Source organism: Pseudomonas sp. MF6751, from assembly GCF_016613265.1.
Taxonomy (GTDB): domain Bacteria; phylum Pseudomonadota; class Gammaproteobacteria; order Pseudomonadales; family Pseudomonadaceae; genus Aquipseudomonas; species Aquipseudomonas fluorescens_BV.
Genome location: NZ_JAENSV010000001.1, coordinates 287,016 through 344,219 on the forward strand (window position 1 = coordinate 287,016; position 57,204 = coordinate 344,219).

The window sequence follows — 57,204 nt, forward strand, 5'->3', positions numbered from 1 at the left end:
TCGTGCGCTACTGGTGGACCTGACCCACCCCTTTCTCAAACCCGATGGAGCTCCCACAGGATCTGCGCTTAACTGAAATAGCCAACCTTGAATTGAGCGAATTCAAAATACAAAAAAGGGGCTGTTTAAAACAGCCCCTTTTGGGTACATCAGTAAGGCTTACTCCACCGTCACCGACTTCGCCAGATTACGCGGCTGGTCAACGTCGGTGCCTTTGAGCACGGCGACGTAGTACGACAGCAACTGCAGCGGGATGGTGTAGAGGATCGGCGACAGCGTGTCGTGGATGTGCGGCATGTTGATGACGTGGGTGCCTTCACCGTTGGTCATGCCGGCTTTTTCATCTGCGAAAACGATCAGTTGGCCGCCACGGGCGCGTACTTCCTGCAGGTTGGACTTTAGCTTCTCCAGCAGTTCGTTGTTCGGCGCCACGGTAACCACCGGCATGTCGTCATCCACCAAGGCCAGCGGGCCGTGCTTGAGCTCACCGGCCGGGTAGGCTTCGGCGTGGATGTACGAGATCTCCTTGAGTTTCAGCGAGCCTTCCATCGCCACCGGGTACTGCGCGCCACGGCCCAGGAACAGGGTGTGGTTCTTGTCGGCGAACAGCTCGGCGACTTTTTCCACGGTGCTGTCCATGGCCAAGGCTTCACCCAGGCGGGTCGGCAGGCGGCGCAGTTCTTCCACCAGGGTGGCTTCGACACCTTCGGCGAGGGTGCCGCGCACCTGGCCAAGGGACAGGGTCAGCAGTAACAGGCCCACCAGTTGGGTGGTGAAGGCTTTGGTGGAGGCGACGCCGATTTCGCGCCCGGCCTGGGTCAGCAGGGTCAGGTCGGATTCACGCACCAGGGAGCTGATGCTGACGTTGCAGATGGCCAGGCTGCCGAGGAAGCCCAGTTCCTTGGCATTGCGCAGGGCGGCCAGGGTGTCGGCGGTTTCACCGGACTGAGAGATAGTCACGAACAGGGTGTCAGGCTGTACCACCACTTTGCGGTAGCGGAACTCGCTGGCGACTTCGACCTGGCACGGGATGCCGGCCAGTTCCTCCAACCAGTAACGCGCCACCATACCGGCGTGGTAGCTGGTGCCACAGGCGACGATTTGCACGTTGCGCACTTTGGCGAACAGTTCGGCGGCTTGCGGGCCGAAAGCGTTCACCAATACTTGGTCCTGGCTCAGGCGACCTTCCAGGGTGCGCTGTACCACGGACGGCTGCTCGTGGATTTCCTTGAGCATGAAGTGGCGGAACTCGCCTTTGTCGGCGGCTTCGGCGCCATCGCGGTATTGCACGGCTTCGCGCTCGACGGACTGACCGTTCACGTCCCAGATCTGCACGCTTTCACGGCGGATGTCGGCAATGTCGCCTTCTTCCAGGTACATGAAGCGGTCGGTCACTTGGCGCAGGGCCAGTTGGTCGGAGGCAAGGAAGTTCTCGCCCAAGCCCAGGCCGATCACCAATGGGCTGCCGCTGCGTGCGGCAACCAGGCGGTCAGGCTGGCTAGCGCTGATCACGGCCAGGCCGTAGGCACCGTGCAGCTCCTTGACCGTGGCCTTGAGGGCGGTGGTCAGGTCGCTGTGATCCTTGAGCTTGTGGTTGAGCAGGTGGGCGATCACTTCGGTGTCAGTGTCCGAGGTGAACACATAGCCCAGGCCCTTGAGTTGTTCGCGCAGCACTTCGTGGTTTTCGATAATGCCGTTGTGCACCACCGCCAGGTCGCCGGAGAAGTGCGGGTGAGCGTTACGCTCGCAGGGTGCACCGTGGGTGGCCCAACGGGTGTGGGCGATCCCTAAGCGACCTACCAGCGGCTCACCGGCCAGGGCCTGGTCCAACTCGCTGACCTTGCCCGGGCGGCGCATGCGTTCCAGCTTGCCGGCGTTGGTGAAGACGGCCACACCGGCGCTATCGTAGCCGCGGTATTCGAGGCGCTTGAGGCCTTCGATCAGGATGGCAGTAACGTTACGTTCGGCGACTGCGCCAACAATTCCACACATGGTGCTTCTCCTAGATGATTGCCGCGCATATCAGCGTAATGCCGCGGGCTTGGATCTGGTCGCGGGCCTCAAGCGGCAGGCGATCATCGGTAATAAGGGTATGGACACTGCTCCAGGGCAGTTCCAGGTTGGGAATCTTGCGGCCGATCTTGTCAGATTCGACCATCACCACCACTTCACGGGCGACCTCGGCCATCACACGACTCAAGCCCAGCAGCTCGTTGAAGGTGGTAGTGCCGCGCTGCAGATCAATGCCATCGGCACCGATGAACAGCTGGTCAAAGTCATAGGAACGCAGCACCTGCTCAGCGACCTGCCCCTGGAACGAGTCCGAATGCGGGTCCCAGGTACCCCCGGTCATCAACAGCACCGGCTCGTGTTCCAGTTCGCTCAAGGCGCGGGCCACGTTCAGGGAGTTGGTCATCACCACCAGGCCCGGTTGATGGCCCAGTTCGGGGATCATCGCGGCGGTAGTGCTGCCGCTGTCGATGATGATGCGCGCGTGCTCACGCAAACGCTTCACGGCCGCACGGGCGATGGCGCGCTTGTAGGCCGAAATGGGCTGGGCAGCGTCGCCCACCAGCTCTTGGGGCATGGTGATTGCGCCACCGTAGCGACGTAGGAGCAGGCCGTTACTTTCGAGGGCGGCAAGGTCCTTGCGGATGGTCACTTCCGAAGTTTCGAAATGTTTGGCCAACTCGTCCACGCTGACTTCGCCCTGTTCGTTGAGCAAGGTGAGGATATTGTGGCGTCGTTGGGGGGTGTTTCGTTTCGACATGGTAGTGATAAGTTTCGTTTCGAAAGATAACGAAGGCAATCAAAACCTATTGGCGAAAGATCGTCAAGAGGCGGAAGGCATTTTGTAGAGCTTTCGGACATGCCACTAAACAACTGTGGGAGCTGGCTTGCCTGCGAGAGCGGCGTGTCAGGCGACATCATGATGAATGTCAGACCGCTATCGCAGGCAAGCCAGCTCCCACAGGAGTGAGTCTCAACCTATCGAGTTGTGGATAACTCAGCTCTTTTTGATTTTGACCGGGCGTTTCCACCCGTCGATGTTACGTTGACGAGCGCGGGCAACGGCCAGTTGGGACTTATCCACATCCTGGTTGATGGTCGAGCCCGCTGCGGTGTTGGAACCATCACCGATGGTCACGGGAGCAACCAGCGAGTTATTGGAGCCGATGAACACGTCTTCGCCAATGGTGGTCTGGTACTTGTTGGCACCGTCATAGTTGCAGGTGATGGTGCCAGCCCCAATGTTGGTGCGTGCGCCGATGACGGCATCGCCCAGGTAAGTCAGGTGACCGACTTTGGCGCCCTCGCCGAGGTGAGCGTTTTTCAGTTCGACAAAGTTACCCACATGGGCCTGGGCCCCCAGCTCACTACCCGGACGCAAGCGCGCAAACGGCCCGGCATCGCTGCCCTCACCCATCACGGCACCGTCGATATGGCTGTTGGCCTTGACCACCACGCCTTTGCGCAAGGTACTGTCCTTGATCACGCAGTTCGGACCGATGACCACACCGTCTTCAATGATCACGCGGCCTTCGAGGATCACGTTGATATCGATCAGGATGTCGCGGCCCACCGTGACTTCGCCACGTACATCGAAACGCGCCGGGTCTCGCAGGGTCACGCCCTGAGCCATCAGGCGCAGGCCTTCGCGCAGTTGATAGTGACGTTCCAGCTCTGCCAGTTGCTTGCGGTCGTTGGCGCCCTGCACTTCCATCGGATGGTGTGGCTGCTCGGTCGCGACCAGCAAGCCATCGCTGACGGCCATCTCGATGACGTCGGTGAGGTAATACTCGCCTTGGGCGTTGTTGTTGGACAGGCGGCTCATCCAGTCGGCGAGCTTGTTGGCAGGCACCGCGAGAATGCCGGTATTGCCTTCAGTAATCGCGCGCTGGGCTTCGCTGGCATCTTTGTGTTCAACGATAGCAGCCACCTTGCCGTCGGCGTTGCGCACAATGCGGCCGTAGCCCGTAGGGTCATCCAACTCAACGGTCAGCAGGCCCATCTGGCCAGGCACCACGTGCTTGAGCAGGCGTTGCAAGGTTTCCACTTCAATCAGCGGTACATCGCCGTAGAGGATCAATACCGTGTCTGCGGTGATGAAAGGCACAGCCTGCGCGGTCGCGTGGCCGGTGCCCAGTTGCTTGTCTTGCAATACGAAATTCAGATCGTCCGCAGCCAGACGCTCACGGACCACGTCGGCACCGTGGCCAATCACCACATGAATACGTTGTGGGTCCAACTGGCGGGCACTGTGGATAACATGGCCCAGCATGGAGTTGCCCGCAACCGGATGCAGTACCTTGGGCAGGGCTGAACGCATGCGGGTGCCCTGGCCTGCGGCGAGAATGACGATTTCAAGAGACATGAATGGCTACCAATCCTGGGCGGTCCGGGTTCAGACCAAAGAAGTGTTTTGCAAAAAAAGAAAAAGGGTAGCCGAGGCTACCCTTTTTAATCAATCACGCATCAAGCAAAACGGCGTGGCCGCTTACTTCTTGCGGATCTGCTGGAGAGTACGCAGCTGGGCTGCGGCCTCGGCCAGACGGACTGCAGCAGCGCTGTAGTCGAAGTCTGCGCCTTTTTCGTTCAGCGCCTTCTCGGCAGCCTTGACGGCTTCCTGAGCGGAGGCTTCATCCAGGTCGCCAGCACGTTGCACGGTGTCGGCAAGTACCTTGACCATGTTCGGCTGAACCTCGAGGAAACCACCGGAGATGTAAAACACCTCACGTTCCCCGCCTTGCTTGGTCAGAGTGATCGGACCTGGCTTCAAGCTTGTGATCAGCGGGGCGTGACCCATGGCGATACCAAGATCACCCAGGTCACCGTGCGCTGTTACAAACTCGACCAGACCGGAGAAAATTTCCCCTTCCGCGCTGACGATATCGCAATGGACTGTCATAGCCATCTGATTGCCTCAACCTGATGAGCGCCCGTTTCCGGGCGCCAGGATTACAGTTTCTTGGCTTTCTCGATCGCTTCTTCGATGCCGCCGACCATGTAGAACGCTTGTTCTGGCAAGTGGTCGTAGTCACCGTTGAGGATGCCTTTGAAGCCAGCAATGGTGTCTTTCAGGGAAACGTATTTACCCGAGGCACCGGTGAAGACTTCAGCCACGAAGAACGGCTGCGACAAGAAACGCTGGATCTTACGAGCACGGTTTACCAACTGCTTGTCGGCTTCCGACAGCTCGTCCATACCCAGGATCGCAATGATGTCCTTCAGTTCTTTGTAACGCTGCAGCACGTACTGAACACCGCGAGCGGTATCGTAGTGCTCCTGGCCGATCACGTTCGGGTCCAGCTGGCGCGAAGTCGAGTCGAGTGGATCGACCGCTGGGTAGATACCCAGGGAAGCGATGTCACGGGACAGAACGACAGTGGCGTCCAAGTGGGCGAAGGTGGTGGCTGGCGACGGGTCGGTCAAGTCATCCGCAGGTACATATACCGCTTGGATCGAGGTGATCGAACCTTCCTTGGTCGAAGTGATACGTTCTTGCAGAACGCCCATCTCTTCAGCCAGGGTCGGCTGGTAACCTACTGCCGAAGGCATACGGCCCAGCAGTGCGGATACTTCAGTACCGGCCAGGGTGTAACGATAGATGTTGTCGACGAACAGCAGAACGTCGTTACCTTCGTCACGGAACTTCTCGGCCATGGTCAGGCCAGTCAGGGCTACGCGCAGACGGTTTCCCGGCGGCTCGTTCATCTGACCGTAAACCAGTGCCACTTTGTCCAGAACGTTGGAGTCCTTCATCTCGTGGTAGAAGTCGTTACCCTCACGAGTACGCTCACCAACACCTGCGAACACGGAATAACCGCTGTGCTCGATGGCGATGTTACGGATCAGTTCCATCATGTTTACGGTCTTGCCTACACCGGCACCACCGAACAGACCGACTTTACCGCCTTTGGCGAACGGGCAAACCAGGTCGATAACCTTGATGCCGGTTTCCAGCAGGTCGTTGCCGCCCGCTTGTTCTGCGAACGAAGGTGCTGCGCGGTGAATGCCCCAGCGCTCTTCGGTGGCAATCGGGCCAGCTTCGTCGATCGGGTTGCCCAGTACGTCCATGATCCGGCCCAGGGTCGCTTTACCGACCGGTACGGAGATGGCAGCGCCAGTGTCGACAACGTCCAGACCGCGCTTCAAGCCTTCGGTGGAACCCATCGCAATGGTACGAACTACGCCGTCGCCCAGCTGCTGCTGAACTTCCAGGGTAGTTTCCGCGCCTTGTACTTTCAGCGCGTTGTAGATGCTCGGTACGCTGTCGCGTGGAAATTCCACGTCGATAACGGCGCCGATGATTTGAACGATACGTCCGCTACTCATAGCTGGATCCTCTGAATATTTGAACCGTTAAACCGCGGCAGCGCCGCCGACGATTTCCGAGATCTCTTGGGTGATCGCAGCCTGACGCGCCTTGTTGTAGATCAGCTGCAAATCGCTGATCAGATCACCGGCGTTATCGGTAGCGTTTTTCATCGCGATCATCCGCGCCGCTTGTTCAGCTGCGTTGTTCTCGACCACCGCCTGGTACACCTGCGACTCCACGTAGCGCACCATCAAGCCGTCAAGCAGCTCTTTGGCGTCTGGTTCGTAGAGGTAGTCCCAGTGGTGCTTGAGTTCCTGATCCGGAGTCGCCACCAGTGGAATCAATTGCTCCACGGTTGGCTGCTGGGTCATGGTGTTGATGAACTTGTTGGATACCACGGAAAGGCGGTCAATCCGGCCTTCCAGGTACGCATCCAGCATCACCTTCACACTGCCGATCAAATCATTGATCGACGGCTCTTCACCCAGGTGGCTGATAGCTGCAACGACGTTACCGCCGAAGTTGCGGAAAAAGGCCGCACCCTTGCTGCCAACAACACACAGATCGATCTCGACGCCGTTTTCGCGGTTTACCGCCATGTCCTTGACCAGGGCCTTGAACAGGTTGGTATTCAGACCACCACACAAACCACGGTCACTGCTCACTACCACATAACCTGCACGCTTGACGGCGCGCTCGATCATGAACGGGTGGCGGTATTCCGGGTTGGCGTTGGCCAGATGCCCAATTACCTGGCGGATACGCTCCGCATAAGGACGGCTAGCAGCCATGCGCATTTGTGCCTTGCGCATTTTGCTGACCGCCACTTTTTCCATGGCGCTGGTAATTTTTTGCGTGCTTTTGATGCTCGCAATCTTACTGCGAATCTCTTTTGCGCCTGCCATGTAACACCTATCAGGTTAGCAAGCGGGAGCCTTGCGGCTCCCGCTGCGGCTTACCAGGTTTGGGTGGCCTTGAACTTCTCGATACCGGCTTTCATGCCAGCGTCGATATCGTCATTGAAGTCACCCTTCACGTTGATCTTCGCCATCAATTCGGCGTGATCGCGGTTGAAGTAAGCAATCAGCGCTTGTTCAAAGCTGCCGACCTTGGCGATTTCAACGTCGGTCAGGAACCCACGCTCAGCGGCATACAGCGACAACGCCATGTCAGCGATCGACATTGGGGCGTATTGCTTCTGCTTCATCAGCTCGGTAACGCGCTGACCATGCTCAAGTTGCTTACGGGTCGCTTCGTCCAGGTCAGAAGCGAACTGGGCGAATGCCGCCAGTTCACGGTACTGAGCCAGAGCGGTACGGATACCACCGGAGAGCTTCTTGATGATCTTGGTCTGAGCGGCACCACCCACACGGGATACCGAAACACCGGCGTTCACTGCAGGGCGGATGCCCGAGTTGAACATGGCCGATTCCAGGAAGATCTGACCGTCGGTGATGGAAATCACGTTGGTCGGAACGAACGCGGAAACGTCGCCAGCCTGGGTTTCGATGATCGGCAGTGCGGTCAGGGAACCGGTTTTGCCGGTCACTGCGCCGTTGGTGAACTTCTCTACGTACTCTTCGGAAACGCGGGATGCGCGCTCCAGCAGACGGGAGTGGAGATAGAACACGTCGCCTGGGTAAGCTTCACGGCCTGGTGGACGGCGCAGCAGCAGGGAAATCTGGCGATAAGCCACTGCTTGCTTGGACAGATCGTCATAAACGATCAGCGCGTCTTCACCGCGGTCGCGGAAGAATTCACCCATGGTGCAACCGGAGTACGGTGCCAGGAATTGCAGCGCAGGAGATTCCGAAGCACTGGCAGCCACGATGATCGTGTTGGCCAGGGCGCCGTTTTCTTCCAGCTTGCGAACTACGTTGGCGATGGTCGATTGCTTCTGACCGATGGCTACGTAGACGCAGAAAATGCCGCTGTCTTTCTGGTTGATGATCGCGTCGATCGCCAGAGCGGTTTTACCGATCTGACGGTCACCGATGATCAGCTCACGCTGGCCACGGCCGACTGGGATCATGGCATCGACAGCCTTGTAGCCAGTCTGTACAGGCTGGTCTACCGACTTACGCCAGATCACGCCTGGAGCAACTTTCTCGACCGCGTCGGTCTCGGTGTTGCCCAGTGGACCTTTACCGTCAACAGGGTTACCCAGTGCGTCGACTACGCGACCCAGCAGTTCCTTACCAACCGGAACTTCCAGGATGCGGCCTGTGCACTTGGCGCTCATGCCTTCAGCCAGACTGGTGTACGCGCCCAATACAACGGCACCTACGGAGTCTTGCTCCAGGTTGAGGGCCATACCGTAGACGCCGCCCGGAAACTCGATCATCTCGCCGTACATTACGTCGGCCAGACCGTGAATCCGCACGATGCCGTCAGATACGCTGACGACAGTGCCTTCGTTACGGGCTTGGGAGGTCACATCGAGCTTGTCGATGCGGCCCTTGATAATTTCACTTATTTCGGAAGGATTGAGTTGCTGCATTGCTCTGCTGCCCCTTCAAACTCAAGATTTCAATGCTTCGGCAAGTTTCGCGATTTTGCCGCGAATCGAGCCATCGATAACCAGGTCGCCGGCACGGATAACAACACCACCAATAAGCGATGCGTCCTCCGAAGCTTGCAGGCGCACTTCCCGATTGAGTCGTGCACTGAGAACCTTGGCGAGTTTGTCTTGCTGTTCTTGGTTCAATGCGAAAGCACTGGTCACTTCAACGTCTACCGATTTCTCTGCTTCGGCCTTGTACAGGTCGAACAGAGCGGCGATCTCCGGCAAAAGCGGGAGACGGTCGTTTTCGGCAATGACGTGGATGAAGTTCTGCACCTTCACATCAAACTTGTCGCCGCACACTTCAATAAAAGTGGCGGCCTTGTCTGCGCTCGTCAGGCGCGGGGCCTTGAGCACGCGCTGCATGGTGTCGTCTTGCGACACTGCTGCAGCCAGGCCGAGCATGGCTGACCAAGAGGCCAGCTGCTGGTGGGCCTGGGCGTGCTCGAAGGCTGCCTTAGCGTAAGGTCGGGCCAACGTGGTCAGTTCTGCCATGATCGCCCTCGCTTAAATTTCAGCAGCCAGTTTGTTAACCAGCTCCGCGTGCGCGTTTTGATCGATTGTGGCACCGAGGATCTTCTCAGCACCGCCAACGGCCAGAGCACCCAGTTGGGCACGCAGCGCGTCTTTGACACCGTTCAGTTCCTGTTCGATCTCGGCATGAGCCGAAGCCTTCACACGGTCAGCTTCGACGCGGGCTTTTTCAACAGCCTCTTCGACGATCTGGTTACCGCGTTTCTTGGCTTGCTCAATGATCTCGGCTGCCTGTGCTTTAGCTTCGCGCAGTTGCTGACCCACTTTCTCGTGGGCCAACTCCAGGTCGCGAGCTGCACGGCTGGCAGCGTCCAAACCATCCGCGATCTTCTTCTGACGTTCGTGCAAAGCCGCGATGACCGGAGGCCACACGAACTTCATGCAAAACACTACAAAAATGAAGAACGCAACGGATTGGCCAATCAGGGTTGCATTAATGTTCACGCCAACACCTCGCTCATTCGTTGTCCATCACCCCAATCACTCGAAAATCGAGTGATTAGCCAGCGAGTTGACCAACGAAGGGGTTCGCGAAGGTGAAGAACAGTGCGATACCAACGCCGATCATGGTCACGGCGTCGAGCAGGCCGGCGACGATGAACATTTTAACTTGCAGCATTGGGACCATTTCTGGCTGACGCGCTGCGCCTTCCAGGAATTTGCCGCCCAGCAGGCCGAAACCAATGGCAGTACCCAGGGCGCCCAGGCCGATCAACAGTGCAACAGCGATAGCGGTTAGACCAACTACAGTTTCCATCTTTCCTCCCGACTTTTACGTCGTATGGTTTAGGTTTTTTAGATTTTAAAGCGGTAAAACAAATCGTTTCATAGCCCTGTTGGGCCACCTTCCCGTTTGACCGGGAAGGACATCAGACTAGTCGAGACTGGTCTTAATGGTTCTCTTCGTGCGCCATCGACAGGTAGACGATGGTCAGCATCATGAAGATGAAGGCCTGCAGGGTAATGATCAGGATGTGGAACACAGCCCACGCCCACTGCAGAACTACGCCCAGGCCGCTAAGCCAGAGCAGGCCGCTGCCGAACATCACAGCGATCAGAATGAACACCAGCTCGCCGGCATACATGTTGCCGAACAGTCGCAGAGCCAGCGAAATCGGCTTGGCGATCAGGGTGACGAATTCCAGCAGGAAGTTCACCGGGATCAGCAGGGCTTGAACGAAGATGTTCTTGCTGCCGAACGGGTGCAGGGTCAGTTCGCCGATGAAGCCGCCGATGCCCTTGACCTTGATGCTGTAGAAAATGATCAGCGCGAATACCGACAGAGCCATGCCCAGTGTGGCGTTCGGGTCAGTGGTGGATACGGCGCGGAATGGAATGTGCGGGTCGCCGGAGATCGCCATGGCCAACTGAGGAATCCAGTCCACCGGAATCAGGTCGACGGCGTTCATCAGGAACACCCAGACGAAGATGGTCAGTGCCAGCGGTGCAATCACCGGGCTACGGCCATGGAAGCTGTCTTTCACGCTGCCATCGACGAATTCGACCAATACTTCAACGAAGTTCTGCAAAGCACCTGGCTGACCCGAAGTCGCCTTCTTTGCCGCCATGCGGAAAATCAGGACGAAGATCAGACCCAATGCGACCGACCAACCCAGAGTATCCAGGTGGAAAGCCCAGAAACCCATTTCTTTGGCTTCTGCTGCGGTGTGGGCAAAGCCCCAGCCGCCATTAGGAAGCTGACCGAAGGTCAGGTTCTGCAAGTGGTGCTGGATATAGCCCGAAGCGGTTGTTTCTGCCATGGTTGCCTCAAACGCCCTAAGGTTTCGAAAGTCTTGTTTTCATTAGCAGGGGAGCGAACCAGCTGACCAGTTGGGTCAACACGAAGACGCCGAATACAGCCAGCGGCGCCAGTGGCTTCACACCTGCAAAGGTCAGTGCAAACAGCACTGCCGTCAAAATCAGTTTCCCCGCCTCGCCGGCATAAAAAGACCGGACGATAGCCTGGGCTGCTCGGGCGCCGGAAAACCGAAAGGCCCTGTGAGCAAAATACATATTGGGCAGCAAGGCTATCAGGCCTCCGCAGAGTCCTGAATACCCGGCTACGACTCCATGCCAATACCAAAGCGCCAATGCGGCGATCAGTAAAATGACAAATTGAGCCAGTAGAACCGGAAAAACAGCCAAGCGATGGAACGGCAACGTGTTTGGCGTGCGGGTTTCCATCACTCTTGCTCCTCAATGGTCGGCTGCCGGAAATCAATAACTTGGCATAATTTGTGCCGACAAAATGCGCGCAGAGTATAGGGGCGGTTCAGCCCCTATTCAACTGTCGGGTAGTGATTTCCGATCACGCGCTACATAAGCAAATGTTTCAGCGGATGTGGGCAAGGACGCCTTGAAGCTCGTCAAGGGAGTTATATCCGATGACCAATTGCCCTTTGCCCTTCTTGCCGTGACGAATTTGCACCGCAGAGCCCAGGCGCTCGGCCAGGCGCTGCTCGAGTCGCGCGATATCCGGATCAGGTTTGGCGGTTTCGACCGGTGCAGGTTTGCCGCTGAGCCACTGGCGCACCAGCGCTTCAGTCTGACGCACCGTCAGGCCTCGTGCGACAACGTGTCGCGCCCCTTCAACCTGTTGATTTTCCGGCAAACCGAGCAACGCACGGGCATGGCCCATTTCCAGGTCGCCGTGGGACAACATGGTCTTGATCACTTCCGGCAGCGCGATCAAACGCAACAAGTTCGACACAGTGACGCGGGACTTGCCCACTGCCTCGGCCACTTGTTGCTGGGTGAGCTGGAATTCCTGCTGCAAACGCTGCAACGCAATCGCTTCTTCGATCGGGTTGAGGTCTTCACGCTGGATATTCTCGATCAACGCCATGGCGATCGCAGTTTCATCCGGCACATCGCGCACCATCGCCGGGATGGTCTCCTTGCCGGCCTGCTGGCTGGCACGCCAGCGGCGCTCCCCGGCGATGATCTCAAAGCGGCCACCGCCAATGGGGCGCACCACGATGGGCTGCATCACGCCCTGGGCCTTGATCGAGTTGGACAGTTCTTCCAGGGCCTGGGGGTCCATGTCCCGTCGTGGCTGGTATTTGCCGCGCTGGATCAGGTCCAGCGGCAAGTGCTGCAGCTCGCGCTCGTCGGCCTGCACCGCTTGTTCTTCAAGCGATGTGACGGTCGGACCACTCAACAGTGCATCCAGTCCACGTCCGAGACCTCGTTTCTTGACGGCCATGGGGATTCCTTAAGTTGGCTGGGCTGCAGCGGTGCGTGAATTACGGCGTTGGCGGCGAACCATCTCGCCAGCCAATGCCAGGTAGGCAATGGCACCACGCGAGGATTTGTCGTACGCCAGCGCGGGCATGCCATAGCTTGGCGCTTCGGCCAGGCGGATGTTGCGTGGAATCACGGTGTCGTACAACTGATCGCCAAAGTGTTCCTTGAGCTGCGCCGACACATCGTTCATCAGGCTCAGGCGCGGGTCATACATGGTCCGCAGCAGGCCTTCGACTTTCAGGTTCGGGTTGAGCAGCTCGGCAATCCGCTTGATGTTATCCACAAGGTCGCTCAAGCCTTCGAGAGCGAAGTACTCGCACTGCATGGGGATAATTACCCCATCGGCGGCAACCAGCGCGTTAAGCGTGAGCATCGACAGCGACGGTGGGCAGTCGATCAAAATGTAATCGTAGTTTTCGCGAATGGGCGCCAGAGCGCTGCGCAGACGACTTTCTTTCATCTGCATTTCCAGCAGCACCACTTCCGCCGCGGTCAGATCGCGGTTGGCCGGCAGCAGTTGGTAACCGCCGTGCTCGGAATAGTGCATGGCCTGGGCCAGGTCGCATTCGCCAATCAGCAAATCGTAGACCGAGTTTTCCAGGCCGTGTTTATCCACACCGCTACCCATGGTGGCGTTGCCCTGTGGATCGAGATCGATCAGCAGCACCCGACGCTTGGTCGCGACCAGGGATGCTGCGAGGTTGATACAGGTGGTGGTCTTACCCACGCCACCTTTCTGGTTCGCTATCGCGAATACCTTAGCCATTCTTGCTTGTGTTCCCAATCATGCCGTGCGGCGCAGTATCAGCAGATGGCGTTGGCCTTGGCAACCAGGTACGGCCAAGGCGTGTTCGCTATCGAGGTGGAAGTCTGCCGGCAATGCTAACAGCTCGTCGCTTGGATGAACGCCCTTCATTGCCAACCAGCGGGTATCACGGTCGCCCAGGTGGCGTGTCCAGTTGCTGAAGTTCTCCATGCTGCTGAACGCCCGGGACACGATCCCGTTGAAAGGCAGTTCAGGCGTGAATGCTTCGACACGACTGTGGATAACTTGCAGGTTATCCAGCTTGAGCTCGAGTTTGACCTGGGTCAGGAAGCGGGTTTTCTTGCCGTTGCTGTCCAGGCAGGTCACGTGGGACTCGGGAAACAGGATCGCCAACGGGATGCCAGGCATGCCGCCGCCGCTGCCCACATCGAGCCAACGGCCATTTTCGATAAACGGCATCACGCTGAGGCTGTCGAGCAAATGCCGCGACACCATCTCGTCTGGGTCACGCACTGCGGTCAGGTTGTAAGCCTTGTTCCATTTGATCAACAGGGCCAGGTAGCCCAGCAGCAGCTCATGCTGGGCTTCGGTCAGGACTACGCCCAACTGGCGCGCTCCTGTGGATAACTCTTCGGCGTGTTGCGAGGTGACCAACGAACTCAAGCGCTTTGCTCCAACTGACGGCCCGCGCCGCGTTTTTTCAAATGAATCATCAACAGCGAGATGGCTGCCGGAGTGACGCCAGGGATACGTGAAGCCTGCCCGAGGGTTTCCGGCCGAGTTATCCCCAACTTGCTTTGAATTTCTTTCGATAACCCGGAAATTCCGGTGTAGTCGATATCCACAGGAAGTTTGGTGTCTTCACTGGCGCGCAGCCGAGCGATCTCGTCCTGCTGGCGATCAATGTAGCCTGCGTATTTGGTCTTGATTTCAACCTGTTCGGCAACCTGTGGGTCTTCTGCGCCCTGGCCAGTCACTTCGACCAGACCAGCGTAGTCGATTTCCGGGCGGGAAAGCAGGTTGAGCAAGTTGTACTCATGGGTCAACGGCGTGCCGAATTTTTCTGCAATGGCGTCGCCTTGCTCCGTGCCCGGGCGAACCCAGGTACTTTTCAGACGCTGTTCTTCGAGCGCAATGCTTTCGCGTTTTTTGCAGAAGGCCGCCCAGCGGGCGTCATCGACCAGGCCCAGCTCGCGACCTTTTTCGGTCAAGCGCAGGTCGGCGTTGTCTTCGCGCAGGATCAGGCGGTATTCCGCCCGAGATGTGAACATCCGGTACGGTTCCTGGGTACCCAGGGTAATCAGGTCGTCGACCAATACGCCGATGTAGGCTTCATCGCGACGCGGGCACCAGCTGTCTTTGCCCTGTGCACGCAATGCTGCGTTGGTCCCGGCCAGCAAACCTTGGGCCCCGGCTTCTTCATAACCGGTGGTGCCGTTGATTTGGCCGGCGAAGAACAGGCCGCCGATCACTTTGGTTTCCAGGCTGTATTTCAGGTCGCGCGGGTCGAAGTAGTCGTACTCGATGGCGTAGCCCGGACGCACGATGTGCGCGTTTTCCATACCGCGAATCGACTGCACGATCTGGATTTGCACATCGAACGGCAGCGAAGTGGAAATTCCGTTGGGGTACAGCTCGTGGGTGGTCAAGCCTTCGGGTTCGATAAAGACCTGGTGGCTTTCCTTGTCGGCAAAGCGGTGGATCTTGTCTTCGATCGACGGGCAATAACGCGGGCCAATGCCTTCGATCACCCCGGAATACATCGGCGAACGATCAAGGTTCGCGGCAATGATTTCGTGGGTTCGGGTGTTGGTGTGGGTAATCCAGCAGCTGACCTGTTTCGGGTGCTGTTCTTTGGAACCCATGAACGACATGACCGGGATCGGCGTGTCGCCGGCTTGCTCGGTCATCATCGAGAAATCCACAGAACGCCCATCAATGCGTGGCGGGGTTCCGGTTTTCAAACGGCCGACGCGCAGCGGTAGTTCACGCAGACGTTTTGCCAGGGCAATCGACGGCGGGTCACCGGCACGACCACCGGAATAATTTTGCATACCGATGTGGATAAGTCCGCCGAGGAACGTGCCCGTGGTCAGTACGACCGAATCTGCATGAAAACGCAGACCCATTTGCGTAACGACACCGCGTACTTGGTCCTGCTCGACGATCAAGTCATCGGCGGCCTGCTGAAATATCCACAGGTTCGGCTGGTTTTCCAGGGTTTCGCGTACCGCTGCTTTGTACAGGATGCGGTCGGCCTGAGCCCGGGTAGCACGTACGGCCGGGCCTTTGCGGCTGTTGAGCACGCGAAATTGAATACCACCCTTGTCGGTGGCCATCGCCATTACCCCGCCAAGGGCATCGATTTCCTTGACCAGATGGCTTTTGCCAATCCCGCCAATTGCGGGGTTGCAACTCATGGCACCGAGGGTTTCCACGTTATGCGTCAGCAACAGGGTTTTTACACCCATGCGTGCTGACGCCAGTGCTGCCTCGGTACCGGCATGACCGCCGCCGATGACGATCACTTCAAAACGGGAAGGGAAATCCACCACGCACCTCGTGCCTGCTTATGTAGGTAATCAGGAATTGTTTGTTGAAAGGGTTCTACAGCTTTGGCGGCAAGTATAGGGACTTCGCCCTTCCTAAAGAACCCTTTGCACAAAATTTAACCAGCTGTGGATGAATCACAGACAATAGAAATTAAAAGAGAGAAATTTATTAAATCTTTGTTTTTATGTTTATTTATACTGAGCAACATTTCTGTGGATAGATCTCTGCAGGCCTTTATTTTCAATGTGTACAGCGATTCAAAACGTTGTGGTCATCTGCCGATGAGGCCCTTGGATAAGTGCTTTAAGCCTGTGGATTAAACGACTTGTTATCCACAGATGGGTTTTTACTCAGGTTTCAGGCCCTGTTATCAACTGGGCACAACCGCGGTTATTCACAGGGCTTAATCCACAGAAACGGCCGATTTCGTCCACGGCAAAGCTGGGAATTAATCCCGGGTGGGACAAAAACAGATCTATTGTGGGAAAACACTGGGCCAGTTAATAATAGCGATTATCATTAACCTACCTTGTCGCGCCTATGCCTTCCTCCTCACATACCGCAGCGGTCCAGCACATCTATGAACAGCACCATTCGTGATTGCGCGGATGGCTCAAGGGAAAATTGCATAACGCCAGCGATGCAGCCGATGTGGCCCACGATACGTTCGTGCGCATGCTCGGTGGACGACATGCGGCGCAGATCCTCGAACCACGGGACTATCTGGCCACCATCGCGAGGGGCCTGGTGATTGACCGGTATCGCCGGAACGCCATCGAGCAGGCCTACAGGCAAACCCTGGCAGAGCGTCCCGAAACCACAGCTATCAGTGAAGAAGACAAGGCAATCATCATCGAAACCCTGGTGGCTGTGGATAAAGCGCTGTCTGGCCTGGGTGAGCGGGCACGGCGAATTTTCGTGCTCGCACAGATTGAAGGGCTGACTTATCAACAGATCGCCGATCAACTGCAGGTATCGCTGACCACGGTGAAGAAACACATGATCCGCGCCCTCACCGAATGCTCCCTGATCATGGCCAACCGGTAATGGTCAGCCCCGACCGCAAGACGTTCGAGGCCGCTGCCAGTTGGTATGTGCAATTTCAGTCGCAACCACCGACGCCCGCACAACATCAAGCCTGGCAGCAGTGGCTTAATCGTGACCCATCCCACCAGGCGGCTTGGAACCAGATGGAGCAGTTGCAGCGCAGCCTTGGTGCCCTGTCCCCTGACCTCACACGCCGCGCGTTATCCACCACGCAACAGCGGCGCCAGGTCCTCAAGTGGATGCTGGTGCTCGGCGGCAGTGGGGTGGAGCGTCCAGCAACATACGTCGCTGGGCAACGTATGGGCTGATTACCGCACGTCGGTGGGCGACAGCCGTACCTTGCTCGGTACGGTGTCTTACAACTGGTAGACGATGTGGATAACTCGGTTATTTGCCAATGCAAAAGCTGGAGAAAATCCGCCCCAGCAAATCATCCGAGCTGAAAGCGCCGGTGATTTCACCCAGCAGCTGCTGCGCCTGACGCAGATCTTCAGCCAGCAGCTCCCCAGCCCCCGCCAAGGTCAGCTGGGCCCGCCCGTGCTCCAGGGCCGCGCTGGCATGACGCAGCGCTTCCAGGTGCCTGCGCCGCGCACTGAAGCTGCTTTCCGAGGTCTGTTCGTAGCCCATGCAGGCTTTAAGGTGCTCTCGCAGCAATTCCAGACCCTCGCCGGCCGATTTCGCGCTCAAGCTGATAGTGACGTGGCCATCTTCACTGGTTTCCAGGGCGATGGCTTCACCCGTTAGGTCGGCCTTGTTACGGATCAAGGTGACTTTGGCCGGGTCTGGCCGTTGTTCAAGAAATTCCGGCCACAAGGCAAAAGGATCCATAGCTTCAGGTGCAGTGGCATCCACCACCAGCAACACACGATCGGCTTCGCTGATCGCCTTGAGCGCACGTTCCACGCCGATCTTTTCCACCTGGTCGTCGGTATCGCGCAGACCAGCGGTGTCGACCACGTGCAGCGGCATACCGTCAATGTGGATATGTTCACGCAAGATATCCCGGGTAGTGCCGGCGATCTCGGTGACGATGGCCGCCTCGCGCCCTGCCAGAGCATTGAGCAGGCTGGATTTGCCGGCATTGGGCCGGCCGGCAATCACCACCGTCATACCATCGCGCAGCAAGGCGCCCTGCCCGGCTTCGCGCAGCACTGTGGATAATTCATCGCGGACTTTATCCAGCATCGCCAATACATGGCCATCCGCCAGGAAGTCTATTTCTTCTTCTGGAAAATCAATCGCGGCTTCGACGTAGATGCGCAGGCTGATCAGTTGCTCGGTCAAGTTATGCACACGCAGGGAAAAAGCCCCCTGCAATGAACGCAATGCGTTACGTGCAGCCTGTGCAGAACTGGCTTCGATCAAATCGGCGATGGCTTCGGCCTGGGCCAGGTCGAGCTTATCGTTCAAGAATGCGCGTTCGCTGAATTCCCCTGGTCTGGCCAGGCGGCAACCCAATTGCAAGCAGCGCTGCAGCAGCATGTCCAACACCACAGGACCACCGTGCCCTTGTAGTTCAAGGACATCCTCACCGGTGAACGAGTTTGGCCCTGGAAAATAGATGGCCAGTCCCTCGTCCAATACGCTGTGGTCGGCATCCAGGAACTGGCCGTAATGGGCATAACGGGGTTTCAGCTCCCGGCCGCTGATAGCCTTGGCTGCCACGCCCGCCAATGGCCCGGAAATTCGAACGATGCCGACGCCGCCCCGACCTTGAGCGGTAGCGACAGCAGCGATGGTTTCACGAGGAGCGCTCATCAGCAGGTTCCAGAACAAAAGTGACGGAAAGCAAAACGCCCCACTAGGGGGCGTCTTGAGTGGTTATCCACAGAGTAAATTACGCCTCGGCTTTTTTGGTAGCCGCTTCGATTTTACGTGTGATGTACCACTGTTGAGAGATCGACAACACGTTGTTGACCACCCAGTACAGTACCAAGCCAGCAGGGAACCACAGGAAGAAGAAGGTGAAGATGATTGGCATCATTTTCATTACCTTGGCCTGCATCGGATCCGGCGGGGTTGGGTTCAGACGCTGCTGGATAAACATGGTCGCGCCCATGATGATCGGCAGGATAAAGAACGGGTCTTTGATCGACAGGTCAGTTATCCACAGCATGAACGGCGCCTGGCGCATTTCAACGCTTTCCAGGAGTACCCAGTACAACGAGAGGAACACCGGCATCTGCACCAGAATCGGCAAGCATCCACCCAGCGGGTTGATCTTCTCTTTCTTGTACAGCTCCATCATGGCTTGCGACATTTTCTGCCGGTCATCACCATGTTGTTCTTTCAACGCGGCCAGTTTCGGGGCCACGGCACGCATACGCGCCATCGACTTGTAGCTGGCTGCCGACAGAGGGAAGAAAAGCCCTTTGATCAGCATGGTCAGGAAGATGATCGACCAGCCCCAGTTACCGACGATGCTGTGGATATGTTGCAACAGCCAGAAGATCGGCTGGGCAATGAACCACAGGAAGCCGTAATCCACGGTCAATTCTAGACCTGGGGACAACTCTTTCAGTATCGCCTGGCTTTTAGGGCCGGCGTACAGGGTAGCGCTGGTTTCAGCCTTGGCACCTGGAGCGACGGTCAACGCCGGGCCAGTGAAGCCAATGATGTAGTTGCCCTGGCTGTCCTTGCGGGTTTGAACCAGGTTCGCGTCACCCTTGTTCGGAATCCAGGCGGTCACGAAATAGTGCTGCAGCCACGCTACCCAGCCACCTTGGACGGTTTCTTTCAGCGTGCCCTTGTCGATATCTTTCATCGACACTTTTTTGTACGGCTCGTTACTTGTCCACAGGGCGGCGCCCAGGTAAGTAGCGGTGCCGGTGGCGGTGCTGGAAGAGGGATCGGAGCTGGCGTCACGCTTGAGCTGGGCAAACAGGTTGCCGCTCCACGCTTTGTCGCTGGTGTTGTCGATCAGGTAAGTGACCTTCAAATCGTACAAACCGCGGGTAAAGCTGAAACGCTTGATGTAGTTGACACCGTCGAGGCTGAATTTCAGGTCGACGTTCAACTGGTTCTGGCCGTCTGCCAGTTGATAAGTCTTTTGTTCGGTCGAATAAACCGGACGACCGGTAGCACGTGCATCCGGACCATTGGTACCAGTCAGGCCGCTTTGTGCCAGATAAGTACGTTCACCACCGTTATCGAACAGTTGGAACGGCACATCCGGATGGTCTTGGCGACGTGGATACAGCGGCAGCTTCAGCTGTGCGATATCACCACCCTGTGGGTCGATAGCCAACTCGAGCACATCCGTTTTCACGTGGATGAGGTCTTTGTTGGTGACCACTGGCGTTTCTAACGGGGCACTTGTCTCGCCATTCGCGCTGGGTACATCGGCACTCGCGGACGCATTGTTACCCAGCGGGGTGTCCGGAATAGCCGGCGCAGCCTGATTGGTAGCAACATTCTGAGTCGGCAGGGCAGCCTGACCGTAGTCCTGGTTCCATTTAAGGACCATGACATAGGACACGATTGCCAGGGCGACGATCAGGATTGTGCGTTTAATATCCATGATTACTCGGCCATCGAAGAAGAACGGGAGGTAGGGATAGGTGGAACCGGGTCATAACCACCGGGATTCCACGGATGACAGCGACCTAAACGACGAAAGGTCAGCCAGCCACCGCGCAGAAGACCATGATTTTCTATGGCCTCTAACGCGTAGCAGGAACAACTGGGGTAGAAACGACAGTGACTGGCCATCAGAGGACTAATGGCATAGCGATAAAACTGGATCGGAACGATTGCCAGTTTACGCATCAAGGCTGTCTACCCCTACAGTTTCGGTGCTGACTGCTGGTGCTGGCTTGTGGGTACGCGCCAAACGTTTCCAGAGCTTGCCGAAATGCTGAATCAATTCGGGGTTTTCTACATCACCCAAGCCTTTGCGCGCGACGATAACAATATCCCAACCAACCAGAGTGTCCTGGTGGAGGCGAAACGATTCGCGCATCAGACGCTTGAGGCGATTGCGCTCAACGGAGAGCTTTACGCTCTTCTTGCCGATCACCAACCCGAGACGGGGGTGATCAAGATCGTTGTTACGCGCAAGGAGCAGGAGATTTTTCCCCGGAACCTTGCCGGTGGGGGAGTCAAAGACTGCCTTGAAATGCCGGGGGGTTAGCAGACGCTTTTCCCGACTGAAGTCCTGACTCACCACCAGTACCGGATTATCAAACTGCCAGACGCGCACGACCTTTGGCGCGGCGACGCGACAGGACAGCACGGCCGTTCTTGGTAGCCATGCGAGCACGGAAGCCGTGAGTACGGGCGCGTTTGATGGTGCTTGGTTGGAAAGTACGTTTCATGGCGTTGTTACCTGGTTCGTCCACAACGGGCCGGAATGGCCCCCGTTTTAAGAGACCGGCGATTCTAGAGAAAGCAAGCCTCTAGGTCAATTTCCAACCAGCTTTTCCTTTAATTAGATGTCGAGGGGGTCCTGACGCCCTTCTCCCCGTTTGGCTTCCATCCGGCATGCGATAGATATAAAAATAAAGAAGGAAGTTATTTAAAGCTTTTCTGTAAAGCTTATAAAAGCTAGAGACACGATCATCTGTGGATAACTGCTTTGAGCCCTTGTTCCACGTGTTGTACAGAGAATGACAACACGGGGGAGAAGCGGTGCTCTGCCTGTGCTGCGCTATCGGATAAGCTGTGTGTGGAACGGGTAGTTATCCACAGGCCAGTTACCCACAGACTTTTGACCCCACTTGTGCAACGAGCTCAGGTGGGTTTATCCACAGAGCTTATGCACAGACCACTGGTCGCCTTTTTAGCGGTTAAGGCATTGATTTTGGGTGGCCTGTGAGCAACCTACATGTGGATAAGTGGACGGCTGGCCGCTACAATGGCGGCTGTTTTTGCCTCACCGGCTTTCAACTTAGGGGATATCCGTGTCAGTGGAACTTTGGCAGCAGTGCGTGGAGCTTTTGCGCGATGAGCTGCCTGCCCAGCAATTCAACACCTGGATCCGTCCGCTACAGGTCGAAGCCGAAGGCGACGAGTTGCGTGTCTATGCGCCCAATCGTTTTGTCCTCGACTGGGTCAACGAGAAGTACCTGGGCCGCGTTCTCGAATTGCTCGACGAACATGGCAACGGTCTGGCGCCTGCTCTCTCCTTATTAATAGGCAGCAAGCGCAGCTCGGCTCCCCGCGCCGCGCCGAATGCGCCATTGGCCGCCGCCGCGTCGCAAGCCCAGGCCGCAGTGGCGCCTGTCGCCGCAGCACCTGCACCGACAGCTGCGCCGTCCAAGCCGTCCTCGCGCAAAAATGCGCCAGAGAATGAGGAGCCGTCCCGCGACAGCTTCGACCCGATGGCCGGTGCCAGCTCCCAACAGGCGCCTGTGCGCTCCGAGCAACGTACTGTGCAGGTAGAAGGCGCGCTCAAGCACACCAGTTACCTGAACCGCACGTTTACCTTCGAGAACTTTGTCGAAGGCAAGTCCAACCAGCTGGCCCGAGCGGCCGCCTGGCAGGTCGCCGATAACCCCAAGCATGGTTACAACCCGCTCTTCCTTTATGGCGGCGTAGGCTTGGGTAAGACGCACTTGATGCACGCCGTCGGTAACCACCTATTAAAGAAGAACCCGAATGCCAAGGTGGTTTACCTGCATTCGGAGCGCTTCGTGGCCGACATGGTCAAGGCTTTGCAGCTCAACGCAATCAACGAGTTCAAACGTTTCTACCGCTCCGTTGATGCCTTGTTGATCGATGACATTCAGTTCTTCGCTCGCAAGGAGCGTTCGCAAGAGGAGTTCTTCCACACCTTCAACGCCCTGCTCGAAGGTGGCCAGCAGGTCATCTTGACCAGTGACCGTTACCCGAAGGAAATCGAAGGCCTGGAAGAACGCCTGAAGTCGCGTTTCGGCTGGGGCCTGACGGTTGCAGTCGAGCCACCCGAGCTGGAAACCCGCGTTGCGATCCTGATGAAGAAAGCCGACCAGGCTAAAGTCGATCTGCCGCACGATGCTGCGTTCTTCATCGCCCAACGCATCCGTTCCAACGTGCGTGAGCTGGAAGGCGCGCTCAAGCGGGTCATCGCCCACTCGCACTTCATGGGCCGCGATATCACCATCGAGCTGATTCGCGAGTCCTTGAAAGACTTGTTGGCCTTGCAGGACAAGCTGGTGAGTGTGGATAACATCCAGCGCACCGTGGCCGAGTACTACAAGATCAAAATTTCCGACCTGCTGTCCAAGCGCCGTTCGCGCTCGGTCGCACGTCCACGCCAGGTTGCCATGGCCCTCTCCAAAGAGTTGACCAACCACAGCCTGCCGGAAATCGGTGATGTGTTTGGCGGACGCGACCACACCACGGTCTTGCATGCATGCCGCAAGATCAATGAACTTAAGGAATCCGACGCGGATATTCGCGAGGACTACAAGAACCTGCTGCGTACACTGACTACGTGATGACACCAGCGCAGCTTATTAAGGCAAGGGACTAGACCATGCATTTCACCATTCAACGCGAAGCCCTGTTGAAACCCCTGCAACTGGTCGCAGGCGTCGTCGAGCGCCGACAGACCTTGCCGGTGCTTTCCAACGTATTACTGGTGGTCGAGGGGCAGCAGTTGTCCTTGACCGGTACCGACCTGGAAGTCGAACTGGTGGGTCGCGTCCAGCTCGAAGAGCCCGCCGAACCGGGCGAGATCACCGTGCCGGCGCGCAAGCTGATGGATATCTGCAAAAGCCTGCCCAACGATGCGCTGATCGACATCAAGGTGGATGAGCAGAAGTTGGTGGTCAAGGCAGGCCGTAGCCGTTTCACCCTGTCGACCTTGCCGGCCAATGACTTTCCAACCGTGGAAGAAGGCCCGGGCTCGCTGACGTGCAGCCTGGAGCAAAGCAAGCTGCGTCGTTTGATCGAGCGCACCAGCTTCGCTATGGCTCAGCAGGACGTGCGTTACTACCTCAACGGTATGCTGCTGGAAGTATCGGAAGGCATCATCCGCGCCGTGGCCACCGACGGTCACCGTCTGGCAATGTGCTCGATGCGTGCCGATATCGGTCAGCCGGATCGTCACCAGGTGATCGTTCCACGCAAAGGTATCCTTGAACTGGCGCGTTTGCTCACCGAGCCGGACGGCAACGTCAGCATCGTGTTGGGCCAGCACCACATTCGTGCCACCACCGGCGAGTTCACCTTCACCTCCAAGCTGGTCGACGGCAAGTTCCCGGACTACGAGCGTGTGTTGCCTAAAGGTGGCGACAAGCTGGTGGTCGGTGATCGTCAGGCCCTGCGTGAAGCCTTCAGCCGTACTGCGATTCTGTCCAACGAAAAGTACCGTGGTATTCGCCTGCAACTGGCCAACGGCCAACTGAAAATCCAGGCCAACAACCCGGAACAGGAAGAGGCGGAAGAAGAAGTGGGTGTCGACTACAACGGCGCATCGCTGGAAATCGGCTTTAACGTGAGCTACCTGTTGGACGTGCTGGGTGTCATGACCACCGAACAGGTTCGTCTGATCCTGTCGGACTCCAACAGCAGCGCCCTGGTGCAAGAATCTGACAACGACGACTCGGCTTACGTTGTCATGCCGATGCGCCTGTAATCATGCTCAGCAGAAGCTAGATGTCCCTTAGTCGCGTCTCGGTCACCGCGGTGCGCAATCTGCACCCGGTGACCTTCTCCCCTTCCCCCCGCATCAACATCCTCCATGGCGCCAACGGCAGTGGTAAAACCAGCGTGCTGGAAGCCATCCACCTGCTGGGGCTTGCGCGTTCCTTCCGCAGTGCCCGTTTGTTACCCGTGATTCAGTACGAACAATTGGCCTGTACCGTATTTGGCCAAGTGGAACTGGCTGAGGGCGGACATAGCAGCCTGGGAATATCGCGTGATCGCGGTGGCGAATTTCAGATCCGAATCGACGGGCAAAATGCGCGCAGCGCAGCGCAACTGGCAGAGATCCTGCCGTTGCAACTGATCAACCCCGACAGCTTTCGATTGCTGGAGGGGGCCCCGAAAATCCGCCGGCAGTTTCTCGACTGGGGCGTGTTCCACGTGGAACCACGCTTCATGGCCACTTGGCAGCGCCTGCAGAAGGCCCTGCGGCAGCGGAACTCATGGCTGCGGCATGGTACACTTGACGCCGCTTCGCAAGCAGCCTGGGACCGTGAACTGTGCCTGGCCAGCGACGAAATAGATGAATACCGCCGCGCCTATATCAAAGCCTTGAAACCAGTCTTTGAGCAGACCTTGAGCGAGTTGTTGGATCTCGAGGGGCTGACGCTGAGTTATTACCGGGGTTGGGACAAAGAACGTGAGCTGAATGCAGTGCTCGCAACGTCCTTGCAACGGGATCAGCAAATCGGACACACCCAGGCCGGCCCCCAGCGCGCTGATTTGCGCCTTAGATTAGGTGCACACAATGCTGCGGATATATTGTCCCGCGGCCAGCAGAAGTTGGTGGTCTGTGCGTTGCGTATCGCGCAAGGCCATTTGGTTAGCCAGGCTCGACGCGGTCAATGTATTTATTTGGTGGATGACTTGCCGTCGGAACTCGACGAGCAGCATCGCCGCTCGCTATGCCGCTTGTTGGAAGACTTACGCTGCCAGGTGTTTATCACCTGTGTAGACCACGAATTATTGAGGGAAGGCTGGCAGACGGAAACGCCAGTCGCTTTGTTCCACGTGGAACAAGGCCGTATCACCCAGACCCACGACCATCGGGAGTGAAGGCATGAGCGAAGAAAACACGTACGACTCGACCAGCATTAAAGTGCTGAAAGGTTTGGATGCCGTACGCAAACGTCCCGGTATGTACATTGGCGACACCGATGATGGTAGCGGTCTGCACCACATGGTGTTCGAGGTGGTCGATAACTCCATCGACGAAGCTCTGGCCGGTCACTGCGACGACATCAGCATTATCATCCACCCGGATGAATCCATCACCGTGCGTGACAACGGTCGTGGCATCCCGGTAGACGTGCACAAAGAAGAAGGCGTTTCGGCGGCAGAGGTCATCATGACCGTGCTCCACGCTGGCGGTAAGTTCGACGACAACTCCTATAAAGTATCCGGCGGTTTGCACGGTGTAGGTGTGTCGGTAGTGAACGCCCTGTCCGAAGAACTGATCCTCACTGTCCGCCGTAGCGGCAAGATTTGGGAGCAGACCTACGTCCACGGCGTACCACAGGAACCGATGAAAATCGTCGGTGACAGTGAAACCACCGGTACCCAGATCCACTTCAAGCCATCGGAAGAAACCTTCAAGAACATCCACTTCAGCTGGGACATCCTGGCCAAGCGGATTCGTGAACTGTCTTTCCTTAACTCTGGTGTCGGCATCGTCCTCAAGGATGAGCGCAGCGGCAAGGAAGAGCTGTTCAAGTACGAGGGTGGCCTGCGTGCGTTCGTTGAATACCTGAACACCAACAAGACCGCGGTCAACCAGGTGTTCCACTTCAACATCCAGCGTGAAGACGGCATCGGCGTGGAAATCGCCCTGCAGTGGAACGACAGCTTCAACGAGAACCTGTTGTGCTTCACCAACAACATTCCACAACGCGATGGCGGTACTCACCTGGTGGGTTTCCGTTCCGCGCTGACGCGTAACCTGAACACCTACATCGAAGCGGAAGGCTTGGCGAAGAAACATAAAGTCGCCACCACCGGTGACGATGCCCGTGAAGGCCTGACGGCGATTATCTCGGTCAAGGTACCGGATCCGAAGTTCAGCTCCCAGACCAAAGACAAGCTGGTGTCTTCCGAAGTGAAGACCGCGGTTGAACAGGAAATGGGTAAGTACTTCTCCGACTTCCTGTTGGAAAACCCGAACGAAGCCAAGCTGGTCGTCGGCAAGATGATCGATGCTGCCCGCGCCCGTGAAGCCGCACGTAAGGCCCGTGAGATGACCCGCCGTAAAGGTGCGCTGGATATCGCCGGCCTGCCAGGCAAACTGGCTGACTGCCAAGAGAAAGACCCTGCCCTCTCCGAACTGTATCTGGTGGAAGGTGACTCTGCTGGCGGTTCCGCCAAGCAGGGTCGTAACCGTCGCACCCAGGCCATCCTGCCGTTGAAGGGCAAGATCCTCAACGTTGAGAAGGCCCGCTTCGACAAGATGATTTCCTCCCAGGAAGTCGGCACCTTGATCACCGCATTGGGTTGCGGTATTGGCCGCGATGAGTACAACATCGACAAGCTGCGTTACCACAACATCATCATCATGACCGATGCTGACGTCGACGGTTCACACATCCGTACCCTGCTGCTGACCTTCTTCTTCCGTCAGTTGCCGGAGCTGATTGAGCGTGGCTATATCTACATCGCCCAGCCGCCGTTGTACAAAGTGAAAAAGGGCAAGCAAGAGCAATACATCAAAGACGACGACGCCATGGAAGAGTACATGACGCAATCGGCCCTTGAAGATGCGAGCCTGCACCTGAATGACGAAGCGCCGGGCATCTCGGGTGAGTCGCTGGAGCGCCTGGTCAACGACTTCCGTATGGTCATGAAGACGCTCAAGCGTTTGTCGCGCCTGTACCCTCAGGAGCTGACCGAGCACTTCATCTACCTGCCAGCCGTGAGCCTGGAGCAGTTGGGCGATCACGCCGCCATGCAAGATTGGCTGGCCCAGTACGAAGTGCGCCTGCGTACGGTGGAGAAGTCTGGCCTGGTATACAAAGCCAGCCTGCGTGAAGACCGTGAACGTAACGTATGGCTGCCAGAGGTCGAACTGATCTCCCACGGCCTGTCCAACTACGTCACCTTCAACCGCGACTTCTTCGGCAGCAACGACTACAAGACCGTAGTCACCCTCGGGGCTCAACTGAGCACCCTGCTGGACGACGGTGCTTACATTCAGCGTGGCGAACGCAAGAAGCAGGTCAAGGAGTTCAAGGAAGCCTTGGACTGGTTGATGGCGGAAAGCACCAAGCGTCATACCATCCAGCGCTATAAAGGTCTGGGCGAAATGAACCCTGATCAGCTGTGGGAAACCACCATGGACCCTGCTCAGCGTCGCATGCTGCGCGTGACCATTGAAGACGCCATTGGCGCAGACCAGATCTTCAACACCCTGATGGGTGATGCGGTCGAGCCTCGTCGTGACTTCATTGAGAGCAATGCCTTGGCGGTGTCTAACCTGGACTTCTGATCAGGCACATCAGCTAAAAACAAAAGGCCAACGCTTAGCGTTGGCCTTTTTTATTGGTCCGCAGACTCGAATCCTTAAATGCTCCACGTGGAACATCGGCGTACTCAACTTTGCGCGGCGGGTGTCACACTCTCCAACCGATACCCGTACCCATAGATCGTCAACAGCTGCCAACCGCGATCAGCTGTCAGCCCTAGCTTGTTACGCAGGCGGTAGATATGCGTGTCCAACGGCCGCGACGACACCATTTCTTCGTGGCTCCAGAACCGCTCATACAGGTACTCGCGAGACAACGGTCGGGCCAGGTTGGCAAATAGACAGCTTGCCAAACGGTATTCCCGTTCTGTCAGGTTGATGGGTTTGCCCGCTCGGGTGACGGTCAGTTCTGCATCGTCGAACGTCAAATCGTTAAAGCTCTGCACTTCTTGGGTAGCCGACTTCTGCAATCCGTGGCGCCGCAGGACGGCGCTGACTCGGGCTTTGAGTTCGTTGGGCCGAAACGGCTTGCTGACATAATCATCCGCCCCGCTATTCAACGCTGTCACGATGTCACTCTCGGCGTCGCGACTGGTGAGCATGATGACGGCGGGAGGCGATTCCATGTGCTCGCGGGTCCAGCGCAATAACGCGATCCCGGAAATGTCCGGCAGTTGCCAGTCAAGAATCAGCAGGTCAAAGGTTTCCCGACGTAACTGGCGCAGCAGATCTTCACCGCGCTCAAAGAAATGCAGGGACCAAGGCTGTTCAGCCGGGCCGGGAATCTGTCGCAGTGTCTGTTCCACCCGTCGCAATTCCGCGGGTTCGTCATCCAGTATTGCGACACGCATGGGTGGGGTCCTTCCTACAAAAATACGAGAGCTTGAATGGGAGGCACATGCTGTACAAGTGCCTGCCTCTGAATCTGAATAATTATGGACGGATTCTACGTTGCTCGGATCTCTCGATACGCTGAAAGCGCCGTACACTCCACCCACTACGATCCTCAAAGAAAGATACCGGCTCCTGTCGGTCAGGAAAAGGGTCGGTGCCGATCGCCTCGCCGGTGCGTTATGCCTGCTTCAATGTACGGTATCGTTCATTGCGAGGTCGCGGGAAGTCCTCCAATGAGACCCAAATAAGCTTCACTGGTTTCAGAACACCGTATGCACTTCATCGCAACCCCATGGAGAGGGATCCTGGGCTTATGACACCTTTACTCAATGACCATCAACTTCTTGGCACCCACTTGGCGGTAGTCCTGTGAACCTTTGGCGCAAAGCCGAAAAACGCCAACCTACCCAGGCCCAGCTTTTGTTTCATGGGCTGGTTCGTGAATGGCTGTTGATCGGTTTGGTGCTCCTGCCCTTCACCGCCTACTTATCCTTGAGCGCGGGCCTGGCACTCAACAATCCGCTCTATGACAGCCTGCGCCGCCTCACGCCGTTACCGGTAGACCCACGCATCGTTCTGGTGACCATTGATACGCCCAGCCTGGAAGCACTCGGCCCGTGGCCCTGGCCGCGCAACGTGCATGCCGAACTGATTGAACGCCTGAACGCCGCACAGCCAGCGGGCATTTTGTTTGACGTGATCTTCAGTGAGCCCGGCGACAATAATGACGACCAACAACTGGCCGATGCCGTCTGCAAAGCCGGCAATGTATTGCTGCCCATCGCCGGGGACAGCAGCGTCAGCCCCAAGGCCCAGGTAACGCCGTTGTCGCCACTGCTCAAGTGCGCCAAGGGCGTCGGGCACATCAACGTCGAAGCGGATAACGACGGAGTGGTGCGCAGCGTGTATCTACGTGAAGGCCCTCCGGGAAGCACACTTCCTCAGTTGGCGTGGCTGGCATTCGCCATGAGCGAGCACGCCGAGACGATGCCGGGCCTGCCGCAAGAGCCTACTGGAGGTCACTGGCACCAGGAACATGAAATCCGTGTGCCGTTCACTTCGGAACCAGACCATTTTCCCAGTGTGTCCTACGTCAGCGTATTGCGCGGCGAGGTACCTCCCGAGTCGCTGCGTGGTCGCCTGGTTCTGATCGGCGCCTCAGCCTATGGCATGGCCGATCGTTTCGTGACGCCGCTCTCTTCCACCGTAGGTACTACAGCGGGCGTTGAGATCCAGGCGGACGTACTGAATGGTTTATTGCAGGGCCGCAGCATCGTCGATTTGCCCGGCTGGCTGGCGGCGTTGCTGGCAACGTCCCTGGTGGCCCTGCTGTTGGGCCTTCTGCTTGTGCGCCCACGCTACGCCCTGTGGATGACCTTGGCAGGCATGGCCGTGGCTTTGCTGGGCTCATGGGTGTTATTGCGCCTGGGCCACTGGTGGAGCCCCGCAGCGTGCCTGATCGGTTTGTTGCTGAGTTACCTGATCTGGAATTGGCGACGTCTAAGCGTAATCCTCGCCTACTTTGGCTGGGAACTGGCACGCCTGGATAACGAACCCAAGGTGCTTCCGGAACGTCGTCGCGCGCCCGCCAGTAAGGGCGATGTGCTGCAAGGGCGGATTTTTGCCCTTGAACAAGCCGTCAGCCGTACCCGCGATACGCGGCGCTTTATGGCTGATGGCTTGGAGTGCCTGCCGGTAGCGACCCTGATCACCGATCCCCAGGGCAGTATCCTGTTGGCCAACCGCGTGGCCCGTGAAGTATTCGGCAATGACCTGGTCGGCGAAAACCTCGTCGAACAGCTCGCCGATCTGGGTTATCCCCCGCTGCACAATGGTGTACGCCCTGCCCTGTCGGCGTTGGAACTGGTCGAGTTTCGCGATATCCACCAACGCAGTTTGCGCATGGAACTGGCACCTTTGCTGCCTGCCGAAGGGGATTTCGCCCTCGGCTGGTTGTTGAGCCTCACGGACCTGAGCAAGGAGCGTGAAGCCCAGCAGCACCGCGAGACGATGCTGCGTTTCCTTTCCCACGACCTGCGTGCACCGCATTCAGCGATCCTCGCCCTGCTGGACGTGCACAACGGGGAGTCCCCGGTGTTTACTCAGATCGAACAGCAGGTACGGCGAGCCTTGAGCCTGACCGAATCCTTTGTGCAATTGGCCAAGGCTGAAGCGGACGGTTACCAGTTCCAGCCCACCCTGTTTGCCATGCTGGTGATGGACGCCTTTGATCAAGTGGCGGTGATTGCGCAGTTGAAGGGCATCCATTTGGTCCACGACCTGGATGAGGCGGATGAGGCCATGGTCTATGCCGACCAATCGCTGCTCACCCGGGCGTTGTTCAATGTGCTGGAGAACGCGATCAAATACTCCCCGTCCGGCACCACCGTCACGTTGAGGCATGGCAGTGCGCAGGGCTGGTTGGAATGCGGGATAAGCGATCAGGGACCGGGCATTGCGCCTAAGGATCTACCGGAGTTGTTCAACCAATACCGACGTTTCGATTCGGCCCAGGGCAGTGAAGGTCTTGGGTTGGGCCTGACCATGGTCAAGGCGGTAGTAGAACGGCATGGAGGGCGGATCGTGTGCGAAAGTGAGCTAGGCAAGGGCTCGACGTTTATCCTGTTGCTGCCGCTATTGGAGGACTGAAAAAGCGGCTTTTCTGCTGTGCATAAAAAACCGGTCACAAGGACCGGTTTTTTTATGAAGAAAAAACTTATGCACGTTTTTCTGAATTTTATGAGCTTCAGAAATATGTAAGTAAATCAGCTTGTTATGAAGCAAAAAAGCCAATTCGCCAACAAAGCGTACACAGGTTATCCACAGATGCTCAAACGGCCGGCGTCTCCACCACCACCGGTTCCGGAGGCAGGGAGCCCATGGCCCGTTGCTGCGCCTCATTCCACGCCGCAGCGCGGTCGTTCAGGGCGGCGATGGCACGTGGTCCTTCGCCTTCTGCGTACATCGGTTCGCCGATCACTACGGTGATAGTGCCTGGGCGTTTAGCCCAGCCAGTCTTGGGCCAGAACTTGCCAGCGTTATGCGCAATCGGCAGCACAGGCAGGTTGGCGTTGACCGCCAGGGCGGTACCACCGCGTGAGAACTTGCCCACTGTGCCGTAGGGGACCCGCGTGCCCTCAGGGAAGATCAGCACCCAGACGCCGTCCTTGAGCAACTCATCGCCCTTCTTGGCGACATGCTTGAGCGCAGCCTTGGGGTTGTCCCGGTCGATGGCGATCGGACGCAACATCGCCATGGCCCAGCCGAAGAATGGCACATACAGCAACTCGCGCTTGAGCACCTGGCTCAACGGCGAGAAATACGCAGAGAGGAAGAACGTCTCCCAAGTGCTCTGGTGGTTCGAGAGAATCACGCACGGCTGATCAGGGACGTTTTCAGCGCCCTTGACCTCGAAACGAATATTCAGGAACACCTTGCTCAGCCACAACGCGCAGCGGCACCAGTAGACGTTGATGAAGCGATAGCGCGCCTTGAAGGGCAGGAACGGTGCAATAAAAAAGCTCAGGGTGCACCAGAGAAACGAACTGGTGCCCAGCAGCAGGTAAAAGAAAAAGGTTCTGATGGCCTGCAAGATCGACATGGCGGCATTTACCGTTGCGGGACACGGCCCGCCTGTTAAAAGCGCACTCCCGAACAGTCCTTGGTCAGGAAGTCGAGGGCGGCTAGTTGTTGATAAGTTCTGCGGCAACGGCCGCCAGATCGTCAAAAATCAAGGTGCCTACCGGCAGGTTTTTAGCCTGGGTCTTTTCGCCTTTTCCGGTTTTAACCAAAACTGGCTGAGAGTCGACGGCTTTGGCAGCCTCCAGGTCACCGAGGCTGTCCCCGACGAACCATATCCCAGCCAAGGGCACCTTGTAATGTTCTGCAATAATTTTCAACATGCCAGGCTTGGGCTTGCGGCAATCGCAGCCCTCATCCGGCCCGTGGGGGCAATAAACCACCAGCCCCACCTCGCCGCCCTGCTCGGCCACTAACGTGCGCAAACGCGCATGCATGGCCTCCAGGGTCGCGATGTCGTAGTAACCGCGGGCGATGCCGGACTGGTTGGTGGCGATGGCCACCGTCCAGCCGGCTTTGCTCAACTGCGCGATGGCCTCGATCGAACCGGGCAGCGGGATCCACTCCTCCACCGACTTGATGTAAGCGTCGGAGTCGTAGTTGATCACCCCGTCCCGATCGAGAATCAGCAGTTTCAACATGATCAGCCCAGTACGGAGATGTCGGCGATATTGATGAACAAACCACGCAGGCGCGCGAGCATCGCGTAGCGGTTTTTGCGCACGCCGGCATCGTCGGCATTGATCATCACCGCTTCGAAGAACGCGTCTACCGGTTCACGCAGAGACGCCAGGCGCGCCAACGCTTGCGCGTAGTCACGCTCGGCGATCAGCGGCTTCACGGCGTTCTCTGCCTTGGCGATGGCCGAGTTCAGCGAGAACTCCTTGGCGTCGGCAAACAGGCCAGGGTCGACTTCGGCACTGCCGAGGTTATCGGCCTTGCTCAGCAGGTTCGACACGCGCTTGTTCACGGCGGCCAGGGCATCGGCTTCCGGCAGCTTGCGGAACGCTTGCACGGCTTGTACACGCTGGTCGAAGTCCAGTGCCGAACCCGGTTGCAGGGCACGTACCGACAGGTAGACGGAAACGTCCACGCCTTCGTCTTCGTAACGCGCACGCAGGCGGTCGAACACGAACTCCAGCACTTGCTCGGCCAGGCCGGCTTGCTTGACCTTGGTGCCGAACTGGCCGACGGCGAATACCACGGCCTGGGTCAGGTCGAGGTCCAGCTTCTTGTCGATCAGGATACGCAGCACGCCCAATGCCGCACGGCGCAGGGCATACGGGTCTTTGCTGCCGGTGGGCAGCATGCCGATACCGAAGATACCCACCAGCGTATCGAGCTTGTCGGCAATCGCCACAGCCGCACCCGTCAGGGTGGTCGGCAGTTCTGCACCGGCACCGCGTGGCATGTACTGCTCGTTCAGGGCCAGGGCGACATCGTCCGGCTCGCCGTCGTTGAGGGCGTAGTAGTAACCGGCAACACCTTGCATCTCAGGGAACTCGCCGACCATTTCGGTGGCCAGATCGCACTTGGACAGCAAGCCGGCACGCGCAGCCCATGCGGCATCACCGCCAATACGTGGGGCAATGTAGGCCGCCAGCTTGGACACACGCACGGCCTTGTCGTAGACGCTGCCGAGTTTTTCCTGGAACACCACGTTTTGCAGGCGCAGGTTGAAGTCTTCCAGCTTCTGCTTCTTGTCTTGCTTGAAGAAGAACTCGGCGTCGGTCAGGCGCGGGCGCACGACTTTTTCGTTACCGGCGATGATCTGCTGCGGGTCTTTGCTTTCGATGTTGGCCACGGTGATAAAACGCGGCAACAACTTACCGTCCACATCCAGCAGGCAGAAGTATTTCTGGTTGTCCTGCATGGTGGTGATCAAGGCTTCTTGCGGCACATCGAGGAAACGCTCTTCGAACGAGCACACCAGCGGCACCGGCCATTCCACCAGGGCGGTCACTTCGTCCAGCAGGCTTGGCGGCACGATGGCGGTGCCTTCCTGCAGGCGGGCCAATTCTTCGGTGCGCTTGCTGATCAGCTCGCGACGCTCATTGGCGTCGGCCAGCACATAAGCAGCGCGCAGGTCGTTGAGGTAGTTGGCCGGCGAAGTGATACGCACGCTTTCTGGATGATGGAAGCGGTGACCACGGGACTCACGACCGGCCTTCTGGGCGAGGATGGTGCAATCGATGACCTGGTCACCGAGCAGCATCACCAGCCATTGGGTCGGACGCACGAACTCTTCCTTGCGCGCACCCCAGCGCATGCGCTTGGGAATAGGCAGGTCGTTCAGGGAGTCTTCAACAATGGTCGGCAACAGGCTGGCGGTCGGCTTGCCGGTGATGACCTGGCTGAAACGCAGTTTCGGGCCGCTCTGGTCGATCTCGCTCAACTCCACGCCACACTTCTTGGCAAAGCCAAGGGCGGCTTGGGTCGGGTTGCCTTCGGCGTCGAAAGCCGCCTGGCGCGGTGGGCCGTCCAGGTTGATGCTGCGGTCCGGCTGCTGGGTTTCCAGCGCGGTCAACAGTACCGCCAGGCGGCGCGGCGCGGCATAGACCTTCTTGGCTTGAAACTTCAGGCCTGCGGTCTGCAGGCCTTTTTCGATACCGGCCAGGAATGCATCGGCCAGGGTATTGAGGGCCTTGGGTGGCAGCTCTTCGGTGCCCAGTTCAACCAGGAAATCTTGAGCACTCATTGTGCAGCCTCCAGCTTAGCCAACACTTCATCACGCAAATCCGGGGTTGCCATCGGGAAGCCCAGCTTGGCGCGAGCCAGCAGGTAGGCTTGGGCGACGGAACGCGCCAGGGTGCGCACACGCAGGATGTATTGCTGGCGCGCAGTAACCGAGATGGCACGGCGGGCATCCAGCAGGTTGAAGGTATGGGACGCCTTCAACACCATTTCATAGCTTGGCAACGGCAGCGGCTGGTCGAGTTCGATCAGGCGCTTGGCTTCGCTTTCATAGAAGTCGAACAGTTCGAACAGCTTGTCGACGTTGGCGTGTTCGAAGTTGTAGGTGGACTGCTCCACCTCGTTCTGATGGAAAACATCGCCGTAGGTCACCTTGCCGAACGGGCCGTCAGCCCATACCAGGTCGTAGACCGAGTCCACGCCTTGCAGGTACATGGCCAGGCGCTCAAGGCCATAGGTGATTTCGCCGGTGACCGGGTAGCACTCGATGCCGCCGGCTTGCTGGAAGTAGGTGAACTGCGTCACTTCCATGCCATTGAGCCAGACTTCCCAGCCCAGGCCCCAGGCGCCCAGTGTTGGCGATTCCCAGTTGTCTTCGACGAAACGAATGTCGTGCACCAGTGGGTCCAGGCCCACATGCTTGAGCGAGCCCAGGTACAGCTCCTGGAAGTTGTCCGGGTTGGGCTTCAATACCACCTGGAACTGGTAGTAGTGCTGCAGACGGTTCGGGTTTTCGCCGTAGCGGCCGTCAGTCGGGCGGCGACTGGGCTGCACATAAGCGGCGTTCCAGGTTTCCGGGCCGATGGCCCGTAGGAATGTAGCGGTGTGGAAAGTGCCGGCGCCTACTTCCATATCGTAGGGCTGAAGTACCACACAACCTTGCTCGGCCCAGTATTGCTGGAGGGCGAGGATCAAGTCTTGGAAGGTACGCACGGCTGGCGTAGGCTGGCTCACGAAATTCACCTGTTACTTGGGCTGCGATTTAAAGAGCGGGAGTATACCCGATTCGGCCCCGCCACCACTCCCTGGAGCCTTATGCCACGCTGCTTTTGGTGTTCTGAAGATCCGCTGTACATGGCTTATCACGATCAAGAGTGGGGAACGCCGCTGCGCGATGCGCAGGGTTTGTTCGAGTTGCTTTTGCTCGAAGGGTTCCAGGCAGGCCTGTCCTGGATCACCGTTTTACGCAAACGCGAGCATTATCGAAAGGTGTTGTTCGGCTTTGACGCGCAACGTCTGGCGCAATTGAGCGATGAAGAAATCGAGGTGCTGATGCAGGACCCGGGCATCGTGCGCAATCGCTTGAAGCTCAACGCTACCCGGCGCAACGCCGCGGCCTGGCTGGCGCTGGAAGACCCGGTGGGGTTGCTGTGGTCGTTTGTCGGCGGCAAACCCAAGGTCAATCACTTCAAAGATCGCAGCGACGTCCCGGCGATCACGCCCGAAGCCGAAGCCATGAGCAAAGCCTTGAAAAAGGCCGGCTTCACCTTCGTCGGGCCGACCATCTGCTACGCCTTCATGCAGGCCTCGGGCATGGTCATGGACCACACTCAGGACTGCGACCGTTACGCGGAGTTGGCCAACGCCGGTTAGAATGCTGGCTTTGCGCACCACACACGATCAGGAGTGACCTGTGGAAAAGTTTAAAGGCGCCTTGCTGGTAGGCGCTCTTCGGTTGTTTGCCCTGCTGCCCTGGCGCGCTGTACAAGCCGTCGGCACAGGGATCGGCTGGATCATGTGGAAAACCCCCAACCGTTCCCGCGATACGGTGCGGATAAACCTCTCCAAATGCTTCCCGGACATGGACCCGGCAGAGCGCGAGCGCCTGGTGGGCCGCAGCCTGATGGACATCGGCAAGTCCCTCACTGAAAGCGCCTGTGCGTGGATCTGGCCGGCGCAGCGCTCCATCGACCTGGTCCGCGAAGTCGAGGGCCTGGAAGTGCTGCACGAGGCCCTGGCTTCTGGCAAAGGCGTGGTGGGCATCACCAGCCATCTAGGCAATTGGGAAGTGTTGAACCACTTCTACTGCAGCCAGTGCAAACCGATCATTTTCTATCGCCCGCCCAAGCTCAAGGCCGTGGACGAGTTGTTGCGCAAGCAGCGCGTGCAGTTGGGCAACCGCGTGGCGGCTTCCACCAAGGAAGGCATTCTCAGTGTGATCAAGGAAGTGCGCAAAGGCGGCCAGGTGGGCATTCCTGCCGACCCGGAGCCGGCTGAGTCCGCCGGGATCTTCGTACCGTTTTTTGCCACCCAGGCGCTCACCAGTAAATTCGTGCCGAACATGCTCGCGGGCCACAAGGCCGTTGGCGTATTCCTGCACGCCCTGCGCCTGCCGGACGGCTCGGGCTACAAGGTGATTCTGGAAGCGGCGCCGGAGGACATGTACAGCACCGACACCGCCACCTCCTGCGCGGCGATGAGCAAAGTGGTGGAGCGCTATGTGGGCGCCTACCCGAGCCAGTACATGTGGAGCATGAAGCGCTTCAAGAAGCGCCCGCCGGGCGAGGCGCGGTGGTATTGACTCACCGCTGACCTCCAGCCCAATGGAGATCAAATGTGGGAGCTGGCTTGCCTGCGATAGCATCACCTCGGAGTGCCTGATATACCGAGGTGATGCTATCGCAGGCAAGCCAGCTCCCACAGGTGATCACCTCAGGTTTGGCGATCAAGTTTCTTCAGGAACACCGTCATTTCTTTTTCGGCCTGTTTGTCGCCATGGGCCTGGGCGGCTTCGATGCCCTTCTTCCATGCCAGGCGTGCTGCCGCGCGATCTTCCAATCCCAGCCGCGCCTTGCCCAACAACTTCCACGCCGCCGAGTACTTCGGATCGAACTCGACGCATCGCTGCAAATGTTCGGCCGCCTTTGCGTTGTCCTTCAGGTCCAGATAACCCTTGCCCAGGCCAAAGCGCAGCAATGAATTATCCACACCCTTGGCGAGCATTTTTTCCAGGGATTCGAGCATGGCTGTGCATCCTTTAGCTACATAGCGGTTTCGATATCGTCATCGCGGGCAAGCCCGCTCCCACACTTGGAACGCGATCACATGTGGGAGCGGGCTTGCCCGCGATGGCGGCCGCAGGCTCACACAATTTTTTAATCAGAAAAAACTCAGCCCCACGTGGAACAGCTTCTCAACATCGCGAATATGTTTTTTATCCACAAGGAACAAAATCACGTGGTCTCCGGTGGCGATCACCGTATCGTCATGGGCAATGATCACTTCTTCATCGCGAATGATCGCGCCAATGGTGGTACCGGGCGGCAGGCCGATATCGCGGATCGCCTTGCCAATCACTTTGCTGGACTTGGAGTCACCGTGGGCAATCGCCTCGATGGCTTCCGCTGCGCCACGGCGCAACGAGTGCACGCTGACAATGTCGCCACGGCGCACGTGGGCGAGCAAGGTACCGATGGTCGCCAACTGCGGGCTGATGGCAATGTCGATATCGCCGCCCTGGATCAGGTCCACATAGGCCGGGTTGTTGATGATGGTCATCACCTTCTTCGCCCCCAGCCGCTTGGCGAGCAAGGACGACATGATATTGGCTTCGTCATCGTTGGTCAGGGCCAGGAAGATATCCGCGTCGGCGATGTTCTCTTCCATCAGGAGATCACGGTCCGAGGCGCTGCCTTGCAGTACGACAGTGCTGTCGAGGGTGTCGGACAAATGCCGGCACCGCGTCGGGCTCATCTCGATGATCTTCACCTGATAGCGGCTTTCGATGGCTTCGGCCAAACGCTCGCCAATCTGCCCACCGCCGGCGATGACGATGCGTTTGTAGCTCTCGTCGAGCCTGCGCATTTCGCTCATGACCGCACGAATATTCGCCTTGGCGGCGATGAAAAACACTTCGTCGTCAGCCTCGATCACCGTGTCGCCCTGGGGCAGGATCGGCCGGTCACGGCGGAAAATCGCGGCGACGCGGGTTTCCACGTTTGGCATGTGCTCACGCAGCTGGCGCAGTTGCTGGCCCACCAACGGCCCGCCGTAGTACGCCTTTACCGCCACCAGTTGCGCCTTGCCCTCGGCGAAATCGATCACCTGCAAGGCGCCAGGAATTTCGATCAGACGCTTGATGTAGTGGGTGACCACCTGTTCCGGGCTGATCAATACGTCCACCGGAATGGCGTCGTTATCGAACAGGCCGGCGCGGGTCAGGTAGGCCGCTTCCCGCACCCGAGCGATCTTGGTCGGGGTGTGGAACAGGGTGTGGGCGACCTGGCAGGCGACCATGTTGGTCTCGTCGCTGTTGGTCACAGCCACCAGCATGTCGGCATCGTCGGCACCGGCCTGACGCAGCACCGTCGGAAACGACGCGCGACCTTGCACCGTACGAATGTCCAGGCGGTCGCCCAGGTTGCGCAGGCGCTCGGCATCGGTGTCGACCACGGTGATGTCGTTGGCTTCACCGGCCAAATGTTCGGCCAGCGTGCCACCAACCTGCCCTGCTCCAAGGATGATGATTTTCATCCGGTCACTCCCTTAAAACCATTCAGCCGCGCGCGGCGGCGATCTTGATCAGTTTGGCGTAGTAGAAGCCATCGTGCCCGCCTTCCTGCGCGAGCAGTTGGCGACCGTGGGGCTGCTTGATGCCGGCCGTGGTAGCGAGGTCCAGCTCACGCGCGCCGCTGGTGCGGGCGAGGAAGGCTTGGATGACCTCGGTATTTTCGGTGGGCAAGGTGGAGCAGGTGGCGTAAAGCAGGATGCCGCCGACTTCCAGAGTCGGCCACAGCGCGTCGAGCAGTTCGCCTTGCAACACCGCCAGGGCGGCGATGTCGTCGGGCTGGCGGGTCAGCTTGATGTCCGGATGACGTCGGATCACGCCGGTGGCCGAGCAGGGAGCGTCCAGCAGGATGCGCTGGAATGGCTTGCCGTCCCACCAGGTGGCGGTGTCGCGGCCGTCGGCGGCGATCAGGTCGGCGCTGAGGCCCAGGCGGGCAAGGTTTTCCCGCACGCGCACCAGGCGCTTGGCCTCAAGGTCCACAGCCACCACACCGGCCAGGTCTTTTTCAACCTCAAGGATGTGACACGTCTTACCGCCTGGCGCGCAGCAGGCGTCGAGTACGCGCTGGCCGGGGGCCAAATCGAGCAGGTCGGCAGCCAATTGCGCGGCCTCGTCCTGCACGCTGATCCAGCCTTCGGCAAAGCCCGGCAGGCTGCGTACATCGGCGGCGGCTTCCAGCACGATGCCGTCCGTGCTGTACACACACGGGGTGGCGTTGATGGCCGCGTCGGCTAATAATTGCAGGTATGCATCCCGGCTGTGGTGGCGACGGTTGACCCGCAGGATCATCGGCGGGTGCGCGTTGTTGGCCGCGCAGATAGCCTCCCATTGCTCGGGCCAAAAGGCCTTCAGGGATTTTTGCAGCCAGCGCGGGTGGGCGGTGCGCACCACCGGATCATGTTCCAGCTCGGCCAACAGCGCTTCGCTTTCACGCTGGGCGCGGCGCAGCACGGCATTGAGCAGGGCCTTGGCCCAGGGCTTTTTCAGCTTGTCGGCGCAACCGACGGTTTCACCGATAGCGGCGTGGGCCGGCACGCGGGTGTAGAGCAACTGGTAGAGACCCACCAGCAACAGCGCCTCGACATCCGCGTCCGCCGCTTTGAACGGTTTTTGCAGCAGCTTGGCGGCCAACGCAGACAACCGTGGCTGCCAACGGGCGGTGCCCAAGGCCAGGTCCTGCGTAAACCCGCGGTCGCGGTCTTCAACCTTATCCAACTGCGTCGGCAGGGAACTGTTCAGCGAAGCCTTGCCGTTGAGCACGGCGGCGAGAGCCTTGGCGGCGGCCAGACGTGGGTTCATTGAGTGACCACTCCAAGCGTGGTACCCGGGGCGAATTTCTCACGACGACTGTTGAACAAATCGCTGAAGTTCAGCGCCTTGCCGCCGGGCAATTGCAGGCGCGTCAGGCACAGCGCCTGTTCACCGCAAGCCACCAACAGGCCGTCTTTGCTGGCGCCGATGATCTCGCCGGGAGCGCCTGCGCCATCGGCCAGGGTCGCCGCCAACACTTTCAAGGCTTCGCCGTTCAGGGTGCTGTGGCAGATCGGCCATGGGTTGAAGGCACGTACCAGGCGCTCCAGCTCCACGGCTGGGCGGCTCCAGTCAATGCGCGCTTCGTCCTTGTTCAGCTTGTGGGCGTAGGTGGCCAGGCTGTCGTCTTGGATTTCACCTTGCAGGGTGCCGGCAGCCAGGCCGGCGATGGCCTGGATCACGGCGGGCGGCCCCAGCTCAGCCAGGCGGTCGTGCAGGCTGCCGCCGGTGTCTTGGGCGGAGATCGGCGTGGTGACTTTGAGCAGCATCGGCCCGGTATCCAGGCCGGCTTCCATGCGCATCACGGTCACGCCGCTCTCTTGATCGCCCGCTTCAACGGCGCGCTGAATCGGCGCCGCACCACGCCAGCGTGGCAGCAGTGAAGCATGACTGTTGATGCAACCCAGGCGCGGGATATCCAGCACAGCCTGAGGCAGGATCAAACCGTAAGCCACCACCACCAGCAGGTCCGGCTTCAGCGCGGCCAGTTCAGCCTGGGCGTCGGCGTTACGCAGGGTCTGCGGCTGCAGCACAGGAATGTTGTGCTCCAGCGCTAATTGCTTGACCGGGCTCGGCATCAGTTTTTGCCCGCGACCGGCCGGGCGATCCGGCTGGGTGTACACCGCGACGATGTCATAAGGGCTGGCAAGCAGCGCCTTGAGGTGTTCGGCGGCAAATTCGGGAGTGCCGGCAAAAACAATGCGCAATGGCTCGGTCATGGGAGTTCTCGGTTAAAAGCAGTCACAAAAGAAAAAGGCTTGCCGCAGCAAGCCTTTGGAAGAAGGGCATCAGGCTTGCTGGCGATGCTTTTTTTCCAGCTTCTTCTTGATGCGGTCACGCTTGAGCGTGGACAGGTAATCGACAAACAGCTTGCCGTTGAGGTGGTCGCATTCATGCTGGATACACACCGCCAGCAGGCCTTCGGCAACCAGTTCGAAAGGCTTGCCCTCACGGTCCAGCGCCTTGATCTTCACGCGTAGCGGGCGTTCCACATTTTCGTAGAACTCCGGCACCGACAGGCAGCCTTCCTGGTATTCGCCCATCTCTTCGGTCAGCGGTTCGAACTCAGGGTTGATGTACACCCGAGGTTCGCTGCGATCTTCCGACAGGTCCATGACCACGACACGCAGATGCACGTTGACCTGGGTAGCGGCGAGGCCGATGCCCGGGGCTTCATACATTGTTTCAAACATGTCATCGACCAACTGACGAACCTTGTCGTCCACTACGGCCACCGGCTTGGCGATCGTGCGCAGGCGCGAGTCGGGAAATTCGAGGATGTTCAAAATAGCCATAAGCGTAATTGCTGCACATGTGAGGAAGAGACAAATCGGCCGTGGGATGGACCCATACGGCCGGTGTGAAACGCTCGGAAGCCGCGAAGGCCATGGCATTTCACGCGAACGCACATAATAAAGGAGATTCACCCCATGAGGAAATCGCTACTCGTCTTGCTGCTGTGGGCCCCGTTCGCCACGGCGTTGATTGCGCAACCTACTGAGCGCCTGGATCAGGCAGCGCAACAGGCCATCCAGCATTTTTTACTGCACAACCGTATTTTTGACTCGCCCGAGGACCTGGATAACGCGCCTTACATTATTGCGGCGCAAGGCGGGCGCGTGCTGGGTGCCAACGACGAGCGTGTGCATGCGCGCGGGCGTCTGGACCCGGCCCAGCCGAGCTACGGGATCTTTCGGCGAGGCAAGGCCTACACCGACCCCGTTACCCAGGAGTTACTCGGCATCAATGCCGACGACATCGGCACTGCGCGCTTTGTGCTTGCCGACAGCCTCACCACCCTCGCAGTGCAACGGGTGACCCAGGAAATCCGCCCAGGCGACCGCTTGTTGCGCGCCGAGCCTCCCGTTGCTTTGGCGAACCTGGAGCCGTGCAAACCTGCACCCTTGATTACAGGGCACATCATCGACATCCCCAAGGGCGTCACGCAGATTGGCGTGCTCGACGCTGTGACCCTGAACAAGGGCCGCCGCGATGGCCTGGTGGAGGGCCAACTGCTGACGGTAATTAAGGCTGGCGCCACCGTGCGAGACGCCCTCACCGGCACGCCCACACCACTCCCGGATGAGCGAGCCGGCACCCTTCTGGTGTTTCGCACCTATAAAAAGCTCAGCTATGCCCTGGTGCTCAGCGCTTCACGGTCGCTAGCCGTGCAAGACCGTTTCGAGACGGCTGATCAAGCGCAATAAATAGCCGGCTAAATAAGTTACCAACAGAGTTATCCACAGCTTGTTCCGGTCAAGGATGATCATATGAATCCGATAAACAGTAGCGATATTTCCCCGGCAGAGCTGGAAGCCCGGCTACGCTTGCACAGGCTGCCAGAACTGGGGCCCAAGCGTTTTCACGTATTGGTCGAAGCCTTTGGCTGCGCTTCCAAGGCCCTGAGTGCTCCCGCCAGCGCCTGGCGTTCCCTCGGTTTACCCACCGTCAGTGCCGAGGCCCGACGTAGCCCCAAAGTCCGTGACGGTGCCAGTGAAGCGTTGGCCTGGCTGGCGCGCCCGGCCCAGCATTTGCTGATGTGGGACCAACCTGATTACCCGGCGTTGCTCGCGCAGATCGACGATGCGCCGCCGTTGTTATTCGTGGCGGGCGACCCCGCTATTCTGGAAAAACCACAGTTGGCCATGGTCGGAAGCCGGCGTGCCTCTCGCCCGGGCATGGACACGGCAGCGGCCTTTTCCCGTAGCCTGGCGAGCGCCGGTTTTGTCATCACCAGTGGGCTGGCGGTGGGCATTGACGGCGCGGCACACCAGGCGGCATTGGACGTAGGCGGCCATACCATCGGCGTGCTCGGCACTGGCCTGGAAAATTTTTATCCACAGCGCCATCGCAGGCTCGCCGCCGCGATGATTGCCCAAGGCAGCGCCGTGGTTTCCGAATTTCCGCTGGATGCAGCGCCCCAGGCCGGCAATTTCCCACGGCGCAACCGGATTATCAGCGGGCTGTCGTTAGGCGTGCTGGTGGTGGAGGCCAGTATGGCCAGCGGCTCGCTGATCACCGCACGCCTGGCGGCGGAGCAAGGGCGCGAGGTGTATGCGATTCCAGGCTCCATCCACCACCCCGCCGCCAAGGGCTGTCATCAACTGATCCGTGATGGCGCGGTGCTTGTGGAAACCATCGAGCACATTCTTGAAAGCCTGCGCGGTTGGCAGCGGTTGTCCCATGCTGCGCCGGTGCCCGTGACCCATCCGTTGGTGGCGCTGCTGCACGCGGCACCGCATAGCAGCGAAGCCTTGGCGATTGCCAGCGGTCGGCCGTTGTCCCAAGTACTGGCCACCCTGACAGAGCTGGAGTTGGAGGGCCAGGTGATTTGCGAAAGCGGGCGTTGGCTGGCGCGGTGTCCGCTTTTGTAGTGGCCCGTTTTTGGCGCTAGGTTTTGTAACGAAGATCGGTAAACTGCCCAGAGCTTTAGTCCGGAGAGTAAACAATGGTCAACAGGTGGCGTGTGCTGGAAGCCGCACGGGAAATTCGCGCAGGCGCAGTGATCGCCTATCCGACCGAAGCGGTTTGGGGCCTGGGCTGCGACCCGTGGAACGAAGAAGCAGTGGATCGACTGCTGGCGATCAAGAACCGCTCGGTCGACAAAGGCCTGATCCTGGTGGCGGACAATATTCGTCAGTTCGACTTTCTGTTTGAAGATTTCCCGCAAACGTGGATCGAACGCATGGCCAGCACCTGGCCAGGGCCGAATACCTGGCTGGTGCCCCATCAAGACTTGCTGCCCGAATGGGTCACGGGTGTGCATGAAACCGTTGCGCTGCGGGTCAGTGATCACCCGTTGGTGAGGGATTTGTGCGCCCAGGTCGGCCCGTTGATTTCCACCTCGGCCAACCCTCAGGGCCGCCCGGCGGCCCGCACGCGGCTTCGCGTGGAGCAGTATTTTCGCGGGCAAGTGGACTTGGTGCTGGGCGGCGCCCTGGGTGGGCGCAAGAACCCGAGCCTGATTCGGGACCTGGTGACGGGTGATGTGGTGCGCCCCTCCTGAGACCGCAGTGCACCCATCGCAGGCAAGCCAGCTCCCACATTTGATCAGTGTTCGCCGTCAAATGTGGGAGCTGGCTTGCCTGCGATGAGGCCCTTAAGGCAGCAGGATGGTTGAGCCAGTCGTGCGCCGCCCCGACAACTCCGTCTGCGCTTTGGCCGCCTCCGCCAGCGGGTAGCGCTGGTTGATATCAATGCGCACCTTGCCGCTCTTGATCATCGAAAACAGATCGTCCGCCATCGCCTGCAAGTTTGCAGCATTGTTGGCGTAGGTCGCCAACGTTGGCCGGGTTACGTACAGCGAACCCTTCGCCGACAGAATCCCCAGGTTTACCCCATCCACCGCACCCGATGCGTTGCCGAAGCTCACCACCAAACCCCGCGGCGCCACACTATCCAGTGAGGTCAGCCAGGTGTCCTTGCCGACGCCGTCGTACACCACCGGGCACTTCTTGCCGTCAGTCAATTCCAGTACGCGTTGTGCGACATCTTCCTTGCTGTAGTCGATGGTTTCCCAGGCGCCGAGTGATTTGGCCAGGGCGGCTTTTTCCGGGGAACTGACCGTGCCGATCAACTTCACCCCCAGGGACTTGGCCCATTGGCAGGCCAGGGAACCCACGCCACCAGCAGCGGCGTGGAACAAAATGGTTTCACCGCCTTTGAGCTCATAGGTCTGGCGCAACAGGTATTGCACGGTCAGGCCTTTGAGCATGGCACCGGCGGCCTGTTCGAAGCTGATCTCATCCGGCAGGTGCACCAGGTTGGCGGCAGGCAACACATGCAGCTCGCTGTAGGCACCCAGCGGGCCGCTGCCGTAGGCCACGCGGTCGCCAACTTTGAATTGGCTGACTTCACTGCCCACCGCGTCCACCACGCCAGCGCCTTCCGCACCCAGGCCCGATGGCAGGGCGGGTGGCGCGTAGAGACCACTGCGGAAATAGGTGTCGATGAAGTTCAGGCCGATGGCCTCGTTGCGCACCCGAACCTGCTGTGGGCCAGGCTCCGCTGGCGTGTAGTCCACATATTCAAGTACTTCGGGGCCGCCATGGGCGCTGAACTGGATACGTTTGGCCATCTGCACTTCTCCTTGGGTTCGAATCTGCGTAGCCCCCTATCGGACTCCTAAGCTTGATCCTCGTCAACTGCTGCGCACCTAAGTGCAGTGGCATGTAGGCGCAGTGGTATCCTGTGCGCCCATTTGCCGCCGACGCCCCATGGGCCTCGCGTAGCTTTGCCCGATTCAAGGTGATGCCATGACTACCCGCACCGAGGCCGTTAAAGCCTACCTGCTTGACCTGCAAGACCGCATTTGCAGCGCCCTGGAAACCTTCGAGACGGACACTCGCTTTATCGAAGACGCCTGGACCCGGCCTGCCGGCGGTGGCGGTCGTACCCGAGTGATGGAAAACGGTTCGGTGATCGAAAAAGGCGGTGTCAACTTTTCCCACGTGTTCGGCAGCGGTCTGCCCCCGTCTGCCAGTGCCCATCGCCCTGAACTGGCGGGCCGTGGGTTTGAGGCCCTGGGTGTGTCGCTGGTGATCCATCCGCATAACCCGCATGTACCGACTTCCCACGCCAATGTGCGGTTTTTCATCGCTGAAAAAGAAGGTGAAGAACCGGTGTGGTGGTTCGGCGGTGGCTTTGATCTCACCCCGTATTACGGCAATGAAGAAGACTGCATTCACTGGCACCGCGTGGCCGAGCAGGCCTGTGCACCGTTTGGCCCGGACGTGTACTCCCGCTACAAGGCCTGGTGTGACACCTACTTCCACATCAAGCATCGCAACGAGCCCCGTGGCATCGGTGGGCTGTTTTTCGATGACTTGAACGAGTGGGGCTTTGACACCTGCTTCGCCTTCATCCGCGCTATCGGCGATGCCTATATCGATGCTTACCTGCCGATTGTGCAGCGTCGCAAGGCCATGGCGTACACCGAGCAACAACGCCAGTTCCAGGAGTTCCGCCGGGGCCGCTACGTTGAGTTCAACCTGGTCTACGACCGTGGCACCCTGTTCGGCCTGCAATCGGGCGGGCGTACGGAGTCGATCCTGATGTCGCTGCCACCCCAGGTACGCTGGAGCTACGACTGGAAGGCCGAAGCCGGCAGCGAAGAGGCGCGTCTCACCGACTACTTCCTGCAAGACCGTGACTGGCTCGGCGTTGCCGCGCCCAAGGCGGCGGTGTGATGGACCGTTATGTCGTGTTCGGTAACCCCATCGGCCACAGCAAGTCGCCGTTGATTCACCGTCTGTTCGCCGCCCAGACCGGCGAGCAACTGGACTACAGCACGATGCTCGCGCCGTTGGAGGACTTCACCGCCTGTGCCCGTGAGTTCTTCCAACACGGCCGTGGCGCCAACGTGACCGTGCCGTTCAAGGAAGAGGCCTATCGCTTGGCCAATACCCTGACCGAACGGGCGCAGCGCGCCGGCGCCGTGAACACCTTGAGCAAATTGGCTGACGGCACGTTGTTGGGCGACAACACCGACGGCGCGGGCCTGGTGCGCGACTTGACGGTCAATGCCGGGCTGAGCCTGCAAGGCAAACGCATCCTGTTATTGGGCGCCGGTGGCGCGGTGCGCGGTGCGCTGGAGCCATTGCTGGCGCAGCAACCCTCGTCGTTGATCATCGCCAACCGCACCGTGGAAAAGGCCGAGCGACTGGCTGAGCTGTTCGATGACCTGGGCCCGGTGTCTGCCAGTGGTTACGACTGGTTGCGTGAGCCGGTGGACGTGATCATCAATGCCACGTCGGCCAGCCTGTCAGGCGATGTACCGCCGATTGCCGGCAGCCTGATCGAGCCGGGCAAGACCTTCTGCTACGACATGATGTACGCCAAGGAACCCACTGCATTCTGCCGCTGGGCGAGCGAGCAAGGCGCGGCGGTGGCGATGGATGGCTTGGGCATGCTGGTGGAACAAGCGGCGGAAGCCTTCTTGCTGTGGCGCGGTGTGCGTCCGGATTCGGCGCCCGTACTGGCCGAACTGCGCCTGCAATTGGCCAGCTCCCACAGTTGATCGGGTTTAGTCTTCGAAATGGAGGGGGCAGTTATCCGGCCCCTCCAGCTTCATTAACTCCTCAACCACCTGCGGCCTGGCCCCACGCAACGTCAAGCTACGGCCCAACCCCGCCAACCGCCGCGCCTCCTGGTGCAGCATCTCCACCCCGGAATAGTCGATAAAGTTGATCTGCTGCGCCTCGATCACCACCCGCTCACCCTGCAGACGTTGCAGGCGCACTTGCAGGTAATGGCTGGCGCCAAAAAAGATCGAGCCGCCCACCCGCAACACATCCGCTTCACCGTCGCGCCAGTGTTGCACCCGTGGCTGCGAGGTGCGCTTGAGGTAGAAAAACAGCGACGCCAGTACCCCGGCATAGATCGCCGTTTGCAGCTCCAACAACAAGGTGGCGATACAGGTCAGGCTCATCACCACAAATTCGGCGCGGCTGACCCGGAACAGCGCACGAATGCCGCGGTGGTCCACCAGGCCCCAGCAGATCAGCAGGATGCTCGCCGCCATGCTCGGGATCGGAATATGCGCAATCAACGCTGCGCCAAATAACGCGAATAGCGCCACCCACAGGGCCGAAAACACCCCCGCCAATGGCGAACAGGCACCCGCCTCATAACTGAGACCCGAGCGGGTGAACGATCCGGCTGACAAGTAGCCGGAAAAAAATCCGCCCACGATGTTGGATAAACCCTGGGCGCGTACTTCCTGGTTGGCGTCGAGCAGTTGTTGCGAGCGGGCGGACAGCGAACGGGCAATCGACAGGCTGGTCACCAACCCCAACATCCCCACCGCCACGGCACTGGGCAGCAGGCGCAGTACCAGATCCAGATCCATTGGCAACGGGCTGAACGGCGGTAGTTTGCCAATAAACGAACTGACCCGTGCCACATGCCCGAACATCGCCGGCCACAGCCATGCCGCCACGCTGCCCAACACCAAGGCGATCAACAGTGTCGGCCAGCGTGGTACCAGGTACTTGAGCAGCATACCTGCCAGCAACGTACCCAGCCCCAAGGCCAGGGACGCGTGGTCCCACTCGCCACGATGGTCGATCAGCGCCAGCAGGCCATTGATAGCCGTGGCCTGGCTCGGTAAATCCAAGCCGAGCAGGTTGGGCAGTTGCCCCAAGGCGATCACTACGGCGGCGCCCAGGGTGAATCCCAGCACCACCGAATGGGAGACAAAGTTCACCAACGCGCCGAAGCGCAGCAGGCCGAGCAACCACTGGAACACCCCGGCGAGGAAGGTCAGTAACAGGATGAGGGTGATGTAGTCCTGTGAACCTGGCACGGCCAATGGGCTGATGCTGGCGTAAAGCACGATGGAGATGGCGGCCGTGGGCCCGCAGATCAGGTGCCAGGACGAGCCCCACAGGCAAGCGATCAATACCGGGATGATGGCGGCGTAGAGCCCGTATTCGGGTGGGAGACCGGCGATCAGTGCGTAGGCAATCGACTGCGGCAGCGCAAGCACCGCGCCGCTGAGGCCGACGATGGCATCCCGGCCGACGCTGGCGCGCGTTTGGCGCGGCAGCCAGCGCAGGAAGGGCAAAAGTGTATGGCGGTTGGGCCGGGGCATCGCAGGCTCGGGTAAAGGGTTTTGGCAAGAGTATCAATGCATGGGTACTTGTGGGAGCTGGCTTGCCTGCGATGCTGGCGCCTCGGTGTGACAGGTATACCGGGGTGATGCTATCGCAGGCAAGCCAGCTCCCACAGGGTCGCCGGGAAGCGTCAGAGTTTGGCTTTTACCGCCGGTAACGCCTCCTGGCCCTCCAGGGTTTTCACGCCCTCCAGCCACTGGTCCAGCACCGCCGGGTTGGCCTTGATCCACGCCTTCGCCGCCTGCGCATTGCTGACCTTGTTGTTGGCCACGTCAGCCATGATGCTGTTCTCCATGGCCTGGGTAAAACTCAGGTTGGTCAGCAGTTTTCCGATATTGGGGCACGCTTGTGCGTAACCCTTGCGGGTCAAGGTATAGACGCTGCCGGTGGCACCAAAGTACTGCTCGCCGCCCTTGAGGTAGCGCATTTTCAGTTGCACGTTCATCGGGTGCGGGGTCCAGCCGAGAAAGGTGATAAAACGCTGTTTTTTCACCGCTCGCGAGACCTCTGCGAGCATCGCCTGTTCGCTGGACTCGATCAGCTTCCATTGGCCAAGGTCGAAATCATTCTTCTTGATGATCTCCTGCAGCGAGATATTGGCTGGCGCGCCGGAGCCAATGCCGTAGATCTTCTTGTCGAACTTGTCGGCAAATTTATTCAGGTCGGCAAAGTCATGCACCCCGGCGTCCCACACATAGTCCGGCACGGCGAGGGTGAACTCGGTGCCCTCCAGGTTCTTCGCCAGTTGCACCACATCGCCGTTGGCCACGAACTTGTCGTAGAAGCCCTGCTGCGCCGGCATCCAGTTGCCGAGGAAGACATCCACCTGGCCGTCCTTGAGCCCGCCGAAGGTAATTGGCACCGCCAGGGTGTCGACCTTGGGTTGATAGCCCATGCCCGTCAGCAGGAAACTGGTGATAGCGTTGGTGGCGGCAATATCGCTCCAGCCTGGATCGGCCATCTTTACCGTTTCGCAGCGAGTGTCTGCGTACACCTGGGCGCTGCTGAGCACCACCAAACTCAGTACCACGGTCAACTTTTGCATGGCCTTCCCTCTGTCTACTTATTGGTTTTGGCAGGGTTGTGGAAAACGTGCTTTGCGCTCCAGGTCATCAAGGTCGATATGGTTGCGCATGTACTGCTGACTGGCGTCTACCAGTGGCTGGTGATCCCAGCTCTTGAGCTTGCCATGGGTCAGCGCTTCAAACACCAGGCGGCGACGGCGTTGGCTGGCGAGCACCTGTTGATGGATCGCCGGGATATCCCATTTAGCCCGCGCTTCACGCAAGAACGCCTCGAACAATGGCCGATGTTCAACTGACTGGCTGAGGTTTTCCTGCTCGCTCGGGTCGTTGTTAACATCGAACAATAGGCAAGGATCGTCCTCGCTGTAGATGAATTTGTAGGCGCCCCGGCGAATCATCATCAATGGGCTGACGGTGCCTTCGGCCATGTATTCGCCAAACACTTCGTCATGCCCGCCCTGCCCCTGCAAGTGCGGGACCAGTGAGCGGCCGTCCAGCGGCAAGTGCAGGTCCAGTTCCCCGCCGGCCAATTCCACCAGGGTGGGCAACAAGTCGGCGGTCGACACGGCCTGGGTGACGCGGCCAGCGGCGAACTGCCCCGGCGCACTGATCAGCAGCGGCACGCGGGCGGCCATTTCAAACCAGTGCATTTTGTACCAGAGGCCGCGCTCGCCAAGCATGTCGCCGTGGTCGCCTGAGAAAATGATCAGGGTGTCGTCGGCCAGGCCGGTGTCTTCCAGGGTCTGCAGCAGCTTGCCGACGTTGCTGTCGATGTAGCTGCAGGCACCGAAGTAGGCGCGGCGGGCGTCGCGGATCTTATCCACAGGCAGCGGTTTGTCCCACAAGTCATAAACCTTGAGCAGCCGCTGGGAATGCGGGTCGAGGTCGGCCTGGGGCGGCGTCGCGGGCATTGGGATGTCGGTGTCTGCGTACAAGTCCCAGAACGGCTTGGGAATGGTGTAAGGGTCGTGGGGATGGGTCATCGACACCGTCAGGCAAAATGGCTGGTCACCTTCCTCACGGATATGGTCGAACAGATATTGCTGGGCCTTGAACACCACCTCTTCGTCGAAATCCAGCTGGTTGGTGCGCACGCACGGTCCGGCTTGCAGCACCGAGGACATGTTGTGATACCAGGTAGGGCGTACGTCTGGCTCATCCCAGTTCACTGCCCAGCCGTAGTCGGCGGGATAGATGTCGCTGGTCAGGCGCTCCTCATAGCCGTGTAACTGGTCGGGGCCGCAGAAGTGCATCTTGCCCGACAGTGCGGTGCGGTAGCCCAGGCGGCGCAAGTAGTGGGCATAGGTCGGCACATCGGCGGGGAAATCGGCGGCGTTGTCATAGGCGCCGATCTTGCTCGGCAATTGGCCACTCACCAAGGTGAAGCGCGACGGTGCGCACAGCGGGCTGTTGCAATAGGCGGCGTCGAACACCACGCCTTGCGCCGCCAGGCGGCTGAGGTTGGGCAGCTTGATCGGGGAAGGCCCGTAGAACGGCAGCATCGGCGCGGCCATCTGATCGGCCATGATGAAAAGAATGTTCTTGCGCTTCATGGTTTCTCGGCATTCCATAGGCAGTGTTTATGCCAATGAGCATGCGGCCCATGAATTATGGGGTAAAGCCCATGCGCAGCAATGACTAGGATAAGTTGAGCTTATGTATGAGGCGCTTGGTGACCTTTCTCTCGATTTGCTGCGCGCCTTTGAGGCGGCGGCACGCCATCGCAGTTTCACCGCGGCCGCGATGGAGCTGGGTACCACCCAACCGGCGGTCAGCCAGCAGATCAAACGCCTTGAAGAGCAACTGGCGATCCGCCTGTTTGATCGCATTTACCGCGGCATCGAACTGACCGACGCCGGTGCCCTGCTGTTCGAGCATGTGCAAGGCGGCCTGCAGAACATCAACCAGGGGCTCGGCGCCATCACTCAACAAAGTCAGCATGAAGTGCTGCAAGTCGCCACCGACTTTGCCTTCGCCGCCTATTGGCTGATGCCAAGGCTGCATCGCTTTCACCAGGCCAACCCGCAGGTGGATGTCAGCCTGGTCACCAGTGAGCGCAACCCGGCCACCCTGCGCAGCGATATTGATGTGGCGGTGCTGTTCGGCGATGGCCGTTTCAAGCAGGGCGAGAGCCTGTGGTTGTTCAATGAGGAAGTGTTCCCGGTGTGCAGCCCACAGTGGCTCAAGGAGCAGGTCGCGCCCCTGACGGTGCAGACCTTGCAAGACTGCCCGTTGCTGCACCTGCGCCAGGAAAACAACAGCCAGTGGTTCGACTGGAACGGTGTGTTCCGTGAATTGGGTATCACGGCTGCGCCGACCCCTGGGCAATTGCGCTTTGACAACTACACCTTGCTGATCCAGGCGGCGATTGCCGGCCAGGGCGTCGCCATCGGCTGGCGCCACCTGGTGGATAACCTGCTGGAGCAGAATTGGCTGTGCCGGCCGATCAGCCCCACAGTGACGTCGCGCTTGGGCTATTACGTGGTGCAGCCCCAGCGCAAACGCCGCGGGCAGTTGGTGGACCGCTTTGTCGAGTGGTTGGTGGCGGAGCAGGCCAGCAGCGCGCAGTCTTTGACCGGGCTGGCCCTGCCGTCGATTGCGGTCTAGGATCGGCGCACAGGGGAACCGGAGTCAGTCATGCAACGTATCAAGGGCTACCACGCCCATATCTACTTCGACGCCAGCACGATCGAGCAAGCGCGCACGCTCTGTGAAGAGGCCGCCAAGTTGTTCCCGCTGCGCATGGGCCGCGTGCACGAGAGGCCCGTGGGCCCGCACCCGGATTGGAGTTGCCAGTTGGCGTTCGAGCCGGAATATATCGGCGTGGTGTTGCCGTGGCTGGCGCTGCATCGCAATGGTCTGGTGGTGTTCCTGCACCCTGAAACCGGTGACGACCTCAAGGACCACACCGATTACGCCATCTGGATGGGCGCGATGCGCGAGCTGGACTTGTCGATTTTTTAACCTTTCTTACCCGATAAATCCGTGTCTTTCCCTAAGTAAAAATAAGAATAGTTGTAGGATTTATCTTGTCTTGTCTCATTATATGGGATTGATATTTATATATTGAGATATTGCGCCCCCTAGGTTTATATTCGCCCATCTGCTTTTTTCAGCACCCACTCATTTCAGGTGAAGCGATGCAGGCGCAATTGATCGCGCTCGATTGGGGGACCAGCTCCCTTCGTGCTTACAAACTCGGCCCCGCGGGCGTTGTGCTGGAACAGCGCTCGCAAGCCTGGGGCATCATGCATTTGCCCACAGAGCCCCGGGAAATAGCCGGTGTGTTATGCACTGACGGCTTTGAGCTGGCGTTCGATAGCGCCTGCGGCGATTGGCTTGATGCCCAGCCCGGGCTGCCGGTAATCGCTTGCGGCATGGTCGGCAGCGCACAGGGTTGGAGCGAGGCGGCCTATCGCAGCACGCCGGTGGATGTCGCCAGTCTCGGCCAGGCGTTGCATGGCATACGCAGCCTGCGTGGGGTGCAGGTGCATATCGTGCCGGGGGTGATCGAGCAAGTGGGTCTGCCCAATGTCATGCGTGGCGAAGAAACCCAAGTACTCGGCGTACTGCAAGGCCTTGGGCCCCAGGTGTTGATCGGCCTGCCCGGCAGCCATTCCAAGTGGGTCGAGGTGGTGGAAGGCCGCATTACCCATTTCGATACCTTCATGACTGGCGAAGTGTTTGCGGTGTTGAGCAAGCACAGCATCCTGGGGCGTACCCAACAAGCGAGCGAGCAGTTCCAGGCTGAGGCGTTTGATCAAGGCGTGCGCGTGGCGCTGTCCAACGATGGCCAGCGTGGCGTGCTTTCGACCCTGTTCAGTGCCCGTACCCTTGGGCTCACCGCGCAGCTGGCGCCCGACCAGCAACCCGATTACCTGTCTGGCCTGCTCATCGGCCATGAGCTCGCCGGCTTGCCAGATTCGGCCAAACATCAGCCGATCATCCTGGTCGGCGCTGCTGCACTTTGCGCCCGCTATCAACGCGCCCTCGCCCTTTGCGGATTTGCCCACGTCAGCCTGGCGCAAGAAGCCACCGAGCGTGGCCTGTGGCAACTGGCGCAAGCCGCCGGGCTCATTCGACCTGTACTGGAGGCCTGACATGCTCAAGCAAGCACTCGCACAAAACGGTTTGATCGCCATCCTGCGCGGCCTACGCCCCGACGAAGCCCAGGCGGTCGGCCAGGTGCTGTACGACGCGGGTTTTCGCGTGATCGAAGTGCCGCTCAACTCGCCAGACCCCTACACCAGTATCCGTACCCTGCGCGACAGCTTGCCCGCCGATTGCCTGATCGGTGCCGGCACGGTGTTGACGCCTGAGCAGGTCGAACAGGTCAAGGCGGCCGGAGGCCAGGTGATCGTCATGCCCCACAGCGATGCCAAGGTGCTGCGTGCCGCCAAAGCGGCGGGCCTGTACTTGTCGCCTGGGGTAGCCACGCCTACCGAAGCCTTTGCCGCACTGGCCGAAGGCGCCGATGTGTTGAAGCTGTTCCCGGCCGAGCAGATGGGCCCTTCAGTGATCAAGGCGTGGCTGGCGGTATTGCCGACGGGCACGTTGCTGCTGCCGGTGGGCGGCATCACCCCTGACAACATGCAGGTGTTTACCGACGCCGGCGCCAAGGGTTTCGGGTTGGGTTCCGGGCTGTTCAAGCCGGGCATGACAGTGGATCAGGTTGCGAGCCGTGCCCAGGCTTATGTCGCCGCCTGGAAAGCCCTGAGCTGAGAGCATATTCCGCGCCCACAGGCGCTGCATCTATAAGAGAGACAAGAGATGAAAATCACCAAACTGACGACCTTTATCGTTCCGCCGCGCTGGTGCTTCCTCAAGGTCGAAACCGACCAGGGTGTGACCGGCTGGGGTGAGCCTGTGGTCGAGGGCCGTGCTCATACGGTGGCCGCCGCCGTCGAAGAACTGTCCGACTACCTGATCGGCAAAGACCCACGCAATATCGAAGATATCTGGACCGTGCTCTATCGCGGCGGCTTCTACCGAGGTGGCGCGGTGCACATGAGCGCCCTCGCCGGCATCGACCAGGCGTTGTGGGACATCAAGGGCAAGGCCCTCGGTGTGTCGGTCAGCGATCTGCTGGGCGGACAGGTGCGTGACAAAATCCGCGTGTACTCATGGATCGGCGGTGACCGCCCCGCCGACACTGCTCGTGCCGCCAAAGAGGCGGTGGCCCGTGGCTTCACAGCCGTGAAGATGAATGGCACCGAAGAATTGCAGTTTGTCGACAGCTTCGAAAAAGTCGACCTGGCCCTGGCCAACGTCGCTGCCGTGCGCGATGCGGTCGGCCCTAACGTGGGTATTGGCGTCGACTTCCATGGCCGGGTGCACAAGCCGATGGCCAAGGTGCTGATGAAAGAGCTCGACCCGTACAAACTGATGTTCATTGAAGAGCCGGTGCTCAGCGAAAACTACGAGGCGCTCAAAGAACTGGCCCCGCTGACCAGTACGCCGATCGCCCTGGGCGAGCGCCTGTTCTCGCGCTGGGATTTCAAGCGGGTGCTCAGCGAAGGCTACGTCGACATCATCCAGCCGGACGCCTCCCACGCAGGTGGTATCACCGAAACCCGCAAGATCGCCAACATGGCCGAAGCCTACGACGTGGCCCTGGCCCTGCACTGTCCGCTGGGCCCGATTGCCTTGGCGGCATGCCTGCAGCTGGATGCGGTTTGCTACAACGCGTTTATCCAGGAGCAGAGCCTGGGTATTCATTACAACGAAAGCAACGATCTGCTCGACTATGTGCGTGATCCAGGCGTATTCGACTATGACCAGGGCTTTGTGAAGATCCCCAACGGCCCGGGTCTGGGCATTGAGATCAACGAGGAGTATGTGGTTGAGCGCGCGGCCATCGGCCATCGCTGGCGCAACCCGATCTGGCGCCATGCCGATGGCAGTTTTGCCGAGTGGTGATTTCCACCTGATTGAAACGCGCTAAAAAATGTGGGAGCTGGCTTGCCTGCGATGGCGGTGGGTCAGTCACTGCAGTGGTGCCATTCATGCCGCCATCGCAGGCAAGCCAGCTCCCACATTGAGCGCGTTCCTTCCTCAACAAATATAAAAAGAGGCACCCCCATGCACCCTGAATCCCTCACCGGGCAGGCTTCTTTAGTCACGCCTAGCAGAAAGCGCTTTTTCATCATGGTGCTGCTGTTCATCACCGTGGTCATCAACTACCTCGACCGTAGCAACCTGTCGATTGCTGCGCCCGCGCTGACCAGCGAGCTGGGGATCGATCCGGTG

The 57,204-nt window shown here is 59.1% G+C and carries 55 protein-coding genes and 1 pseudogene (2 of these 56 running past the window's edge); 21 read left to right on the forward strand and 35 right to left on the reverse strand.

The features are described from left to right. A protein-coding gene (locus JJD66_RS01295) for a phosphatidate cytidylyltransferase (RefSeq protein ID WP_014720583.1) crosses the window boundary here: on the forward strand, positions 1-23 show its 3' end. The gene continues 910 nt to the left of window position 1, outside the view; only the last 23 of its 933 coding nucleotides appear in the window; its start codon lies beyond the left edge, outside the window; it ends in the stop codon at positions 21-23. 136 nt (positions 24-159) lie between these two features. On the opposite strand, the gene glmS is transcribed toward JJD66_RS01295, so the two are convergent. From glmS to mnmG, 16 genes are all read right to left on the reverse strand, one after another. Then, on the reverse strand, positions 160-1,992 hold the full coding sequence (gene glmS, locus JJD66_RS01300; RefSeq protein WP_200647458.1) for a glutamine--fructose-6-phosphate transaminase (isomerizing): 1,833 nt from the start codon (positions 1,990-1,992) through the stop codon (positions 160-162). Between the two features lie 10 nt (positions 1,993-2,002). Continuing rightward, positions 2,003-2,770: a DeoR/GlpR family DNA-binding transcription regulator gene (locus JJD66_RS01305; RefSeq protein WP_003195822.1), complete on the reverse strand. Its 768-nt coding sequence runs from the start codon at positions 2,768-2,770 to the stop codon at positions 2,003-2,005. A 237-nt stretch (positions 2,771-3,007) separates the two neighbouring features. Further along, positions 3,008-4,375, reverse strand: coding sequence for a bifunctional UDP-N-acetylglucosamine diphosphorylase/glucosamine-1-phosphate N-acetyltransferase GlmU (gene glmU, locus JJD66_RS01310; protein WP_186527022.1), 1,368 nt, complete (start codon positions 4,373-4,375; stop codon positions 3,008-3,010). A gap of 123 nt (positions 4,376-4,498) precedes the next feature. Next, a complete protein-coding gene (locus JJD66_RS01315) occupies positions 4,499-4,915 on the reverse strand; it encodes a F0F1 ATP synthase subunit epsilon (protein ID WP_003195825.1) in 417 nt (138 codons plus the stop codon). 44 nt (positions 4,916-4,959) lie between these two features. Further along, positions 4,960-6,336, reverse strand: a complete 1,377-nt coding sequence (gene atpD, locus JJD66_RS01320) for a F0F1 ATP synthase subunit beta (protein ID WP_003195827.1) — start codon at positions 6,334-6,336, stop codon at positions 4,960-4,962. 27 nt (positions 6,337-6,363) lie between these two features. Next, a complete protein-coding gene (atpG, locus tag JJD66_RS01325; protein WP_005792602.1) occupies positions 6,364-7,224 on the reverse strand; it encodes a F0F1 ATP synthase subunit gamma in 861 nt (286 codons plus the stop codon). 50 nt (positions 7,225-7,274) lie between these two features. Beyond that, complete coding sequence (atpA, locus tag JJD66_RS01330; RefSeq protein WP_003195831.1) at positions 7,275-8,819, reverse strand: F0F1 ATP synthase subunit alpha; 1,545 nt, start codon at positions 8,817-8,819, stop codon at positions 7,275-7,277. A gap of 21 nt (positions 8,820-8,840) precedes the next feature. Further along, a complete protein-coding gene (locus JJD66_RS01335) occupies positions 8,841-9,377 on the reverse strand; it encodes a F0F1 ATP synthase subunit delta (protein WP_003195833.1) in 537 nt (178 codons plus the stop codon). 12 nt (positions 9,378-9,389) lie between these two features. Then, the gene (locus tag JJD66_RS01340) at positions 9,390-9,860 is read right to left on the reverse strand and encodes a F0F1 ATP synthase subunit B (protein WP_003195835.1); all 471 of its coding nucleotides are present in this window, start codon (positions 9,858-9,860) and stop codon (positions 9,390-9,392) included. 55 nt (positions 9,861-9,915) lie between these two features. Further along, complete coding sequence (atpE, locus tag JJD66_RS01345) at positions 9,916-10,173, reverse strand: F0F1 ATP synthase subunit C (RefSeq protein WP_002555987.1); 258 nt, start codon at positions 10,171-10,173, stop codon at positions 9,916-9,918. 133 nt (positions 10,174-10,306) lie between these two features. Continuing rightward, positions 10,307-11,176, reverse strand: coding sequence for a F0F1 ATP synthase subunit A (atpB, locus tag JJD66_RS01350; RefSeq protein WP_003195886.1), 870 nt, complete (start codon positions 11,174-11,176; stop codon positions 10,307-10,309). Positions 11,177-11,192: 16 nt separating this feature from the next. Beyond that, the gene (locus tag JJD66_RS01355; protein ID WP_010565865.1) at positions 11,193-11,600 is read right to left on the reverse strand and encodes a F0F1 ATP synthase subunit I; all 408 of its coding nucleotides are present in this window, start codon (positions 11,598-11,600) and stop codon (positions 11,193-11,195) included. Between the two features lie 148 nt (positions 11,601-11,748). Beyond that, the gene (locus JJD66_RS01360; RefSeq protein WP_003195890.1) at positions 11,749-12,621 is read right to left on the reverse strand and encodes a ParB/RepB/Spo0J family partition protein; all 873 of its coding nucleotides are present in this window, start codon (positions 12,619-12,621) and stop codon (positions 11,749-11,751) included. 9 nt (positions 12,622-12,630) lie between these two features. Further along, positions 12,631-13,428: a ParA family protein gene (locus JJD66_RS01365; protein WP_005792605.1), complete on the reverse strand. Its 798-nt coding sequence runs from the start codon at positions 13,426-13,428 to the stop codon at positions 12,631-12,633. 18 nt (positions 13,429-13,446) lie between these two features. Then, positions 13,447-14,091, reverse strand: a complete 645-nt coding sequence (gene rsmG / locus JJD66_RS01370) for a 16S rRNA (guanine(527)-N(7))-methyltransferase RsmG (protein ID WP_200647459.1) — start codon at positions 14,089-14,091, stop codon at positions 13,447-13,449. Then, the gene (mnmG, locus tag JJD66_RS01375; RefSeq protein ID WP_105229199.1) at positions 14,088-15,980 is read right to left on the reverse strand and encodes a tRNA uridine-5-carboxymethylaminomethyl(34) synthesis enzyme MnmG; all 1,893 of its coding nucleotides are present in this window, start codon (positions 15,978-15,980) and stop codon (positions 14,088-14,090) included. Before mnmG ends, rsmG begins: the two co-directional genes overlap by 4 nt. Positions 15,981-16,581: 601 nt before the next feature. Here mnmG and JJD66_RS01380 point away from each other — a divergent pair. Next, positions 16,582-17,028 carry a sigma-70 family RNA polymerase sigma factor gene (locus JJD66_RS01380; protein ID WP_234452137.1) on the forward strand — a complete coding sequence of 149 codons (447 nt, stop codon included), beginning with the start codon at positions 16,582-16,584 and terminating at the stop codon, positions 17,026-17,028. Beyond that, a pseudogene (locus JJD66_RS01385) lies at positions 17,028-17,370 on the forward strand (DUF4880 domain-containing protein); the annotation flags it as partial. The gene JJD66_RS01380 and the pseudogene JJD66_RS01385, both read left to right, overlap by 1 nt. Before the next feature lie 45 nt (positions 17,371-17,415). Here the strand turns inward: JJD66_RS01385 and mnmE are convergent. The 5 genes from mnmE to rpmH form a co-directional block, all read right to left on the reverse strand. Beyond that, positions 17,416-18,786, reverse strand: a complete 1,371-nt coding sequence (gene mnmE, locus JJD66_RS01390; RefSeq protein WP_200647460.1) for a tRNA uridine-5-carboxymethylaminomethyl(34) synthesis GTPase MnmE — start codon at positions 18,784-18,786, stop codon at positions 17,416-17,418. A gap of 79 nt (positions 18,787-18,865) precedes the next feature. After that, positions 18,866-20,548 carry a membrane protein insertase YidC gene (gene yidC, locus JJD66_RS01395; protein ID WP_200647461.1) on the reverse strand — a complete coding sequence of 561 codons (1,683 nt, stop codon included), beginning with the start codon at positions 20,546-20,548 and terminating at the stop codon, positions 18,866-18,868. A gap of 2 nt (positions 20,549-20,550) precedes the next feature. Next, the gene (gene yidD, locus JJD66_RS01400) at positions 20,551-20,796 is read right to left on the reverse strand and encodes a membrane protein insertion efficiency factor YidD (protein WP_019816912.1); all 246 of its coding nucleotides are present in this window, start codon (positions 20,794-20,796) and stop codon (positions 20,551-20,553) included. Next, a complete protein-coding gene (rnpA, locus tag JJD66_RS01405; protein ID WP_020302575.1) occupies positions 20,789-21,196 on the reverse strand; it encodes a ribonuclease P protein component in 408 nt (135 codons plus the stop codon). Before rnpA ends, yidD begins: the two co-directional genes overlap by 8 nt. A 13-nt stretch (positions 21,197-21,209) precedes the next feature. Then, positions 21,210-21,344, reverse strand: coding sequence for a 50S ribosomal protein L34 (rpmH, locus tag JJD66_RS01410; protein ID WP_003213577.1), 135 nt, complete (start codon positions 21,342-21,344; stop codon positions 21,210-21,212). Between the two features lie 585 nt (positions 21,345-21,929). Here rpmH and dnaA point away from each other — a divergent pair. Genes dnaA through gyrB form a run of 4 tightly spaced genes read left to right on the forward strand, consistent with a single transcriptional unit; the run spans position 21,930 to position 28,135 of the window. Continuing rightward, positions 21,930-23,447, forward strand: coding sequence for a chromosomal replication initiator protein DnaA (gene dnaA / locus JJD66_RS01415; RefSeq protein WP_032894380.1), 1,518 nt, complete (start codon positions 21,930-21,932; stop codon positions 23,445-23,447). A gap of 38 nt (positions 23,448-23,485) precedes the next feature. Then, a complete protein-coding gene (gene dnaN, locus JJD66_RS01420) occupies positions 23,486-24,589 on the forward strand; it encodes a DNA polymerase III subunit beta (RefSeq protein WP_003187250.1) in 1,104 nt (367 codons plus the stop codon). 20 nt (positions 24,590-24,609) lie between these two features. After that, positions 24,610-25,713: a DNA replication/repair protein RecF gene (gene recF, locus JJD66_RS01425; protein ID WP_020302573.1), complete on the forward strand. Its 1,104-nt coding sequence runs from the start codon at positions 24,610-24,612 to the stop codon at positions 25,711-25,713. Positions 25,714-25,717: 4 nt separating this feature from the next. Further along, on the forward strand, positions 25,718-28,135 hold the full coding sequence (gyrB, locus tag JJD66_RS01430) for a DNA topoisomerase (ATP-hydrolyzing) subunit B (RefSeq protein WP_003187253.1): 2,418 nt from the start codon (positions 25,718-25,720) through the stop codon (positions 28,133-28,135). A 104-nt stretch (positions 28,136-28,239) separates the two neighbouring features. On the opposite strand, the gene JJD66_RS01435 is transcribed toward gyrB, so the two are convergent. Next, on the reverse strand, positions 28,240-28,962 hold the full coding sequence (locus JJD66_RS01435; protein ID WP_073526337.1) for a response regulator transcription factor: 723 nt from the start codon (positions 28,960-28,962) through the stop codon (positions 28,240-28,242). Between the two features lie 412 nt (positions 28,963-29,374). Between JJD66_RS01435 and JJD66_RS01440 the strand changes: the two genes are divergently transcribed. Beyond that, positions 29,375-31,654, forward strand: a complete 2,280-nt coding sequence (locus tag JJD66_RS01440) for a CHASE2 domain-containing protein (RefSeq protein ID WP_200647462.1) — start codon at positions 29,375-29,377, stop codon at positions 31,652-31,654. A 181-nt stretch (positions 31,655-31,835) separates the two neighbouring features. Here the strand turns inward: JJD66_RS01440 and JJD66_RS01445 are convergent, their stop codons facing one another. The 4 genes from JJD66_RS01445 to glyQ all read right to left on the reverse strand — a co-directional run bounded on the left by JJD66_RS01445 (position 31,836) and on the right by glyQ (position 36,232). Continuing rightward, positions 31,836-32,606 carry a lysophospholipid acyltransferase family protein gene (locus JJD66_RS01445; RefSeq protein WP_003187258.1) on the reverse strand — a complete coding sequence of 257 codons (771 nt, stop codon included), beginning with the start codon at positions 32,604-32,606 and terminating at the stop codon, positions 31,836-31,838. A gap of 82 nt (positions 32,607-32,688) precedes the next feature. Then, positions 32,689-33,228 carry a D-glycero-beta-D-manno-heptose 1,7-bisphosphate 7-phosphatase gene (gene gmhB, locus JJD66_RS01450; protein ID WP_200647490.1) on the reverse strand — a complete coding sequence of 180 codons (540 nt, stop codon included), beginning with the start codon at positions 33,226-33,228 and terminating at the stop codon, positions 32,689-32,691. Continuing rightward, positions 33,228-35,282: a glycine--tRNA ligase subunit beta gene (glyS, locus tag JJD66_RS01455; RefSeq protein WP_198790688.1), complete on the reverse strand. Its 2,055-nt coding sequence runs from the start codon at positions 35,280-35,282 to the stop codon at positions 33,228-33,230. The genes gmhB and glyS overlap by 1 nt, the downstream gene beginning before the upstream one ends. Further along, a complete protein-coding gene (glyQ, locus tag JJD66_RS01460; protein WP_003187265.1) occupies positions 35,279-36,232 on the reverse strand; it encodes a glycine--tRNA ligase subunit alpha in 954 nt (317 codons plus the stop codon). Before glyQ ends, glyS begins: the two co-directional genes overlap by 4 nt. Before the next feature lie 81 nt (positions 36,233-36,313). Here glyQ and JJD66_RS01465 point away from each other — a divergent pair, with 81 nt between their 5' ends. Together JJD66_RS01465 and JJD66_RS01470 are read left to right on the forward strand one after the other, a co-directional pair. Continuing rightward, the gene (locus JJD66_RS01465; RefSeq protein WP_198714578.1) at positions 36,314-36,871 is read left to right on the forward strand and encodes a DNA-3-methyladenine glycosylase I; all 558 of its coding nucleotides are present in this window, start codon (positions 36,314-36,316) and stop codon (positions 36,869-36,871) included. 40 nt (positions 36,872-36,911) lie between these two features. Then, positions 36,912-37,799: a lysophospholipid acyltransferase gene (locus JJD66_RS01470; RefSeq protein ID WP_014716285.1), complete on the forward strand. Its 888-nt coding sequence runs from the start codon at positions 36,912-36,914 to the stop codon at positions 37,797-37,799. Positions 37,800-37,930: 131 nt separating this feature from the next. On the opposite strand, the gene JJD66_RS01475 is transcribed toward JJD66_RS01470, so the two are convergent. The 5 genes from JJD66_RS01475 to def form a co-directional block, all read right to left on the reverse strand. Continuing rightward, positions 37,931-38,242: a tetratricopeptide repeat protein gene (locus JJD66_RS01475; protein ID WP_200647463.1), complete on the reverse strand. Its 312-nt coding sequence runs from the start codon at positions 38,240-38,242 to the stop codon at positions 37,931-37,933. A gap of 135 nt (positions 38,243-38,377) precedes the next feature. Then, positions 38,378-39,751, reverse strand: a complete 1,374-nt coding sequence (trkA, locus tag JJD66_RS01480) for a Trk system potassium transporter TrkA (protein WP_014716287.1) — start codon at positions 39,749-39,751, stop codon at positions 38,378-38,380. 22 nt (positions 39,752-39,773) lie between these two features. Beyond that, positions 39,774-41,084, reverse strand: coding sequence for a 16S rRNA (cytosine(967)-C(5))-methyltransferase RsmB (gene rsmB, locus JJD66_RS01485; RefSeq protein ID WP_200647464.1), 1,311 nt, complete (start codon positions 41,082-41,084; stop codon positions 39,774-39,776). Next, entirely contained in the window at positions 41,081-42,034 is a 954-nt protein-coding gene (gene fmt, locus JJD66_RS01490) for a methionyl-tRNA formyltransferase (protein WP_198714575.1), read from the reverse strand. Before fmt ends, rsmB begins: the two co-directional genes overlap by 4 nt. 69 nt (positions 42,035-42,103) lie before the next feature. Next, positions 42,104-42,610 carry a peptide deformylase gene (gene def, locus JJD66_RS01495; protein ID WP_198714574.1) on the reverse strand — a complete coding sequence of 169 codons (507 nt, stop codon included), beginning with the start codon at positions 42,608-42,610 and terminating at the stop codon, positions 42,104-42,106. A 135-nt stretch (positions 42,611-42,745) separates the two neighbouring features. Here def and JJD66_RS01500 point away from each other — a divergent pair, with 135 nt between their 5' ends. The 3 genes from JJD66_RS01500 (at position 42,746) to JJD66_RS01510 (ending at position 45,321) form a co-directional block, all read left to right on the forward strand. Then, a complete protein-coding gene (locus tag JJD66_RS01500) occupies positions 42,746-43,522 on the forward strand; it encodes a peptidoglycan-binding protein (RefSeq protein WP_200647465.1) in 777 nt (258 codons plus the stop codon). Between the two features lie 63 nt (positions 43,523-43,585). Beyond that, positions 43,586-44,689, forward strand: a complete 1,104-nt coding sequence (dprA, locus tag JJD66_RS01505) for a DNA-processing protein DprA (protein ID WP_200647466.1) — start codon at positions 43,586-43,588, stop codon at positions 44,687-44,689. A gap of 74 nt (positions 44,690-44,763) precedes the next feature. Next, positions 44,764-45,321 carry an L-threonylcarbamoyladenylate synthase gene (locus JJD66_RS01510; protein ID WP_105225266.1) on the forward strand — a complete coding sequence of 186 codons (558 nt, stop codon included), beginning with the start codon at positions 44,764-44,766 and terminating at the stop codon, positions 45,319-45,321. A 93-nt stretch (positions 45,322-45,414) separates the two neighbouring features. On the opposite strand, the gene JJD66_RS01515 is transcribed toward JJD66_RS01510, so the two are convergent. Then, positions 45,415-46,392 (reverse strand): quinone oxidoreductase family protein, encoded by a 978-nt coding sequence (locus tag JJD66_RS01515; protein WP_105225267.1) that lies wholly within the window; start codon positions 46,390-46,392, stop codon positions 45,415-45,417. Between the two features lie 178 nt (positions 46,393-46,570). On the opposite strand from JJD66_RS01515, the gene hemF reads away from it, so the two are divergent. Both hemF and aroE read left to right on the forward strand, forming a co-directional pair. Continuing rightward, the gene (hemF, locus tag JJD66_RS01520) at positions 46,571-47,503 is read left to right on the forward strand and encodes an oxygen-dependent coproporphyrinogen oxidase (RefSeq protein WP_014716294.1); all 933 of its coding nucleotides are present in this window, start codon (positions 46,571-46,573) and stop codon (positions 47,501-47,503) included. Next, a complete protein-coding gene (aroE, locus tag JJD66_RS01525; protein WP_200647467.1) occupies positions 47,503-48,333 on the forward strand; it encodes a shikimate dehydrogenase in 831 nt (276 codons plus the stop codon). The genes hemF and aroE overlap by 1 nt, the downstream gene beginning before the upstream one ends. Before the next feature lie 6 nt (positions 48,334-48,339). On the opposite strand, the gene JJD66_RS01530 is transcribed toward aroE, so the two are convergent. The 3 genes from JJD66_RS01530 to betC all read right to left on the reverse strand — a co-directional run bounded on the left by JJD66_RS01530 (position 48,340) and on the right by betC (position 52,508). Then, entirely contained in the window at positions 48,340-49,908 is a 1,569-nt protein-coding gene (locus JJD66_RS01530) for a SulP family inorganic anion transporter (protein WP_200647468.1), read from the reverse strand. Between the two features lie 152 nt (positions 49,909-50,060). Further along, on the reverse strand, positions 50,061-50,975 hold the full coding sequence (gene choX, locus JJD66_RS01535) for a choline ABC transporter substrate-binding protein (RefSeq protein ID WP_200647469.1): 915 nt from the start codon (positions 50,973-50,975) through the stop codon (positions 50,061-50,063). A gap of 18 nt (positions 50,976-50,993) precedes the next feature. After that, a complete protein-coding gene (betC, locus tag JJD66_RS01540) occupies positions 50,994-52,508 on the reverse strand; it encodes a choline-sulfatase (RefSeq protein ID WP_198714568.1) in 1,515 nt (504 codons plus the stop codon). A gap of 103 nt (positions 52,509-52,611) precedes the next feature. On the opposite strand from betC, the gene JJD66_RS01545 reads away from it, so the two are divergent. The 6 genes from JJD66_RS01545 to JJD66_RS01570 form a co-directional block, all read left to right on the forward strand. Then, positions 52,612-53,562 (forward strand): choline sulfate utilization transcriptional regulator, encoded by a 951-nt coding sequence (locus JJD66_RS01545; protein ID WP_105225273.1) that lies wholly within the window; start codon positions 52,612-52,614, stop codon positions 53,560-53,562. A 30-nt stretch (positions 53,563-53,592) separates the two neighbouring features. After that, positions 53,593-53,919: a DOPA 4,5-dioxygenase family protein gene (locus JJD66_RS01550; protein ID WP_200647470.1), complete on the forward strand. Its 327-nt coding sequence runs from the start codon at positions 53,593-53,595 to the stop codon at positions 53,917-53,919. Between the two features lie 176 nt (positions 53,920-54,095). Continuing rightward, positions 54,096-55,055, forward strand: coding sequence for a 2-dehydro-3-deoxygalactonokinase (locus JJD66_RS01555; RefSeq protein WP_034129204.1), 960 nt, complete (start codon positions 54,096-54,098; stop codon positions 55,053-55,055). A 1-nt stretch (position 55,056) separates the two neighbouring features. After that, positions 55,057-55,677 carry a 2-dehydro-3-deoxy-6-phosphogalactonate aldolase gene (locus JJD66_RS01560; protein ID WP_200647471.1) on the forward strand — a complete coding sequence of 207 codons (621 nt, stop codon included), beginning with the start codon at positions 55,057-55,059 and terminating at the stop codon, positions 55,675-55,677. Between the two features lie 48 nt (positions 55,678-55,725). After that, positions 55,726-56,874, forward strand: coding sequence for a galactonate dehydratase (gene dgoD, locus JJD66_RS01565; RefSeq protein WP_003187297.1), 1,149 nt, complete (start codon positions 55,726-55,728; stop codon positions 56,872-56,874). Between the two features lie 162 nt (positions 56,875-57,036). Continuing rightward, on the forward strand, positions 57,037-57,204 hold the start of the coding sequence (locus JJD66_RS01570; RefSeq protein WP_200647472.1) for an MFS transporter. 1,137 nt of this gene lie beyond the right edge of the window; only the first 168 of its 1,305 coding nucleotides appear in the window; the start codon lies at positions 57,037-57,039; the stop codon falls past the right edge of the window.

Coding starts and splice junctions, on each gene's coding strand:
- JJD66_RS01305 (WP_003195822.1), bottom strand. CDS start 2,770: ATGTCGAAACGAAACACCCCCCAACGACGCCACAATATCCTCACCTTG.
- atpD (WP_003195827.1), bottom strand. CDS start 6,336: ATGAGTAGCGGACGTATCGTTCAAATCATCGGCGCCGTTATCGACGTG.
- def (WP_198714574.1), bottom strand. CDS start 42,610: ATGGCTATTTTGAACATCCTCGAATTTCCCGACTCGCGCCTGCGCACG.
- JJD66_RS01335 (WP_003195833.1), bottom strand. CDS start 9,377: ATGGCAGAACTGACCACGTTGGCCCGACCTTACGCTAAGGCAGCCTTC.
- JJD66_RS01545 (WP_105225273.1), top strand. CDS start 52,612: ATGTATGAGGCGCTTGGTGACCTTTCTCTCGATTTGCTGCGCGCCTTT.
- JJD66_RS01555 (WP_034129204.1), top strand. CDS start 54,096: ATGCAGGCGCAATTGATCGCGCTCGATTGGGGGACCAGCTCCCTTCGT.
- dprA (WP_200647466.1), top strand. CDS start 43,586: ATGAATCCGATAAACAGTAGCGATATTTCCCCGGCAGAGCTGGAAGCC.
- JJD66_RS01550 (WP_200647470.1), top strand. CDS start 53,593: ATGCAACGTATCAAGGGCTACCACGCCCATATCTACTTCGACGCCAGC.
- fmt (WP_198714575.1), bottom strand. CDS start 42,034: ATGACCGAGCCATTGCGCATTGTTTTTGCCGGCACTCCCGAATTTGCC.
- JJD66_RS01560 (WP_200647471.1), top strand. CDS start 55,057: ATGCTCAAGCAAGCACTCGCACAAAACGGTTTGATCGCCATCCTGCGC.
- JJD66_RS01355 (WP_010565865.1), bottom strand. CDS start 11,600: ATGGAAACCCGCACGCCAAACACGTTGCCGTTCCATCGCTTGGCTGTT.
- trkA (WP_014716287.1), bottom strand. CDS start 39,751: ATGAAAATCATCATCCTTGGAGCAGGGCAGGTTGGTGGCACGCTGGCC.
- aroE (WP_200647467.1), top strand. CDS start 47,503: ATGGACCGTTATGTCGTGTTCGGTAACCCCATCGGCCACAGCAAGTCG.
- glyS (WP_198790688.1), bottom strand. CDS start 35,282: ATGAGTGCTCAAGATTTCCTGGTTGAACTGGGCACCGAAGAGCTGCCA.
- JJD66_RS01360 (WP_003195890.1), bottom strand. CDS start 12,621: ATGGCCGTCAAGAAACGAGGTCTCGGACGTGGACTGGATGCACTGTTG.
- atpG (WP_005792602.1), bottom strand. CDS start 7,224: ATGGCAGGCGCAAAAGAGATTCGCAGTAAGATTGCGAGCATCAAAAGC.
- gyrB (WP_003187253.1), top strand. CDS start 25,718: ATGAGCGAAGAAAACACGTACGACTCGACCAGCATTAAAGTGCTGAAA.
- rsmB (WP_200647464.1), bottom strand. CDS start 41,084: ATGAACCCACGTCTGGCCGCCGCCAAGGCTCTCGCCGCCGTGCTCAAC.
- JJD66_RS01445 (WP_003187258.1), bottom strand. CDS start 32,606: ATGTCGATCTTGCAGGCCATCAGAACCTTTTTCTTTTACCTGCTGCTG.
- glmU (WP_186527022.1), bottom strand. CDS start 4,375: ATGTCTCTTGAAATCGTCATTCTCGCCGCAGGCCAGGGCACCCGCATG.
- choX (WP_200647469.1), bottom strand. CDS start 50,975: ATGCAAAAGTTGACCGTGGTACTGAGTTTGGTGGTGCTCAGCAGCGCC.
- JJD66_RS01500 (WP_200647465.1), top strand. CDS start 42,746: ATGAGGAAATCGCTACTCGTCTTGCTGCTGTGGGCCCCGTTCGCCACG.
- rpmH (WP_003213577.1), bottom strand. CDS start 21,344: ATGAAACGTACTTTCCAACCAAGCACCATCAAACGCGCCCGTACTCAC.
- atpA (WP_003195831.1), bottom strand. CDS start 8,819: ATGCAGCAACTCAATCCTTCCGAAATAAGTGAAATTATCAAGGGCCGC.
- JJD66_RS01365 (WP_005792605.1), bottom strand. CDS start 13,428: ATGGCTAAGGTATTCGCGATAGCGAACCAGAAAGGTGGCGTGGGTAAG.
- yidC (WP_200647461.1), bottom strand. CDS start 20,548: ATGGATATTAAACGCACAATCCTGATCGTCGCCCTGGCAATCGTGTCC.
- JJD66_RS01315 (WP_003195825.1), bottom strand. CDS start 4,915: ATGGCTATGACAGTCCATTGCGATATCGTCAGCGCGGAAGGGGAAATT.
- dnaN (WP_003187250.1), top strand. CDS start 23,486: ATGCATTTCACCATTCAACGCGAAGCCCTGTTGAAACCCCTGCAACTG.
- dgoD (WP_003187297.1), top strand. CDS start 55,726: ATGAAAATCACCAAACTGACGACCTTTATCGTTCCGCCGCGCTGGTGC.
- recF (WP_020302573.1), top strand. CDS start 24,610: ATGTCCCTTAGTCGCGTCTCGGTCACCGCGGTGCGCAATCTGCACCCG.
- JJD66_RS01515 (WP_105225267.1), bottom strand. CDS start 46,392: ATGGCCAAACGTATCCAGTTCAGCGCCCATGGCGGCCCCGAAGTACTT.
- JJD66_RS01475 (WP_200647463.1), bottom strand. CDS start 38,242: ATGCTCGAATCCCTGGAAAAAATGCTCGCCAAGGGTGTGGATAATTCA.
- hemF (WP_014716294.1), top strand. CDS start 46,571: ATGACTACCCGCACCGAGGCCGTTAAAGCCTACCTGCTTGACCTGCAA.
- mnmE (WP_200647460.1), bottom strand. CDS start 18,786: ATGAGCGCTCCTCGTGAAACCATCGCTGCTGTCGCTACCGCTCAAGGT.
- atpB (WP_003195886.1), bottom strand. CDS start 11,176: ATGGCAGAAACAACCGCTTCGGGCTATATCCAGCACCACTTGCAGAAC.
- yidD (WP_019816912.1), bottom strand. CDS start 20,796: ATGCGTAAACTGGCAATCGTTCCGATCCAGTTTTATCGCTATGCCATT.
- betC (WP_198714568.1), bottom strand. CDS start 52,508: ATGAAGCGCAAGAACATTCTTTTCATCATGGCCGATCAGATGGCCGCG.
- JJD66_RS01465 (WP_198714578.1), top strand. CDS start 36,314: ATGCCACGCTGCTTTTGGTGTTCTGAAGATCCGCTGTACATGGCTTAT.
- JJD66_RS01510 (WP_105225266.1), top strand. CDS start 44,764: ATGGTCAACAGGTGGCGTGTGCTGGAAGCCGCACGGGAAATTCGCGCA.
- glmS (WP_200647458.1), bottom strand. CDS start 1,992: ATGTGTGGAATTGTTGGCGCAGTCGCCGAACGTAACGTTACTGCCATC.
- JJD66_RS01435 (WP_073526337.1), bottom strand. CDS start 28,962: ATGCGTGTCGCAATACTGGATGACGAACCCGCGGAATTGCGACGGGTG.
- JJD66_RS01530 (WP_200647468.1), bottom strand. CDS start 49,908: ATGCCCCGGCCCAACCGCCATACACTTTTGCCCTTCCTGCGCTGGCTG.
- atpE (WP_002555987.1), bottom strand. CDS start 10,173: ATGGAAACTGTAGTTGGTCTAACCGCTATCGCTGTTGCACTGTTGATC.